Annotated in this window: 54 protein-coding genes and 2 pseudogenes (1 of these 56 cut by a window edge); 25 read left to right on the top strand and 31 right to left on the bottom strand. The window is 67.5% G+C overall.

Translation table 11 applies throughout. The annotated features are described in order from the left end of the window. The 8 genes from serC to AAEX57_RS06990 all read right to left on the bottom strand — a co-directional run. Window positions 1–261: the start of a phosphoserine transaminase gene (gene serC, locus AAEX57_RS07025; protein WP_342091629.1), read on the bottom strand. Its footprint begins 855 nt before the window's first position; only the first 261 of its 1116 coding nucleotides appear in the window; its start codon is at window positions 259–261; its stop codon lies off the left edge, out of view. Between the two features lie 233 nt (window positions 262–494). Then, on the bottom strand, window positions 495–1289 hold the full coding sequence (locus AAEX57_RS07020; RefSeq protein WP_446721109.1) for an adenosylcobinamide-GDP ribazoletransferase: 795 nt from the start codon (window positions 1287–1289) through the stop codon (window positions 495–497). Further along, entirely contained in the window at window positions 1286–1843 is a 558-nt protein-coding gene (gene cobU, locus AAEX57_RS07015) for a bifunctional adenosylcobinamide kinase/adenosylcobinamide-phosphate guanylyltransferase (protein ID WP_342091641.1), read from the bottom strand. Before cobU ends, AAEX57_RS07020 begins: the two co-directional genes overlap by 4 nt. After that, window positions 1843–2910 (bottom strand): nicotinate-nucleotide--dimethylbenzimidazole phosphoribosyltransferase, encoded by a 1068-nt coding sequence (cobT, locus tag AAEX57_RS07010; RefSeq protein ID WP_342091628.1) that lies wholly within the window; start codon window positions 2908–2910, stop codon window positions 1843–1845. Before cobT ends, cobU begins: the two co-directional genes overlap by 1 nt. 25 nt (window positions 2911–2935) lie before the next feature. Next, entirely contained in the window at window positions 2936–5452 is a 2517-nt protein-coding gene (locus AAEX57_RS07005; protein WP_342091627.1) for a cobyrinate a,c-diamide synthase, read from the bottom strand. Further along, window positions 5446–6051 (bottom strand): cob(I)yrinic acid a,c-diamide adenosyltransferase, encoded by a 606-nt coding sequence (gene cobO, locus AAEX57_RS07000; protein ID WP_342091626.1) that lies wholly within the window; start codon window positions 6049–6051, stop codon window positions 5446–5448. Before cobO ends, AAEX57_RS07005 begins: the two co-directional genes overlap by 7 nt. Window position 6052: 1 nt before the next feature. Next, window positions 6053–7537 (bottom strand): cobyric acid synthase, encoded by a 1485-nt coding sequence (locus tag AAEX57_RS06995; protein WP_342091625.1) that lies wholly within the window; start codon window positions 7535–7537, stop codon window positions 6053–6055. Beyond that, a complete protein-coding gene (locus AAEX57_RS06990; RefSeq protein WP_342091624.1) occupies window positions 7534–8481 on the bottom strand; it encodes a cobalamin biosynthesis protein in 948 nt (315 codons plus the stop codon). Before AAEX57_RS06990 ends, AAEX57_RS06995 begins: the two co-directional genes overlap by 4 nt. Before the next feature lie 23 nt (window positions 8482–8504). Here AAEX57_RS06990 and AAEX57_RS06985 point away from each other — a divergent pair, with 23 nt between their 5' ends. From AAEX57_RS06985 to AAEX57_RS06975, 3 genes are all read left to right on the top strand, one after another. After that, window positions 8505–9113, top strand: coding sequence for a histidine phosphatase family protein (locus AAEX57_RS06985; protein ID WP_342091623.1), 609 nt, complete (start codon window positions 8505–8507; stop codon window positions 9111–9113). A 523-nt stretch (window positions 9114–9636) separates the two neighbouring features. Beyond that, on the top strand, window positions 9637–10485 hold the full coding sequence (locus AAEX57_RS06980; RefSeq protein ID WP_342091622.1) for an undecaprenyl-diphosphate phosphatase: 849 nt from the start codon (window positions 9637–9639) through the stop codon (window positions 10483–10485). A gap of 169 nt (window positions 10486–10654) precedes the next feature. Continuing rightward, a complete protein-coding gene (locus AAEX57_RS06975) occupies window positions 10655–11533 on the top strand; it encodes a DMT family transporter (RefSeq protein ID WP_342091621.1) in 879 nt (292 codons plus the stop codon). 8 nt (window positions 11534–11541) lie between these two features. Here AAEX57_RS06975 and AAEX57_RS06970 read toward each other — a convergent pair whose 3' ends face one another. After that, window positions 11542–11958: a rhodanese-like domain-containing protein gene (locus tag AAEX57_RS06970; RefSeq protein ID WP_342091620.1), complete on the bottom strand. Its 417-nt coding sequence runs from the start codon at window positions 11956–11958 to the stop codon at window positions 11542–11544. 78 nt (window positions 11959–12036) lie between these two features. Here AAEX57_RS06970 and AAEX57_RS06965 point away from each other — a divergent pair, with 78 nt between their 5' ends. Beyond that, window positions 12037–13251: a glycosyltransferase gene (locus AAEX57_RS06965; protein ID WP_342097770.1), complete on the top strand. Its 1215-nt coding sequence runs from the start codon at window positions 12037–12039 to the stop codon at window positions 13249–13251. A gap of 15 nt (window positions 13252–13266) precedes the next feature. On the opposite strand, the gene AAEX57_RS06960 is transcribed toward AAEX57_RS06965, so the two are convergent. Further along, a complete protein-coding gene (locus AAEX57_RS06960; RefSeq protein ID WP_342091618.1) occupies window positions 13267–13674 on the bottom strand; it encodes a VOC family protein in 408 nt (135 codons plus the stop codon). Window positions 13675–13864: 190 nt separating this feature from the next. On the opposite strand from AAEX57_RS06960, the gene AAEX57_RS06955 reads away from it, so the two are divergent. From AAEX57_RS06955 to AAEX57_RS06945, 3 genes are all read left to right on the top strand, one after another. Next, window positions 13865–14773, top strand: coding sequence for a DMT family transporter (locus AAEX57_RS06955; RefSeq protein ID WP_342091617.1), 909 nt, complete (start codon window positions 13865–13867; stop codon window positions 14771–14773). Window positions 14774–15016: 243 nt separating this feature from the next. Then, window positions 15017–15895, top strand: coding sequence for a DUF559 domain-containing protein (locus AAEX57_RS06950; protein WP_342091616.1), 879 nt, complete (start codon window positions 15017–15019; stop codon window positions 15893–15895). A 156-nt stretch (window positions 15896–16051) separates the two neighbouring features. After that, entirely contained in the window at window positions 16052–16831 is a 780-nt protein-coding gene (locus AAEX57_RS06945; protein ID WP_446721110.1) for an HAD-IIB family hydrolase, read from the top strand. 347 nt (window positions 16832–17178) lie between these two features. Here AAEX57_RS06945 and AAEX57_RS06940 read toward each other — a convergent pair whose 3' ends face one another. Then, window positions 17179–17769, bottom strand: a complete 591-nt coding sequence (locus AAEX57_RS06940; protein ID WP_342091614.1) for a LysE/ArgO family amino acid transporter — start codon at window positions 17767–17769, stop codon at window positions 17179–17181. A 69-nt stretch (window positions 17770–17838) separates the two neighbouring features. On the opposite strand from AAEX57_RS06940, the gene AAEX57_RS06935 reads away from it, so the two are divergent. Continuing rightward, window positions 17839–18720, top strand: a complete 882-nt coding sequence (locus AAEX57_RS06935; RefSeq protein WP_342091613.1) for a LysR family transcriptional regulator ArgP — start codon at window positions 17839–17841, stop codon at window positions 18718–18720. Between the two features lie 134 nt (window positions 18721–18854). Here AAEX57_RS06935 and AAEX57_RS06930 read toward each other — a convergent pair whose 3' ends face one another. Continuing rightward, window positions 18855–20525 carry an FAD-dependent oxidoreductase gene (locus AAEX57_RS06930; protein ID WP_342091612.1) on the bottom strand — a complete coding sequence of 557 codons (1671 nt, stop codon included), beginning with the start codon at window positions 20523–20525 and terminating at the stop codon, window positions 18855–18857. Between the two features lie 247 nt (window positions 20526–20772). Here AAEX57_RS06930 and AAEX57_RS06925 point away from each other — a divergent pair, with 247 nt between their 5' ends. Further along, window positions 20773–21423: an SDR family oxidoreductase gene (locus tag AAEX57_RS06925; protein WP_342091611.1), complete on the top strand. Its 651-nt coding sequence runs from the start codon at window positions 20773–20775 to the stop codon at window positions 21421–21423. A gap of 9 nt (window positions 21424–21432) precedes the next feature. Here the strand turns inward: AAEX57_RS06925 and AAEX57_RS06920 are convergent, their stop codons facing one another. Further along, window positions 21433–21828: a VOC family protein gene (locus tag AAEX57_RS06920; protein WP_342091610.1), complete on the bottom strand. Its 396-nt coding sequence runs from the start codon at window positions 21826–21828 to the stop codon at window positions 21433–21435. Window positions 21829–21916: 88 nt separating this feature from the next. Between AAEX57_RS06920 and AAEX57_RS06915 the strand changes: the two genes are divergently transcribed. From AAEX57_RS06915 to AAEX57_RS06905, 3 genes are all read left to right on the top strand, one after another. Continuing rightward, window positions 21917–23272: an LssY C-terminal domain-containing protein gene (locus AAEX57_RS06915; protein ID WP_342091609.1), complete on the top strand. Its 1356-nt coding sequence runs from the start codon at window positions 21917–21919 to the stop codon at window positions 23270–23272. A gap of 75 nt (window positions 23273–23347) precedes the next feature. Beyond that, on the top strand, window positions 23348–23677 hold the full coding sequence (locus AAEX57_RS06910) for a DMT family transporter (RefSeq protein ID WP_342091608.1): 330 nt from the start codon (window positions 23348–23350) through the stop codon (window positions 23675–23677). A gap of 104 nt (window positions 23678–23781) precedes the next feature. Next, a complete protein-coding gene (locus AAEX57_RS06905) occupies window positions 23782–25002 on the top strand; it encodes an MFS transporter (protein ID WP_342091607.1) in 1221 nt (406 codons plus the stop codon). Between the two features lie 3 nt (window positions 25003–25005). Here the strand turns inward: AAEX57_RS06905 and AAEX57_RS06900 are convergent, their stop codons facing one another. After that, the gene (locus AAEX57_RS06900; protein ID WP_342091606.1) at window positions 25006–25659 is read right to left on the bottom strand and encodes a DUF2461 domain-containing protein; all 654 of its coding nucleotides are present in this window, start codon (window positions 25657–25659) and stop codon (window positions 25006–25008) included. A 38-nt stretch (window positions 25660–25697) separates the two neighbouring features. On the opposite strand from AAEX57_RS06900, the gene AAEX57_RS06895 reads away from it, so the two are divergent. After that, window positions 25698–26459, top strand: coding sequence for a sulfite exporter TauE/SafE family protein (locus AAEX57_RS06895; RefSeq protein WP_342091605.1), 762 nt, complete (start codon window positions 25698–25700; stop codon window positions 26457–26459). Between the two features lie 184 nt (window positions 26460–26643). Here the strand turns inward: AAEX57_RS06895 and AAEX57_RS06890 are convergent, their stop codons facing one another. Continuing rightward, complete coding sequence (locus AAEX57_RS06890; RefSeq protein WP_342091604.1) at window positions 26644–27444, bottom strand: protein phosphatase 2C domain-containing protein; 801 nt, start codon at window positions 27442–27444, stop codon at window positions 26644–26646. 174 nt (window positions 27445–27618) lie between these two features. On the opposite strand from AAEX57_RS06890, the gene AAEX57_RS06885 reads away from it, so the two are divergent. Together AAEX57_RS06885 and AAEX57_RS06880 are read left to right on the top strand one after the other, a co-directional pair. Further along, window positions 27619–28767 (top strand): MFS transporter, encoded by a 1149-nt coding sequence (locus tag AAEX57_RS06885; protein ID WP_342091603.1) that lies wholly within the window; start codon window positions 27619–27621, stop codon window positions 28765–28767. Window positions 28768–28784: 17 nt separating this feature from the next. Further along, window positions 28785–29549, top strand: coding sequence for an alpha/beta fold hydrolase (locus AAEX57_RS06880; protein ID WP_342091602.1), 765 nt, complete (start codon window positions 28785–28787; stop codon window positions 29547–29549). Here AAEX57_RS06880 and AAEX57_RS06875 read toward each other — a convergent pair. Continuing rightward, window positions 29535–30794 carry a L,D-transpeptidase gene (locus AAEX57_RS06875; protein ID WP_342091601.1) on the bottom strand — a complete coding sequence of 420 codons (1260 nt, stop codon included), beginning with the start codon at window positions 30792–30794 and terminating at the stop codon, window positions 29535–29537. The genes AAEX57_RS06880 and AAEX57_RS06875 overlap by 15 nt on opposite strands. A 160-nt stretch (window positions 30795–30954) precedes the next feature. Here AAEX57_RS06875 and AAEX57_RS06870 point away from each other — a divergent pair, with 160 nt between their 5' ends. The 3 genes from AAEX57_RS06870 to AAEX57_RS06860 all read left to right on the top strand — a co-directional run bounded on the left by AAEX57_RS06870 (window position 30955) and on the right by AAEX57_RS06860 (window position 35540). Then, window positions 30955–31740 carry an enoyl-CoA hydratase/isomerase family protein gene (locus tag AAEX57_RS06870; RefSeq protein ID WP_342091600.1) on the top strand — a complete coding sequence of 262 codons (786 nt, stop codon included), beginning with the start codon at window positions 30955–30957 and terminating at the stop codon, window positions 31738–31740. Window positions 31741–31901: 161 nt separating this feature from the next. After that, window positions 31902–32252 carry a nucleotide pyrophosphohydrolase gene (locus AAEX57_RS06865; RefSeq protein WP_342091599.1) on the top strand — a complete coding sequence of 117 codons (351 nt, stop codon included), beginning with the start codon at window positions 31902–31904 and terminating at the stop codon, window positions 32250–32252. A gap of 51 nt (window positions 32253–32303) precedes the next feature. Then, entirely contained in the window at window positions 32304–35540 is a 3237-nt protein-coding gene (locus AAEX57_RS06860; protein ID WP_342091598.1) for a DEAD/DEAH box helicase, read from the top strand. 158 nt (window positions 35541–35698) lie between these two features. On the opposite strand, the gene AAEX57_RS06855 is transcribed toward AAEX57_RS06860, so the two are convergent. After that, window positions 35699–35998 (bottom strand): hypothetical protein, encoded by a 300-nt coding sequence (locus AAEX57_RS06855; RefSeq protein ID WP_342091597.1) that lies wholly within the window; start codon window positions 35996–35998, stop codon window positions 35699–35701. Window position 35999: 1 nt separating this feature from the next. Between AAEX57_RS06855 and AAEX57_RS06850 the strand changes: the two genes are divergently transcribed. Then, window positions 36000–36350 (top strand): hypothetical protein, encoded by a 351-nt coding sequence (locus tag AAEX57_RS06850; protein ID WP_342091596.1) that lies wholly within the window; start codon window positions 36000–36002, stop codon window positions 36348–36350. Window positions 36351–36371: 21 nt separating this feature from the next. Here AAEX57_RS06850 and AAEX57_RS06845 read toward each other — a convergent pair whose 3' ends face one another. Both AAEX57_RS06845 and AAEX57_RS06840 read right to left on the bottom strand, forming a co-directional pair. Beyond that, window positions 36372–36737, bottom strand: a complete 366-nt coding sequence (locus AAEX57_RS06845) for a nuclear transport factor 2 family protein (RefSeq protein ID WP_342091595.1) — start codon at window positions 36735–36737, stop codon at window positions 36372–36374. Window positions 36738–36782: 45 nt separating this feature from the next. Continuing rightward, window positions 36783–37151, bottom strand: coding sequence for a PH domain-containing protein (locus AAEX57_RS06840; protein ID WP_342091594.1), 369 nt, complete (start codon window positions 37149–37151; stop codon window positions 36783–36785). A gap of 58 nt (window positions 37152–37209) precedes the next feature. Between AAEX57_RS06840 and AAEX57_RS16225 the strand changes: the two are divergent. The 5 genes and pseudogenes from AAEX57_RS16225 to pdxA all read left to right on the top strand — a co-directional run. After that, window positions 37210–37596 (top strand): annotated as a pseudogene (locus AAEX57_RS16225) (winged helix-turn-helix domain-containing protein); the annotation flags it as partial. 66 nt (window positions 37597–37662) lie between these two features. Beyond that, window positions 37663–38109 carry a GntR family transcriptional regulator gene (locus tag AAEX57_RS06835; protein ID WP_342091593.1) on the top strand — a complete coding sequence of 149 codons (447 nt, stop codon included), beginning with the start codon at window positions 37663–37665 and terminating at the stop codon, window positions 38107–38109. Window positions 38110–38197: 88 nt separating this feature from the next. Then, window positions 38198–39259, top strand: a complete 1062-nt coding sequence (locus tag AAEX57_RS06830; RefSeq protein WP_342091592.1) for a 2-keto-3-deoxygluconate permease — start codon at window positions 38198–38200, stop codon at window positions 39257–39259. Continuing rightward, on the top strand, window positions 39252–40535 hold the full coding sequence (locus AAEX57_RS06825; RefSeq protein ID WP_342091591.1) for a four-carbon acid sugar kinase family protein: 1284 nt from the start codon (window positions 39252–39254) through the stop codon (window positions 40533–40535). The genes AAEX57_RS06830 and AAEX57_RS06825 overlap by 8 nt, the downstream gene beginning before the upstream one ends. 2 nt (window positions 40536–40537) lie before the next feature. Further along, on the top strand, window positions 40538–41539 hold the full coding sequence (gene pdxA, locus AAEX57_RS06820) for a 4-hydroxythreonine-4-phosphate dehydrogenase PdxA (RefSeq protein WP_342091590.1): 1002 nt from the start codon (window positions 40538–40540) through the stop codon (window positions 41537–41539). 67 nt (window positions 41540–41606) lie between these two features. On the opposite strand, the gene AAEX57_RS06815 is transcribed toward pdxA, so the two are convergent. The 10 genes from AAEX57_RS06815 to AAEX57_RS06770 are packed head-to-tail and all read right to left on the bottom strand — an operon-like array spanning window position 41607 to window position 53440. Next, the gene (locus AAEX57_RS06815; RefSeq protein WP_342091589.1) at window positions 41607–42872 is read right to left on the bottom strand and encodes a Gfo/Idh/MocA family protein; all 1266 of its coding nucleotides are present in this window, start codon (window positions 42870–42872) and stop codon (window positions 41607–41609) included. Then, on the bottom strand, window positions 42869–44164 hold the full coding sequence (locus AAEX57_RS06810) for a glycoside hydrolase family 36 protein (RefSeq protein WP_342091588.1): 1296 nt from the start codon (window positions 44162–44164) through the stop codon (window positions 42869–42871). The genes AAEX57_RS06815 and AAEX57_RS06810 overlap by 4 nt, the downstream gene beginning before the upstream one ends. After that, the gene (locus AAEX57_RS06805; RefSeq protein ID WP_342091587.1) at window positions 44164–45213 is read right to left on the bottom strand and encodes a Gfo/Idh/MocA family protein; all 1050 of its coding nucleotides are present in this window, start codon (window positions 45211–45213) and stop codon (window positions 44164–44166) included. Before AAEX57_RS06805 ends, AAEX57_RS06810 begins: the two co-directional genes overlap by 1 nt. Window positions 45214–45216: 3 nt before the next feature. Next, window positions 45217–46260 (bottom strand): zinc-dependent alcohol dehydrogenase, encoded by a 1044-nt coding sequence (locus tag AAEX57_RS06800; RefSeq protein ID WP_342091586.1) that lies wholly within the window; start codon window positions 46258–46260, stop codon window positions 45217–45219. Between the two features lie 2 nt (window positions 46261–46262). Continuing rightward, window positions 46263–47936 (bottom strand): sugar phosphorylase, encoded by a 1674-nt coding sequence (locus AAEX57_RS06795; RefSeq protein ID WP_342091585.1) that lies wholly within the window; start codon window positions 47934–47936, stop codon window positions 46263–46265. Continuing rightward, window positions 47933–49261 (bottom strand): glucosylglycerate hydrolase, encoded by a 1329-nt coding sequence (ggh, locus tag AAEX57_RS06790; RefSeq protein ID WP_342091584.1) that lies wholly within the window; start codon window positions 49259–49261, stop codon window positions 47933–47935. Before ggh ends, AAEX57_RS06795 begins: the two co-directional genes overlap by 4 nt. Then, window positions 49258–50337 carry an ABC transporter ATP-binding protein gene (locus AAEX57_RS06785; protein ID WP_342091583.1) on the bottom strand — a complete coding sequence of 360 codons (1080 nt, stop codon included), beginning with the start codon at window positions 50335–50337 and terminating at the stop codon, window positions 49258–49260. Before AAEX57_RS06785 ends, ggh begins: the two co-directional genes overlap by 4 nt. A gap of 27 nt (window positions 50338–50364) precedes the next feature. Further along, window positions 50365–51228, bottom strand: coding sequence for a carbohydrate ABC transporter permease (locus AAEX57_RS06780; protein ID WP_342091582.1), 864 nt, complete (start codon window positions 51226–51228; stop codon window positions 50365–50367). After that, a complete protein-coding gene (locus tag AAEX57_RS06775; RefSeq protein ID WP_342091581.1) occupies window positions 51225–52112 on the bottom strand; it encodes a carbohydrate ABC transporter permease in 888 nt (295 codons plus the stop codon). Before AAEX57_RS06775 ends, AAEX57_RS06780 begins: the two co-directional genes overlap by 4 nt. A 5-nt stretch (window positions 52113–52117) precedes the next feature. Then, window positions 52118–53440 (bottom strand): ABC transporter substrate-binding protein, encoded by a 1323-nt coding sequence (locus AAEX57_RS06770; protein ID WP_342091580.1) that lies wholly within the window; start codon window positions 53438–53440, stop codon window positions 52118–52120. 128 nt (window positions 53441–53568) lie between these two features. Here AAEX57_RS06770 and AAEX57_RS06765 point away from each other — a divergent pair, with 128 nt between their 5' ends. Next, complete coding sequence (locus AAEX57_RS06765) at window positions 53569–54732, top strand: ROK family protein (protein WP_342091579.1); 1164 nt, start codon at window positions 53569–53571, stop codon at window positions 54730–54732. Between the two features lie 121 nt (window positions 54733–54853). On the opposite strand, the pseudogene AAEX57_RS06760 reads toward AAEX57_RS06765, so the two are convergent. Continuing rightward, window positions 54854–55042, bottom strand: a pseudogene (locus tag AAEX57_RS06760) (transposase); the annotation flags it as partial. Between the two features lie 16 nt (window positions 55043–55058). Then, on the bottom strand, window positions 55059–55543 hold a 485-nt coding region (locus AAEX57_RS06755; RefSeq protein ID WP_342097769.1), incomplete at its 5' end, for a transposase.

The following is a 55543-nucleotide window of genomic DNA, read 5'->3' as shown; positions in this document are numbered from 1 at the left end:
GAAGGTGGCGACATCCCAGAAGGCGGTGGCGCCGCCATTGCCCAGCACCACCTGGTAGCCGTCGGGCAGGACGAAGAGCTCGGCCAGGCCCTCCTGAACGCTCCTGACCAGGTCCTTCACCGGGGCCTGGCGGTGCGAGCCGCCGAAGAGCTCGCTGCGGCTGCCGAGTGCGGCCAGTTGTTCGGGGCGCACCTTGGACGGGCCGGATCCGAAGTGTCCGTCGCGGGGCAGCAGGTCAGCGGGGATGGTCAGGTCGGTCAACGGTCAGCCTCTCGTCCGGGTGCCCTCCATCCTTTCGCGTCCGGCCTCGATTGTCCGCCCCGGGCCGCCGGCTGGACTCCCGGAAAGACTGATCAACTGTCCGGTTCCGAAAATCGACCGCCAGATTCACCGCATTCCGCAGGGCTTGCGCTCAGCCCCCTCCCAAGGGCTGGATCTGGAGGTCAATTCTCGGAAACGGTCCCGGGCGCCGGCCGCTGGGTTGGCGGGAGAGTTCACAGCAGCCGGGTGATCAGCCCGCAGAGCAGGGCGAGCAGCACCACAAAGCTGGTCTGGCAGACCTCGATCAGGGAGCCGAAGGTGTCGCCGGTGAGGCCGCCCAGCCGGCGCAGCAGGTGCTTCTGCCACCGCGCGGCCACCAGCCAGGCGAGCCCCGCGGCCGCCACGAAGGCCAGCATGATGGGCAGCCGCCAGCTGGCGAGCAGTCCGGCGCTGGCGGTGACGGCGATCACGCCCATGGCGTCGGCCAGGGCCGCGGGCCCACGGGTGATTCCGGTGAACAGTGAGCCGAATCCACCCGGGCGGGCGCCGGGAATCCCTTGCACGGTGGCAAACAGGGCCGCCACCCGGCCCACCATCGGCAGGCAGGCCAGCGCCGCCACCAGCCGCCAACCGCCCAGCGCGGCCGAGGACAGGCCGGCCGCCTGCAGCAGCAGGACCAGTACGGCGGTGGCCACCCCCATTGGTCCGATGTCGGACTTCTTCATCAGCGCCAGGGCATCCTCGGGGCCCTTGCGGGAGGCCAGCCCGTCGGCGGTGTCGGCCACCCCGTCCAGGTGCATCGCTCCGGTCACCCCGGTCAGGGCGGCGAGCCCGGCCATCGCGGCCAGGCCGTCGCCGGCGCCGCAGAGCAGCACCAGGGCGGCGGTCGCGGCACTGATCAGGCCGCACACCAGACCGGACCAGGGCAGGGCCAGCATCACCCGTCGATTGACCTCGGGCGTGATGTCCATGGTGGGCGGCACCGGCAGGATGGTGAACATCCCCAGCGCCGTGACAAGGGACTTCACTGGGAATCCTTGACGGTCATCGGGATCCCGGCGACGCAGAAGACCACCCGGTCGCAGGCCGCGGCCACCCGGGAGTTGAGGATGCCCAGCTGGTCCCGGAAGAAGCGTCCGGACCAGTGGGCCGGCACGACCCCCTGCCCCACCTCATTGCTGACGAAGACCACGTCGCGGGAGGTCTGCTCGACGGCGCTGACCAGATCGTCGACGCACGATTGCAACCGATCCCGGGGAGCCTCGACCGGCTCGGTAGCCGGGGCGGGGTCGTTCCAGATGCCGCACTCGTCCATCATCCGAGTGATCCAGACGCCCAGGCAGTCAACCAGCACCACGGCCTCGCCGGGGGAGCCGAGCACGCCGGCGATGTCCGCGGTCTCCAGGGTGCGCCAGTGCTCCGGGCGTCGGGCCTGGTGCAGCGCGATCCGCTCCACCCATTCCGGATCCTCCGGGTCCACCGCGGAGGTGGCGACGTAGTCCACCGCCGCGGCCCCCATCACCAGCTGCTCCGCGTGGGTGGACTTGCCGGAACGGGCGCCGCCCAGCACCAGGGTGCGCATCACTCGTACTCCCCGGTCACGCCGGCGCTGTCAAAGGTGGCCATCTCGCGCAGCACCTTCGCGGCGGTCGTGACGACGGGCAGCGCCAGCGCGCCGCCGGAACCCTCACCCAGCCGCAGATCCAGCGCGATCACCGGCCGCAGACCCAGGCTGCCCAGCGCGGCCTGGATGCCGGGCTCCACCCCGGCATGGCCGGCGATCAGGTAGCCGCGCACCGCGGGGCACAGGGCGACGGCGACCAGGGCGGCGGAACAGGCGATCGCCCCGTCCAGCACCAGCGGCACCCGCTGTTCGGCGGCGCCCAGCATCAGGCCGACCATCGCGGCGTGCTCGAAACCGCCCACGCAGGTCAGGGCGCGCAGCGGATCCGCCGCGGCGGTTTCGGGGCTGAGGCCGTGCACCGCGTAGCCCTGTTCGACCACCTCGCACTTGCGGGCCAGCATCGCGTCGTCGGCGCCCGACCCGCGGCCGGTCACCTCCGCCACGCTCGCGCCGGTGAACAGGCTGGTCAGGGCCGACGAGGGGGTGGTGTTGCCGATCCCGACCTCGCCCGGGACCAGGGCGCGGAAGCCCTCGGCAACCGCCTGCCGGGCGGCCTCCAGGCCCACCCGGATCCCCTGCTCGCACTGTTCGGGTGTCATGGCCGGCGCCGCGGTGAAGTCGGCGGTGCCGCGGGCGATCAGCGCGTCGACGGTGCCCTCGGCGGGGGAGAGCATGCCAAGGTCGAAGACCTTCAGGCCGGCGCCGGCGGCCCGGGCGATCACACTCACCCCGGCGCCACCACGGGAGATGTTGGCCGCCATCTGCACCGTGACCTCCTGCGGCCACGGCGAGACCTTCTGCGCCTGCACGCCGTGGTCGGCGGCAAAGACGCAGACCAGCGCGGGTTCGGGCACCGGCGGCGGGCAGGTTCCCGCGATGGCGGCCAGTTGGTTGCCGAGGATCTCCAACTCACCCAGCGAGCCCGGCGGCTTGGTGAGGGTCAGCTGACGGGCCTCGGCGGCGGCGCGGGCGTCCTCGTCGACGGGGGTGATGCTGGCGACCAGGTCGCCGATGGTGCTGCTCATGCGAACTTCTTTCAGGGTGTGTTGGTTACTGCTGTCTGAGGGAGGCGAGTGCCTCGGCGATGCGGTGGCTGACCTCGGGCTCGCGGACGGCCAGCCGGATCCAGGCCGGGCCCAGACCGGGGAAGGTTTCACCGCGTCGCACCGCAAAGCCCTGCCGGGCAAGGGCTTCCCGGGCCCAGCCGGGGCGCTGGGCGTCGGGGCCGAGCGGGCTGGTGTCCACCAGCACGAAGGGCGCACGCGGATTGGCGACGGTGGGCAGCCCGGCCACTTCCAGCGCCCGCACCAGCAGCGCCCGGTCCTGTTCGATCCGCCGCGCGATCTGGTCGGCCTCCGCCAGGGCTGCGGGCGTGCTGCAGGCGAGCATGGCGTCCAGCGCCGGGGTGGACACCGACCAGGGGGTCTGCAGCCTGGCCAACCGCCTGACCAGCTGCGGGTCACCGACGACATAGCCGGCCCGGATCCCGGCCAGGCTCCAGGTCTTGGTCAGGGAGCGGGTCACCAGGATCCCGTCCATCGTGGCGCCGATCAGGCTGTCCGGCTCGCCCGGGATGGCATCCATGAAGGCCTCGTCCACCAGCAGGATCCGGCCGGGGCGGGCCAGCCGACGCAGGCCGTCGGCCGGGTGCAGCACCGACGTCGGATTGGTCGGGTTGCCGACGATCACCAGATCAGCGGCCTCATCGACTTCGTCGGGGTCAAGGATGAAGCCGTCCTCGGGGCGCAGCAACAGGCGGCGGGGCAGGTGCCCGGCCAGCCGCAGCGCCTGCTCCGGTTCGGTGAACTGCGGATGCACCACCAGGCTGCAGCGATGTGCAAAGGCCCGCGCGATCAGGGTGAAGGCCTCCGCGGCGCCCGAGGTGGGCAGCACCATGGACTCGTCGACGCCGTGCCGGGCGGCCAGCGCGGCCCGGGCCTGGCTGGCGTCGGGGTAGGGCGCCCAGGCCGTTCGACGCTGGGTCAGGCGCTCCGCGAGCCAGTCGGGCGGGGTGGCGGCGTGCACGTTGACGGCCAGATCGACCAGCCCGGCAGCCAGATCGCGATCACCATGGTGGGTCAGGTCCGGTGTCTGGGGCCCCTCGACGGGCTCGGGGATCGGGGTTGCGTTGGGCAGGGCCTCAGGGCACGTGGCGCCGGGCGCGGCCGCCCACGCCGCCGCGGCCTCGGCGAAACGCTGCGCGGCAAGGGGATGCCCCGCCCAGTGCAGGTGCTGGTAGCTGGCGTGCAGGGTCGGGCGGCCCAGCCCGGCCGGATCCCCGGAGACTCCCTCGGCGCGGCCGGCCACATCCCAGGCGACGACAAAGCGGTCGTCGCCCTCCAACGGCGCCAGGTCCACCGCGGTGCGATGGAATTCGTGGCTGGCGACGAGGTCGTCGCGCCTGGTCAGCAGGCTGTCGACAGCTGCCCGGCAGTGCTTGTAGCCCAGCGTGAGCCGAGGCGTCATGGCGGCCCGAAGCGGCAGCGCGCCGGCCATTGGACGGTCGTCCAGTGATTCGCACAGGTAGAGCAGCCCGGCGCATTCGGCGACGGTGGGCAGACCCGCGGCCATCTGGCGTCGGATCTCGGCCAGCAGGGCGGTGTTCCCGGCCAGTTCCTCCGCGTAGATCTCCGGGAAGCCACCGCCGAGGTAGAGCCCGGCGGTTCCGGCCGGCAGGGCGAGGTCGGTCAGCGGGTCGAATTCGGTGACCTCGCAGCCCGCGGCAGTCAGCAGCTCCGTGGTCTCGGGGTAGCGGAAGGTGAAGGCGCGCCCGGCCGCCAGCGCGATCCGCGGCCGCCCGGAAACCGGGGTGACCACGGTGGATGGCTCCCAGGCCGTCACCGCCAGGTCATCGGCGGAGCGGGCCAGCCGCAGCACCAGATCAAGATCAACATGCTGGGCCACCAGTTCGCCGGCGGTGGCCACCATCGCCCGGGCCTGGTCACGTTCGGCGGCCGGCACCAGCCCCAGGTGCCGCGACGGCGTCGCCAGTTCCGGATTGCGCGGTACCGCGCCCACCACCGGCAGCCCCAGCTCCTCGATCGCCCGGGTGCAGGCGTCGATATTGCGCTGACTGCCCATCTTGTTCAGCAGCACCCCGGCCACCCGCAGCTCGGGATCGAAAGTGGCCATGCCGTGCGCAACGGCGGCCACCGTCCGGGAACTCTTGGCGGCATCCACCACCAGCAGCACCGGGGAGCCGGTCAGCTTGGCGATGTGCGCCGCGGAACCGAAACCGGCCCGGCCGATCGTCGGGATGTCCAGTTTGCCGTCGAAGAGCCCCATCGCACCCTCGATCACCGCGATGTCGGCCGGCTCCGGGGCCCGGAATCCGTGTGCCAGCAGGGGAGCGACCAGTTCCGGCCCGCACAGGTGCGCGTCCAGATTGCGACCCGGCCGCCCGGCCGCGAGCGTGTGGTAGCCGGGGTCGATGTAGTCCGGCCCGGTCTTGAACGGCGCCACCCGCTGTCCGCGCGCGCTCAGCGCCGCCATCAGCCCGACGGCCATGGTGGTCTTGCCCGCGCTGGAGGAGGGTGCCGCGACGACGAGCCGGGGGATGGTCACCATTCGATGCCCGCCTGGCCCTTCGCGCCGACGTCGAAGGGGTGCTTGATCTTGGTCATCTCGGTCACCAGATCAGCGGCGTCGATCACCTGCTGCGGCATCCGCCGACCGGTCATCACCACATGCTGCTGCCCCGGCCGGTTCGCCAGGGTGTGGAGCACCTCGTCGACATCCAGCCAGCCATTGGCCAGCACATAGCTGAACTCGTCCAGCACGTAGAGCTTGTGGGTCTGGTTGGCCAGCTGCTCGCTGATCCGCGCCCAGCCTTCCTTGGCCATCGCGACGTGGTCCACCTCCTTGGTGGAGCGCAGCCACGTCCAGCCGGCGCCCATCGCATGCCATTCCACCGGCCCGCCATGCCCGGTCTGCTCGTGCACCTCGTTCAGCGCGGCGAAGGCCGCCTTCTCCCCGGTGCGCCAGTTGGGCGATTTCACGAACTGGTACACGCCGATGCTCCAGCCCTGGTTCCAGCCGCGCAGCGCCAGCCCGAAGGCGGCGGTGGACTTGCCCTTGCCGTCGCCGGTGTTGACGATCAGCCGCGGTTGGTGGCGCAGCTGCTTGGTGGTGAGCTGGGTGTCGGTGACCGGTGGGGTGCCCTGCATCTCAGTTCTCCTTGTCTGATGGGGATTGGGGAGTGGTGGCCAGCGCCAACAGCGCCTCGACGTCAACCTGCGCCTCCAGCGCATCGGCCAGGGTGGTGATCATCGCTTCGCGACGTTCGTCGTAGCCGGGGGCGCTTTCATCGGGCCGCCACGGGTGGCCTTGGCACTCCGCGACGCCGGCCAGCCAGGCCCGACGGAAGTCGTCGTGCTCGAAGGCGCCGTGCCAGTGGGTGCCCCAGGTCTCACCAACCCGCATCCCGTCCAGGAAGTCCTCGTCGGGAGTGCCGACGGGGGTGGGCCGGCCGTGGTGGATCTCGTAGCCGGTGGTCCGGTGCCCGTGCCAGCTGCCGGTGGGGCGCTCCAGCACCTTGTCGGGGTGGAAGTCGACGCGCAGCGGCAGCAGCCCCAGGCCGTCGACCGGGCCGCTCTGGTGGCCCTCCACCTCGTCGACGATTGTCCGCGCCAGCATCTGGTAGCCGCCGCAGATGCCCAGCGTCGCCCGCCCGGCGGCATGCCGGGCGCGGATGGCAGCATCAATGCCCTGCGCGCGCAGCCAGGCCAGGTCATCGGTGGTGGCCCGGCTGCCGGGCAGCACCAACAGGTCGGCCTGGGCGCACAGCTGCGGATCCGCGGTCACGCTGACCCGCACCCCCGGCTCGGCGGCCAGGGCGTCGACGTCGGTGGCATTGCTCACCCGCGGGAAGCGCACGACGGCCACCTCGAAGGGCCTCGATCCCTGTCCCGGTGAGGATCCGGCGCGCCGCCAGGCCCCGATCGCCAGCGCATCCTCGCCGTCCAGCCAGACCCCGTCCAGCCAGTTCAGCACGCCAAAGTTCCGCAAGCCGGTGCGCGCGCTGATCTCGGTCAGGCCAGGCGCCAGCACCTCCGGGTCGCCGCGGAACTTGTTGATCAGGTAGCCCTTCAGCAAGGCCCGGTCCGGCTCGTCCAGCAGGGCCCAGGTGCCGTAGATGCTGGCCAGCACCCCGCCCCGGTCGATGTCGCCGACCAGCACCACCGGCAGGTTGAACTGCCTTGCCAGGCCCATGTTGACGTAGTCACCGCCGCGCAGGTTGATCTCGGCGGGGGAGCCGGCGCCCTCGCAGACCACCAGCTCATGGGCGGCCTCCAGCTCGCGGTAGGCCTCGAAGGCGGCTGCGGCCAGGTGGGTGCGGCCGGTGGCGTACTGGCCGGCCTCCAGAATGCCGTTGGGCTGGCCGCGCAACACCACATGCGCCCGCCGATCCGTGCCCGGTTTGATCAGCACCGGATTCATCGCGGTGGTCGGCTCCACCCGGGCGGCCCGGGCCTGCAGGAATTGCGCGCGCCCGATCTCCCCGTCGCCCACCACCATGGAGTTGTTGCTCATGTTCTGCGCCTTGAACGGCGCGACGTCGATTCCCCGACGCTGGAAGACCCGACACAGCCCGGTCACCACCAGCGACTTGCCGGCATCCGACGAGGTGCCCGTCACCAGGATCCCGGTCATCCGATCCTTCCTCTCACCAGCGCGGCGATTCCCAATGCCCCGACGGCAACCCCCGTCGCGGCCCACTGCACCCGTCGGGCCAGGTCACAGGCGTGCTGCAGATCCTGCGCCAGCGGGCGCGGCCCGTCGCCCAGCAGCCCGCGATGCTCCACTCGCCCGCCGGGGTAGACATTGCGCCCGCCGAGCTGAACGCCCAACGCGCCGGCCCAGGCGGACTCACACCAGCCGCCATTGGGGCTCGGGTGGTCGTGGGCGTCACGCCGCATCACCCGCCAGGCCGGGCCGCGGCGGGGGCCGGCCAGAACACAGGCCAGGCCGCCGGTGATCCGGGCGGGCAGCCAACAGGCGGCGTCGTCCAGCCGCGCCGCCACCATCCCGAAGTTCTCGTAACGGGCATTGTGGTGCCCGATCATCGCATCCAGCGTGTTGATGCCGCGGTGCAGCAGCAGCCCCGGCACCCCGGCAAGCGCCCCCCAGAAGAGCGGCGCCACCACCGCATCGGCGGAATTCTCGGCGACCGATTCCAGCGTGGCCCGGGCCAGTTCCGGCTCGTCCAGCTCGTCGGGCAGCCGGCCACACAGATGCCCCAGTCGCCCCCGGGCCGCGGGGAGATCACCGTCGGCCAGGTGCGATGCCATGATCTCGCCCTCCCGCGCCAGGGAACTGCCGCCGGTGACGGCCCAGGTGGCAAGGGCGGTCAGCCCCAGCTGTGCCAGGGGGTGCCGCCGGCCGGCCGCCTCCACTGCGATCGCCAGCACCGCCAGCGGCGCCAGACAGACGGCCACCTGCCCTGCCCCGGCCAGCCGCTGGTCCGCATAGCAGCGGCGCTCGACGACCGTCGCCCAGCTGCCGAACCACGCCACCGGATGATGCCGCTGCGGGTCGGGCACCAGCCGGTCAGCCAGGGTGCCCACGGCCAGCCCGGCCGCCCTCGCCCCGATCATGCGGCGCCCACTAGGTTGGGCGCATGCAGCCCGTCGCCACTCGCCTGATCCTGGTCCGTCACGGCCAGAGCACCTGGAATCTGGAGGGCCGGCTGCAGGGCCAGCGGCTCGACGTGCCGCTCACCGATCAGGGGCTGGCCGAGGCCCGGGCGGCGGCCACGCGGGTATCCACGCTGGTCACGTCGGCAACGCCGGTGATCAGCAGCGACCAGCTGCGCGCCCAGCAGACCGCGGAGGCGATCTCCCGAGCCCTGTGCGTCACCCCGCGCAACACCGAGCTGCTGCGAGAACAGGGCCTGGGCAGCTTGGAAGGCCGGCTCACCGCCGAGCTCAGCCCGGAGCCCGTTCCGCCCGGCCTCGACATCAGCGAGGTGGCCTGGGGCGGCGGTGAATCGATCCAACAGGTGCACGCCCGCTGCCGCCGCCTGCTCGGCTGGCTGGCCGAGGAATACCCGGCCGCCCCAGCGCTGGTGCTGGTCAGCCACGGCGACACGCTGCGGGTGCTGCTGAGTGTGCTGGAGGGTCGCGGCCACCGCGAGGTGGACTGGTGCGCCATCGGGAATGGCGAGGTGATCCTGCGGGAATGGTCCCCGGGATCCGTGCCGGCACACGCCCGGGGCGGGGCGCGCTGAGACCATTGGCCTCGGCCAGCTGCGCAGGGGCATCCCGGAGTCCTTCACGATCGGGGCGAAGGACTGACCGTCCGCCCTTCGCCGAGGGCAGTTGAGGCGCACCATTGCCAGGCGACCGGGCTCATCCCCGCCGACCAGGGGCCGATGGCGGGGCATCACCGTTGCGGGACAGCGCCGGGTTCACACCGGCTTCGCTGGCAGCGACGCACTGGTGACCGCCACCCGCCACCTTCGCGGGTGTGGACAACCAGCGACAACACCCTAGCCCGCGGCGTCTGGTTCGTGATTCTGGCCTCGAGAAATGGCGGGTCGATCGTCCACTTCCGAGAAAGAACCACCAGACTTTGGCCTGACCATGGGGGTCACGCTGGGGCCATCGAGCCCGGTCGATTCTGGAGGTCGGTTCTCGGAAAGGGCGCTGAGTGCTCACTGAGAGTGGTTCGGTTCGCCTCACAGCCCGCCCATAGCCTGAGTCCAGCCGTGAGACGTTCCCAGCCGGGGGCCGGAAGCAAGAGGAGCAGACATGACGTGGTGGGAATCGATCATCCTGGGAGTTGTCGAGGGTGTGACCGAGTTCCTGCCCGTGTCCAGCACCGGACACCTCACGATCACCGAGAAGCTGATGGGGATGCCGATCGATGACCCCGGCATCACCGCCTACACCGCGATCATCCAGATCGGCGCCATCCTGGCCGCCGTCTGGTACTTCCGCGAGGACATCGTCCGGATCGGCGTCGCCTTCGTGAAGGGCCTGACCAACAAGGGCGCCCGCGATGCCGACTACAACATGGGCTGGGCCGTGGTGGTCGGCACCGTGATCACCTCCGTCGTGGCGCTGCTGGGCAAGGACCTGATCACCGGCGCCCTGCGCAGCATGTGGGTGGTGGCCGCCGGCCTGATCATCTGGTCGGTGGCGATGTACCTCGGCGACCGGCACTCCGCCAAGCTGTCGGCCAGCGAGAAGCGCGGTCTGGAGACCATCACCTGGAAGGACGGCGCCATCCTGGGCACCGTGCAGTGCCTGTCGCTGGTGCCCGGGGTCTCCCGCTCCGGCGCGACCATCACCGGTGGCCTGTTCAGCGGTCTGGATCGCGTCGCCGCCACCAAGCTGAGCTTCTTCCTTGGGATTCCGGCACTGGTCGCGGCCGGTGTCTACGAGGCGGCCAGCGAGGCCTCCCACATCGACGCCACCATCGGTTGGGGCGTCACGGGGATCGGCACCGTCGTCAGCTTCATCGTGGCCTACGCCTCCATCGCCTGGCTGCTGAAGTTCGTCGCCAGCAACACCTTCACCTCCTTCGTGATCTACCGGGTGCTGGTGGGCCTGGCCATCATCGGTCTGCTGCTCGCCAATGTGATCACCGCCGTCTGAACCGATCAGCCTGCGCACGCGGGGCCGCGACCTTCGGGTTGCGGCCCCGGTTCGTTGGACGGCTGGCCGCCCGTGCCCAGCCGATTCTGGCGGTCACTTTTCGGCATCGGATTCCCCACCCGCGCATCGAGCCCACGATTGGGGCTCAGCTCCTCCCTAGGATTGGTCCGTGACTTCCCGCCTCAGCGCCAGCCTCGCGCTGGTCGGTTCCATGGTGTTGTTCGCCGCCAGCTACACCATCACCAAGGTGGCGCTGGTGGACATCGGCCCGATGACCCTGGGGGCCGTCCGGTTCCTGCTGGCCACCGCGCTGATCGCCGTGATCGTGGCGGCGACCCGCGGTTGGCAACGACCAACACCCCGCGATGCGCGCACCCTCGCCATCGGCGGCCTGCTGGGGATCACCGCCTACTTCGCCCTGGAGAACCTGGGCGTGCAATGGTCCACCGCCACCGACGCCACCCTGCTGTCGGCCGCCTTCCCCGCCGTCATCGCGGTCACCGACGTGTTGTTGAACAAGGCCATCATCGGGCGCCGCGGCTGGTGGGGGATCGGTCTGGCCATGCTGGGCTCCATCGCGATCGTCTTCGGTGGCCCGATCGCCAGCACCGATGCCCCCAAACGTCTGTGGGGCGACCTGCTGATCCTGCTGGCCGCCGTCGTCTGGGCGCTCTACACCTTCGCCACCCGGGACGTCGTGACCCGCTATTCATCGTGGACCACCGTGCTCTGGCAGGACGGGGTGGGGGCGCTGGCCTTCATCCCCCTGGCCCTGACGGAGGCGCACACCTGGCGTCGCCCGGCGCACCCGGGGCCCACGATCAGCGCGGTGCTGACCCTCACCGTGCTGTGTTCCGTGCTGGCGATGGTGCTGTACGCCATGGCGGTGCGGCACCTGTCGACGGCGGTGGTTGCCGCCTCGATCAACCTGGTGCCGATGTTCGGCCTGGTGATCGCCCTGCTCGTGCTGAATGAGGGCGTCGGCTGGCTGCAGGTGCTGGGCTGCGCAGTGGTGATCGGCGGCGTCTGGCTCACCCACCGCCAGTAGCGGCCAGTTCAGCGCGCCTCGCGAGTCTCCACCGGCAGGCCAGCCTTCTTCCAGCCGCTGAAGCCACCGTCCAGATGGGCGACATCCTCGCGCCCCATCCGGGTCAGGACCTCCGCCGACAAGGCCGAACGCCAGCCAGACCCGCAGTAGAGCACCAGCCGGCGGCCGTCATCCAGCTCCGGCTTGTAGTAGGGGCTTTCAGGGTCGATCCAGAACTCCAGCATCCCCCGCGGCGCGTGTTTGGCCCCGGGGATCAGGCCGTCGCGCTCCAGCTCGCGGACGTCGCGGATGTCCACCAGCAGCACGCCCGGGTCGTCCAGCAGGGGCAGCACCTCATCGCGGCTCAGGGTGGTGATCTTCTCGTTCGCCTGCGCTACCAGACTGGCGGCATTCAGTGGGAGTGGGCTTCCGGGTTCGCGGGTCATCTCGGCACCATTCGTCGTTGAATCCTGCGGCGATTTCCAGCCTAGACGGCCGGGGGCTGCGACGATGGACCCATGCGGGTGGCTGCGATCAGTTACGGCACGGAGGGCGACGTTCGTCCCCTGGTTGCGCTCGGTGAGGCGCTGCGGGCTGCCGGCCACGATTTCCTGCTGGCGGGTGATGCTGGCTCCCAGCCGCTGGCCCGCGCCCATGATGTCCGTTATGTTCCGCTGGCCGGTGGTCTGCGGCAGCGGCTCGGCGGGCGGGACGAGATGGCCGACTTCATTCGCAGCGGCGACTCCACCCTGTCCGGGCTGGGGGTTCTGCGACGCCTGTTGGCCCAGCACCTGCACGGCTGGACGACCGATCTGCTGGCCGCCGCGGGGGAAGCGGACGTGGTGCTCTCCAGCGGTCTGTCGCTGCCTGCCGGCTTCAACGCCGCCGAGGCGCTGGGCGTGCCTGCCGTCGCCGTCTTCTTCCAACCCTTCGAGCCCGGCGACGGTCGCCGCTCCGCGATGCTGCCGCACGGCATCCCCGACGTTCTGCAGCGGCCGCTCTTCCGTGCCGGGAACTTGGCGGGCTGGTATGCCGTGCGGGACCTGCTCAATGGCTCCCGACGCCAGCTGGGTCTGCCCGTCAGGGTCCTTCCCTGGCAGGATTATCAACAGCTCGGGGCATGGTCGCCGAGTCTGCTGCCGGGCCCGGTCGAGACATGTGACGGGCCGGGGCTGTGTGTCACCGGGGACTGGCCGCTGGCGCCACCCGTCGGCTTCCGCCCGGATCCGGCCCTGGCCGACTTCCTGGCTGCCGGTGAGCCGCCGATCTATGTCGGCTTCGGCAGCATGAGCCTGCCGCCGGGGCTCCTGCCCACCCTGCTGACCGGCCTGGCCGGCCGTCGGGTGCTGCTGGCCTCCGGCTGGGCGGGGGAGGTGCCGGAGCGGCTTTCGGCCGATCTGCACGTGGTGGAGCATGTGCCGCATGCGTGGCTGTTGCCGCGGGTGGCAGCGGCCGTGCACCACTGCGGCGCGGGCACCACGCATGCCATGGTCCGCGCGGGTGTGCCGAGCATCCCCGTGCCGATCACCGTTGACCAGCCCTACTGGGCACGGCAGCTCTTCCGGCTGGGGCTGGGCACGCGCCCGCTGGATCCGCGACGGCTGAGACCCGAGGACGTTGCGGTCGCCGTGGGCCAGGTGGATTCCCTGCTTCCCCGGGTCCGACAGGTGAGCATTCGGCTTGGGACGGAGGACGGGCCGGCCACCGCGATCACCCGGCTGCGCCAGATCGCGGGATGAGGTGGGATGTTCGGGCTAGTCGCCCAGGTCTTGGGCGATCTCCCAGCTGTGGCCGTCGGGATCTCGGAAGGTGGCGGTGCGCATCCCCCAGGTCTGGTCGGTGGGGTCGGTGTCAAAGTCGACGCCGCGGCCCTTGAGGGTCTCGACGACGGTGTCGATGTCGTCCACCCAGATGCTGAGCTGGGAGCGCAGCCCCGAATCCTTGCTGCCCACCGCGGCCGGTGTCACCAGACGGTCGCCCTCGGAATCCAGCAAAAGGTTCAGCACGACGCTGCCCAACCCGAAACCGATCGACTTCCCATCGCGCCACAGTGGCTCCTCGGCGAAGGCTCGCGAGTAGAACTCCTCCGCCGCATCCTGGTCTGCCACCAACAGGGTGATGGCCGACAGGGCAGGTGTGAACGTGGGCTCGTGGGGATCCATGCCGCCCACCGTAGCCGGAGCGGGGCTCGGTTTGGCGGGAGTCCCCCGGTTGGGACGCCTTCCGAAAAGGGGCCGCCAGATTCCGCCTGAGGCGGCTGATCCAGGCCCTCCCGCGTGCACCAGGCCTGCCGGTGTCTCGCCAGCGTGGCGCAGAGACTCTCGGTTGGGCCCGGGTGGCTAGGGTTCGCAGGTGAGCAGCTCCGTGAACCCTGTGCCCGGCCGCGGCACCCGTTACCTGGCGCTGGGAAGTCTGGTGTTGATGGGGGTGTTGTGGGGCAGCACCTTCTTCTCCATGAAGGACCTCACGGGCCGCCTTCCGGTACCCGACCTGCTGGCCGTGCGCTTCCTGATCGCCGCGGTGACGCTGGGGCTGGTCTTCTGGCGGCACTGGCGGATGAGTCGTCGCACCCTGCTGCACGGCACCATCCTTGGGTTGATCTACGGCACGGCCCAGCTGGTGCAGACCGTCGGTCTGGCGCACACCGCCGCTTCGGTCTCCGGCTTCGTGACCGGGCTGTACGTGGTGATCACCCCCTTCCTGGCGGCCTGGCTGCTGCGAGAGCGGATTGCGCTGCTGACCTGGTTGGCGGTGATGCTGGCCGCGCTCGGGCTCGGGGTGCTGACTCTGGACCTCTCCTCCGGCGTCGCCATTGGTTTCGGGGAATCGCTGACCCTGGCCAGCGCGGTGATCTACGCCTGCCACATCGTGGCTGTGGACCGGTGGTCCGAGGGAGATGACGCCATTGCGTTGACCATGGTCACGCTGGCGGTCGTGGCTCTGGAGTGCGGTCTTGCCGCGCTGCCGGGTGGGATCCAGCTGCCCTCGGGGCGCACGGATTGGCTGTGGATGCTCTACATCGCCGTGATTGCCGGGGCCATCCCGATCTTCCTGCAGGTGTGGGCACAGGCGGTGGTGGAGTCCACCACCGCGGCGGTGTTGATGGCCGGCGAACCGGTCTGGGCGGCGGTCTTCGCGGTGCTGCTCGGTGGCGAGCGGCTCACCTGGCAGATGCTGGCCGGCGGCGGATCGATGTTCGCGGCGATGATCCTGGTCACCATCCTGCCCAAACTGCGCAGTCGCCAGCGGGCGAGGGGCTGACCCGGGCCAGATTCCTCACCGGGCGCGCGTCCGGCGAGTCCTCCCGTGAAGTTGGTCGCGTGGCCATTTCCGAAAATTGACCTCCAGATTCCGCCTGTCGCCGGGATTCACGCTCAGACCCCTGTGGAGTGACCAAATCTGGAGGTCAATTCTCGGAAGCGAACGAACCTGAGAACTTGTCCACACCCCTTCCGGGCTCACATTTTCTGTGGATGGGTGACACCGCTTGCACATCCTGTGGACATGACATCCATCACCGCAGAGGCACAGGGGCTCCTCGAGAGCGTCGGCGTGCTGCGCCGGCGGGAGGAACCCGCACTCGCCCACGGCCTGGACCATCTGGTCAAGACCGGCCGGGCGGTTGCCGTCCTGCCGGGAATCGTGGTTCCGTCGGCCAAGAAGGATGACCCCGCCACCCTGGCGGCCGCCGTCGCGTTGTGGGACCCGGACGCAGTGGTCACCGGGCTGGCCGCTGCCCACCTCTCCTTCTGGGAGAACGCCAAGGTCGAGACCATCACCGTGATCACCCGGCGTCGTCTGCCCAACCGCGGCAAGTACCGCTTCATCCGCGCCAAGATCGACCCCGATGACGTGGTCGAGGTGAACGGCATCCGCCTCAGCAGCGCCACCTGGACGGCCGTGTGGCTGGCCAAGGCGGATCATGGCGAGGCCACCGATGAAGCCCTGCGCGCCCTGCAGACCACACCGGAGGATCTGCGCGAGATGATGGCGGGCTTCAAGTGGCGCCGGGGCAATCGGGAGCGGCGCTTCATCGTCCGCAACAGCAGGGAGAAGCCCTGGTCACAGATGGAGCGGATGGCCCACGAGGCGCTCCGCGAGGCCGGCATCACCGACTGGCGCGGCAATTTCGTCTTCCATCTGGGTGGGAAGCAGTGGCCAGCCGACATCGTCTTCGAGAAACTGCGGCTGGTGATCGAGTTGGACGGCTTTGAATTCCACTCCAGTCAGCAGACCTTCCACGACGACCACGAGAAGGCCGCTCTGCTGCTGGCGGAGGGGTGGATCACGGTGCGCTTCAGTTGGGTGCAGATCCAGGATCGGGAGGCCTTCATCGCCCTGGTGCGCAGCGCGATGGCGCTGGCCGCCCGCGCCGCAGCCTGATCCGCTGGGGGCCAGCTGAAGAAGGCCGGCCCGGCGTGCTTGTGCTGAGGGCAAGCTGAGGTGGTCGTACGCCGTGGTACCGCCTGGTCGATACCCTTGGGAGACGGCGCACGTTCGCGCCGTCCCATTTTCTTCGGGGGGAGAACCTTGACCGACCTGACCATCCCAGTGCCGGACGACATCCAGATCGTCGCCTTTGACCTGGACGACACCTTGGCGGCATCCAAGTCGCCGGTGCAGCCCGCCATGGCCCAGACGCTGGCCGATCTGCTGGCCGAGCGCCCGGTCTGCATCATCTCGGGCGGTCGCTATGAGCAGTTCCAGAGGCAGGTTCTGGAGAATCTGCCCGAGGGCACCGACCTGACCAATCTGCACCTGATGCCCACCTGTGGCACCCGTTACCTGCGCAATGTCGACGGTCGGTGGACCGAGATCTACGCCCACAACCTGCCCGAAGCGGACAAGCAGGCCGCCATCGAGTCCTTGGAGAAGCGCGCCAAGGAGCTCGGCCTCTGGGAGAGCGACGAGATCTGCAAGGGCGACCGGATCGAGGATCGCGGTTCCCAGATCACCTTCTCCGCCCTGGGGCAGCAGGCGTCGGTGGCCGACAAGCACGCCTGGGATCCGGACATGACCAAGCGCGCCGCCCTGCGGGATGCCGTCGCCGCGGACCTGCCGAACCTGGAGGTGCGCTCCGGCGGTTCCACGTCGATCGACATCACCATGAAGGGGATCGACAAGGCCCACGGGATGCGCGCCCTGGAGGAACAGACCGGCATCAAGCAGGCCAACATGCTGTTCATCGGTGACCGGCTGCAGCCCGGCGGCAATGACTACCCGGTCTACGAGATGGGGATCGCCTGCCATGCGGTGGAGGGCCCCGAGGAGACCAACAGTTACGTGCAGGAACTGGTTGCGGGGTTCAAGCAGGGCTGACCAGCCCCACACGGTCTCGCGACGGCCGTCCGCCTGGTGCGGGCGGCCGTCGTGTCATGTCGGCGTCATTGCTGCGGCGGACAGGGCGCACCTTCGCAGCAGGGACGGATCCAACCGCATCCGTCGCAGCGCTCGTGGGATGTCTCCCAGCGCATCAGCGTGCCGCAGTTGGGGCAGGGCTCGGTCAGTTCGGCCATGCCCCGAAGATAGCTCCTGCGGGCCCCGCACCGCCGTCTGCCGAAGCCGTTTCCGAAAAGTGACCCCGGGATTCGCGGCTTCGGCTGGGTCGGAGCGTCGAACGACGTGGTCTGACCGAATCTGGTGGTCGATTCTCGGAATCGGGCGGGTCAGAGCACCAGTCCCGCCGCCACCGCGAGCATCACCAGCCCGATCAACACGTCGACCACCCGCCACACCGCGGGGCGCCCCAGCGGCCCGGAGAGCGCGTGGGCACCGAAGCCCAGGGCGCCGAACCAGATCAGGGAGGCGCACATGGCACCGGCCGCGAAGGCCCACTTGAGCGAGCCGTGGCTGGCTGCGATGGAGCCGAGCATCACCACCGTGTCCAGGTAGACGTGCGGGTTCAGCCAGGTGACCGCCAGCACCGTGCCCAGCACGGATGCCCGCGACTGGCTGCCCGAATCCGCCAGGACCCCGGGATTCATCGCCGACCGGAAGGAGCCGATGGCGCACCACACCAGGTAGCCGGCGCCGACCCAGCTCAGCACGCACAGGGCATCCGGGTGCGCCAGCGCGATGGCGCCCATCCCGGCCGTTCCCGCGGCAATCAGCAGCAGGTCGCCGAGCGCACAGACCGTCACCACCAGGCCCACGTGTTCCCGGCGGAGCCCCTGGCGCAGTACCAGTGCATTCTGCACGCCGATGACGATGATCAGTGAGAGGCCGGTGAGCAGGCCGGTGAGCCAGGTGGAGAACATGGCCGAAACGCTAGACAGACCGAAGGATGAAGACAAACGATGATTTCTCGCCTTTCCTAAGATGTCCTCATGAATGGGGATTGGCTACGGACAATGATCGCGGTTGTGGATGAAGGCAGTTTCGAGGCCGCGGCGGATGAGCTGCGGATCTCCGCATCCGCGGTGAGCCAACGGATCAAGGCGCTGGAGGGGTATCTGGGGCAGGTGATGGTGCGTCGCACCCTGCCCTGCGCCCCGACCCCGGCCGGTGAGGCGCTGCTGCGGATGGCCCGTCAGGTGGTCTTTCTGGAGGACGAGACCTTGGCGGAGTTGGGCCGCGGGCACGCGGGGGCACTGCTCAGGGTGGCGGTCAATGCGGATTCGCTGGCCACCTGGTTCCGGCCGGTACTGCGCGAGGCCGCCGCGTGGGAAGGCCTCACACTGCGGCTGCAGGTGGAGGACCAGGGGCATTCCTCGGAGCTGCTGCGCCGCGGAGACGTGATCGCCGCGGTCACCTCCGATCCGGTGCCGGTGGCCGGCTGCCGTACCGAGCTGCTGGGTGCCATGCGCTATGTGCCGGTTGCGGCCCCGGAGTTGCTGGCACGGCACGGTGGTCTGGCCGCCCTCGACTGGGCGAGGCTGCCGGCCCTGCGCTACAACGCCAAGGACGACCTCCAGCTGGACTTCCTGCGTCACAAGGGAATCACCTCGATCCCACCCCAACCACAGGTGCCCGGCTCGGAGGCCTTCCTGGCGGGCGTCCTGGCTGGGCTGGCCTGGGGGATGATTCCCGAGGCCCAGCTCGGCGACCAAGTGCGCGAGGGCAGCCTGGTCCGGTTGCCCGGGGAACCGGTGGACGTGCCGTTGCACTGGCAGGTCTGGCGGGTGGATTCCCCGAGGATTGAGCGGGCCACCCTGGCCGTTCGCCGGGCGGCTCGCGGTCTGGCGCCGGTGGGCGGTTCCGAGAAGTGACCTCCAGAAATCCGCGGGGCGTGCCGATCGCCGGGGGGTTACGCTCATCACCTCCCGGCCAGCCCAATTCTGGAGGGCACTTCTCGGAATCGCCGTTCGCCGGGCGACCGCCCTGGCCGTGCAGTGGGCCGGATTCAATGGGCCGGATGATGCTCCAGATGATCGTGGACCAGCGGCACGACCGCGGCTCCCTCACCCGCGGCCGAGGCGACGCGCTTCATCGAGCCGGAGCGAGTGTCACCGACGGCGTAGATCCCGGGGGACGTGGTCTCCATCGCGGCCGGCGGTAGGTCGTCGCGCCAACTGCTGCGGGGCGTGTCCGCGCCGGTGAGGATGAAGCCGTGGTCATCCAGCGCGATCTCGGGTGGCAGCCATCCACTGTGGGTCTGGGCGCCGATCAACAGGAAGAGCCCGTCAGCGGGGATTCGTTCGCGGATGTCGCTGCTGATGGAGGCGATCGTGACCCACTCCAGCCGTCCATCCCCACCGGCCTCCATCACGGCTGACGTGCCGCGCACCAGGATCCTTGGGTTGGCCTCGATCTCGTCGATCAAGTAGGCGCTCATGGTCTCGGACAGGCCGGGCCGGCGCACCACCAGCGTCACGGTTTCGGCGAAGCGGGCCAGGTGCATCGCCGCCTGGCCAGCGGAATTGCCGCCACCCACCACGACGACATGGCGTTCCGCCAGCTCCCGTGCGGCGGTGGTGACGGCGCCATAGTGCACCCCTTGGCCCACCAATTCCTCGACTGATTCGACGCCAAGCCGCCGGTAGCTGACCCCGGTGGCGATCACCACGGTGCGGGCCGTCAAGTCTCCGCCGTCGGTCTGCACGACGAAACGGTCGCCCTCGCGCCGGATGCCGGTGGCCGGCCAACCCGTCCAGAAACGGGTGCCGAAGCGGAGCGCCTGGGCACGGGCGCGCTGGGCCAGCCGCATCCCCGAAATGCCGCGGGGAAAGCCCAGATAGTTCCGGATCATCGACGACGTGCCGGCCTGCCCGCCGATCGCCTCGGCCTCCAGGACGTGCGTGGTCAGCCCCTCCGACGACGCGTACACGGCGGCGGCCAGCCCGGCTGGGCCGGCGCCGATGATCACCACGTCGGCGCATTCGTCCGTGTCGATCTGGTCGGGCCGCCCGTAGAATCGCCCCGCCACTTCCCGCACGCTGGCCGGGGTGAACGGCTCGCCGAACTGCGGAGCCACCAGCAGCGGCAGCCGCCGTTCCTCGGGCGGAACCTGCTCCAGCAGTTGTCGCCCCTTGTCGGAGGTGGGTCGGACGGTCTCGCAGGGCATCCCGGTGCGGTGGAAGTAGTCGTCCAGAGCCAGCCCCAGCGGATCTCGCGCCTCGGCGACGATCACCACATTGGTCACCACCGGACCACCGACCATGTTGCCCCAGTCGGACAGCAGCTCGGTGACGGCGGTGTGGAACTCCTCGTCGCGAACCCCGCGGGGCATCAGCAGCGAGGCATCGAAGACGCTGCGGGCCAGGTGTCCGCGCAGCCGAGCGCTGTCCTCGGCGAAGCGCTCCCAGGGCGTGACCACCAGGCGACGGGTATTGGGCAGCAGTGCTCGCCATTGTTCGAAGGCGTCCCAGACCTCGGCGTCGGGCAGCCGGGAATCGGAGACCAGCAGCGCCACCCTGCCCTCCAGCTGGTTGATGCCGTCGATCACGCGGCAGGCATCCTCGCAGTCCGCAGCGGTGCGCAAGGCGTAGTCGCGGGCGTACCTGCCGAACTCGTCCAGCAGGAAGTCGGCATGATCGGGGCTGACCAGCAGGATGTACGGCTTGGCGGGTATCACGGGTGCTCCTGGGCTCTGTCTGGGGTCAGCGTAGCCCCGGCCGAGGCGGACGATTCCGAGAAGCGACCTCCAGATTCGGCCCGCCTGGCGTGCCTGCGCGTACCCTCACCGCGCGGCGTCATTCTGGAGGTGGATTCTCGGAACTGGTCAGGTGGCCCAGTGGTGGGAAGGGGAATACCGCCCGCTCTGCGGCTTGTTCTCCCATGAGGCCCGGAACGGCTGGGCTACGGACCACGCAGGAGGAAATATGCCCAAGGTCACGATGATCGGCGCTCATGGCAAGGTGGCGCTGCTGGCATTGCCCCTAGTCAGCGCCGCTGGAGATCAGGTGGATGGGGTGATCCGCAATCCGGAGCACGCCGACGACGTCGCGGCTGCCGGGGCAACCCCGGTGGTGGCCGATGTGCAGGATCTGGGCACTGAGGAATTGACCGACCTGCTGCGGGGCAGCGACGCGGTGGTCTGGTCGGCCGGAGCGGGTGGCGGAAATCCGGAACGCACCTACGCGGTGGATCGGGATGCCGCGATCCGCACCATGGATGCGGCCGTGGCCGCCGGGGTGCCGCGGTTCGTGATGGTCTCCTACTTCGGCGCGGGGCCGGATCACGGTGTGAGCCCGGACAACTCCTTCTACGCCTATGCCGAGGCGAAGGCGGCCGCCGACGAGCACCTCATGCAGACCTCCCTGGACTGGACGGTGCTGCGGCCCAGCGCCCTCACCTTGGCGGAGCCCACCGGTCGGGTGGATGCCACCGCTGACGAGGCCGGTCAGGTTTCCCGCGGCAATGTCGCCCAGATGATCGCCGCGGTGCTGGCGGAACCCGAGCGGGCCCGCCACCAGGTGATCAGCTTCAACGACGGCCAGACACCGGTGGGTCAGGCGCTCCCCAAGCCCTGACCGGGGTACTCACGCCGCCACCAGCTCCACCTCGAAGCCCTGACCGTTCTCCAGGAAGAGGGCTCGGGACTCGTTGCCGTTGGCCCACGGGTAGCGCTCCGCGAACAACTCCCGCCAGCCGTGGTGCGGGGCTTCCCGACGTACCTCGGTCAGGAGACCAGGGGGAACTCGGAAGGCGAGGTGGTTGAGCCCGGGGCGCATCCGGTCATGACCACCGGGTGTGACGGCGGGCGACTGCTCCAGCACCAGATAGGCGCCGCTGGCATGCCGCCAGACCCGTCCGGCGGGCCAGGCGGGGTCGTGCTCGGCGAGCCAGCCGATCCGGGGCAGCAGCCAGTCCAGGCTTGGTGCGCAACCAGCCAGATCGTCGGTCCACAGCTCAATGTGGTGCACGGGATTGCTCACGTCAACGATGGTAGGCAGTGCCTCCGACAGTTCTCGGCCGGTCTGACGGGTGTCGAGACCTGTCGGAGGGCTGCGCGATGATGGAGCCATGTCAGACCCGCGCTACCCGGTGCCGCCGCGCCCCCCGGTCTACCGGCGGGCGCCCGGCAAGGTGTCGGCACGGCGTACCTTCGCGGTCTTCGAACTGCTCTCCGCGGGCTTCGTCGTGGTGGCGCTGGGGCTGGCCTTCTGGCTGGCCGCCCTGCTGCTGAGCAGCGGTTTCAGCGGCCACACGGTGCGTTTCCTCCACCTGCTGCTGTTCTGGGGGCTGACCGCCTACCTGGCGCTGCCGCGAGTGCACCAGCTGTTCACGCTGCTCTACCTGCCCGACTATTTCACCGGGCGCACCCGCACCTCCGACGGTGTCCTGGGTGATCCGATCAACCTAGCCCTCGATGGCAACGAGCACGACGTCCACGCCGCCCTGCGCGCGGCCGGCTGGGCCAAGGCCGATGACCTCTCGGTGCGCTCGGCCTGGGGGATGATCCACTCCTGGGCGCTGCGCCGCTCCTACCCGGCGGCGCCGGTCTCCGGGCTCTTCCTGTTCGGCCGTCGGCAGGATTTCGCCTACCAGCAGGAGGTGGACGGCAATCCCACCCGGCGGCACCACGTCCGGTTCTGGCGCACCCCGCAGGGCTGGTTGCTGCCCGGCGGTCATGCGGTGCAGTGGGTGGCCGCCGCCACCTACGACCGAGCGGTGGGCTTCTCGATGTTCACCTGGCAGATCACGCACAAGATCGACGAGAACATCGACATTGAGCGGGACTACCTGATCGACACGATCCGCTATGCGGATCCGGATAGCCAGGTGCACGTGATCCACGGTTTCTCGACGGCCTATCACCACCGCAACGGTGGCGGTGACCGGGTCCGTACCGACGGTCACCTGCCCGTGGTCAATGTCTCGGGGGCGCTGATGCGGGTGGCGCCGGAAAAGGTCTCGGCGCGGGTCTACCCCTACCCCGGTTTCGCTCGGCACGGGGTTCCGCCGGCGGCATTGTGGATCACCGGGATCCTGGTGGCCGGACGGGCCCTGGTGGTGGGCGGAGCCTGGCTCTTCGCCTGGTGGCGGGGCACCGCAGGCCCGCTGCTGGGGGATTCCTGGGGGAATCTGCGCTTCTCGGCGGTCTGGGCCCTGGCCGCGGTGGTGCTCTGGTGGCTGATCATCGCCCGCAAGCGGATCGCCTGGGTGCTGCTGATGCTGGTTGCGGTGATCGACGCCGTCGGCCTGCTCGCCGGGGTGACGACGCAGGATGCCACCTCCCTGGGAAACCTGCTGGCCGCCGGGCTGGCGGTGCTCACGGTGCTGGCGGTCAGCGCCTCGCCGGTGCGGGACTGGGTCTCCCGCGGGCGTCGCGAACCCAAGGTCACCATCCCCGAGGCGCACTGGCGGCACAACGACTGACCAGTGCCCACCACTTGCGCGGGGAGCGGCCACCGGAATTGCCGCCCCGGGAAGCCCGGGTGCGACGATGGCCCCATGTCTTGGATCGTCCTGGTGCTCTCCGGCCTGATGGAAGCGGTCTGGGCCACCGCCCTCGATCGAATCAGCGGCCTCAGCCGACCGATGCCGATCGTGGTCTTCGTCGTGGCGATGTGCCTGTCGATGGCTGGGCTGGCCTACGGCATGCGGGAGATCCCGGTGGGCACCGCCTATGCCGTCTGGGTGGGGATCGGGGCGTCGGCGACGGTGGCCTGGGCGATGCTCAGCGGCACCGAGAGCGCCAGCCTGACGAAGATCCTGCTGGTGGCCGGGATCATCGTGTGCGTGATCGGGCTCAAGCTGGTCAGCGGGGGCGAGGGCCACTGACGATTGTGGCTTCCAGCCCCGCGCGTCGTATCGTGGACCCACAGGGGATTCCAGACGCGTGTGAGGCCGGGGACGCGTCCAGTCGACGCAACCCTGGAGACTTCATGGCCCACACCACACCGCCGCGCGAGGCATCGTCCTCAGCAACCCTGGTCAGCGCCGGTGGCTGGGCCTTCCTGGTCACCGCCTTCGCCGCGCGACTGCCCTCGTCGATGATCCAGTTGGGCTACCTGATGGTGCTCAACCAGGACGGTCGTGGGATGGGTGTCGGCGGCCTGGCGGTGGGGGCGGTCGGGTTGGGCAGCGCCGTCGGAGCCCCCGTCGTCGGACGGTTGGTGGACAGCCTCGGCCCGCTGCGGGTGGTGACCGGTGCCACGCTGGTTTCCCTGCTGGGGCAGGCAGTCTTCCTGATCGGACTGACCCACCAGGCGCCGTCCTGGCAGTTGCTCGTGGCCGCGGCCGTGGTCGGCGCCGCCAATCCACAGATCGGGCCGGTGGCGCGCAGTCACTGGTCGCACCTCGCGGCCCGGTTGCGTGCGCCCCAGCTGGTCTCCAGGGCGCTGGGTTATGAGGGTGCGGTGGATGAGATCGGCTTTGTGATCGGCCCGGTGCTGGCCAGTGTGCTGGTCAGCTGGCTCGGCGCCTCCTCCGCGGCGCTCGCGATGATGGCGCTGACGCTGGTGCTGCAGGGCATCTTCGTCGCTCACCTGCTCACCACCCGGGCGCACTGGACGGTCTCCACCGCCGCGCAACGCGCCGCCGCCAGCCACACTCGCACCGGGCTGGCCGTGCTCTGGCCGATGCTCGCCTGCCTCGGCGTCGGTGTGCTCTTCGGCGCCACCCAGACCGCCCTGACCGCCCTGTTCGCGCAGCGTGGCACGCCCGGCATCACCGGCCTGGTCTATGGCTGCGTCGGGATCGGCAGCGGGGTGGCGAGCCTGCTGGTGGGCCGACTCTCGCCGCGGATCGCGGTCTGGCTACGGGTTCTTTTCGGCGCCGTGGCGATGGCCTCCGGTGCCGCACTGATGATGTTGCTGCCCGGCGCCGGGCTGGCCGCCGTCGTCGCGGTGCTGTTGGGCGTGGGCGCCGGCGTGACCCTGGTCAGCTCCTTCGGCTGGATGGAGCGGATCGCCCCGCGCGATCGGGTGGCCACCATGATGACCGTGCTGGCCACCTGCCTGACCCTGGGGGTCAGCGCCGGAGCGGCCGTCGCCGGGCAGCTGGTCAGCAATCCGGCCGACGGCCTGTGGCCGGTCCTGGGATCCGGCGTGCTGGCCGCGCTGGCCGCGACGGGGATGTGGGCTGGCCTGCGCCGAGCTGCCTGAACCTCACCCTCGGGAAGCCTCGGAGTCCCCGACGAACTCCGCCAGCCAACCCACCAGTGGCCGCAGCTCATCCCAGCCGTCGTTCACGTACTCCGCGGCCTCCGGCGTTTCCATCCAGTCCGGCTCGCCCAGGTTCAGCTGCGCCGCGATCGTCTTGTGGCGCAACAATTCCAGCCGGGGTGCATCCGCGGTCACCCCGCGCGGCCGGGTGGCGAGCTTCTCCCCGGTGACCACATAACCGGCCTCGGTCAGCTCCCGCAGGATCTCCTCCAGCTGCACCCCGGTGGCGTCATTGGCGACGGCGGCCCGGTAGCGCGCCAGCTGGTCGCCGGCCATGAAGTAGCTGCCGCCGGCGATGAAGTATCCCGTTGCATCGCACTGCAGGTACCAGCCGGCGTGCGTCATGCTGCGCACGTAGAGCCCCTGGTGGCGCTTGTACGGTGACTTGTCGTGGCTGAAACGCACATCCCGATTGGGGCGGTAGACCTTGGGCTCCCCGAAGGTCGGCGCCACCGCCTCGCCGAGCGCGACCATGGGGCCCTTGACCAGCTCGTCGTAGCGAGCCTTGTTGGCCAGCCACCACTCCCGGGTGTTGTGCACCTCGAGCTCGCGGTAGAAGTCGACGGCGCCGTGCGGGATTCCCTGGAAGCTGGCCATGACGCCAGCCTAGGCATGCGGGATGCGAGGATCGACGCATGGTCTTCTCCACCCCGATCCTGCTGATGGTGCTGGTGGCGGTCTTCGTCGGCGCCGTCCTGCAACGCCTCTCCGGCACGGGGATGGGCCTGGTGCTCGCCCCGATCCTCACCTTGGTGCTGGGCGCGGCCACCGGCGTCCTGGTGGCCAATGCCACCACCACCGTCTCCGCCCTGATGATGCTGTTGGCGTTGCGCCGCGACGTGGAATGGCCCCGCGCCCTGCTGATCTGCGCCTTTGCCATCCCCGGCGCGGTGGTGGGCGGCTTCGTGGTGCGAGCCACCCCGGCGGCCTGGCTGCAGGTGATCGTCGGCGGGGTGGTGATGCTGGCCATCCTGGTGACCGTGCTGGCCAGCGCCCTTGGCCGAATGCCGCGGGTGCACGCCCCGTGGATCACCCCGCTGGCGGGCTTCCTGGGCGGCATCTTCAACACCACTGCCGGGGTCTCGGCGCCGGTGATGGTGGTGCACTCCCGGCTGGTGGCTTGGGAGCAGAAGGCCTTTGCCGCCTCGATGCAGCCGGTCTTCGCCACCATGGGCTTCTTCTCGGTGCTCGTGAAGCCCCTTCTGGCGGCCGCCGACACCGCACTGCCTCCGTGGTGGCTGATGCCGCTGGTGGTGGTCACCGTGGTGGTTGGGATCCTGGCCGGCACCTGGGCGGCCAGACGGGTCAGCTCAGCGCAGGCCAGGACGATTGCGATCACGCTGGCCGGCCTCGGCGGTTTCAGCGCCCTGGTGCGCGGGGTGATGGGGCTGGTCTGAGCGCGCTGCGGGGTGCCCACCCGCCAGCTAGGGAAGGCCTTTCCGAGAATCGACCTCCAGATTCCACCGGAACGGCCCGGCTACGGCTCCGCGCGCTTCAGCGGTGTGATTCTGGAGGTCGGTTCTCGGAAGTGGACAAATGAGCCAGTTATTTGGGGCTTCCTGCCCTGGTTGGCTGCTCGGGTCAGGCTCGGTTAGCCAGCCAGACCGCGGTCAGGTCGTCATGCACCTTGGTGGCCCTGCTGCGCAGCTGCTCGGCTCGATCCCGCTCGGTGGCCCGGATTCGATCGGCCACCGGGGCCGCCCGGCCGGCAAACACTTCGTCGGCAAATTCCTCCAGGGGGAGGACTCCCAGCGACTGGTGGCCACGGGTGGCACCATCGCTCGCGGCGATCACCCCGTCCAGCTCGGCCATCGGGTAGGAGCCGACCAGGGCGTGAGCGGCAGCACCCGGATCGTGGTGACAGCACCAGAAACCACCCGGCCGGTTGCGGGTGCGGGCCATCACTGCCGTCCGGGCCGCCCAGATCTCATCGGGGCTGGTGAGCGGGGCTTCCACCGGTCCCACCAGATCGCCGAGCCGGTCATCGGTGATCTCGGTGACGGCGCCTTCTCGGGTGCGCAGGATGATCGAGGCATCACACAGCACCAGGTACTCCAGCTGGTCGCCGTTGACTCGGAAGGCGGCCGCGGTGGCGCTGGGGGAGCCGGCGGCCAGGTCGCATTCCGGATGCCGGGCCGCCACCCGGCCGATCGCCGAGGCGAGGGCGCTGGCCATCTGCACCTGACGGTCCACCAACAGGCGACCGTACTCCGCGGCCAGGGCCTGGGCGTACCACCGCACGCTGTGCCGACAGCCGCCGCGCAACTGTTTGGGCAGTCCGGCGCCGTCCACCACCACGCCGATGCCGGATTCCACGGCAAGGGCGTCCTCGTTGTCGCGATCGGCCCCAGCGGGCCGACTGAAGGTGTGGATCTCGGACACGGTGCCAGTCTTGCACTCCACTGGTTTTCCGAGAATCGACCGCCAGATTCGTCCCTGCTCGAGCTCGGTACGCTCAGGCCGCCGCAAGGGGCGAAATTTGGAGGTCACTTCTCGGAACTGACCATATGGCAAGCTGGATTACATGCTCGCTCACCACCTCCCCGGGCGCTCCCGATGAGGCGCTATCCCGCGCTGGCCGGCTCGGCGATGCTCTGGGGGCTGCAGTTCGCCTTCCTGGCTCCCGCCCTGGCGCTGTTGCTGGTGAACCTGTACGGCGCCTCGATGCGTGACGTCGGCTGGGTGATCTCCGCCTACCAGGGCGCCGCCTTCATCGCCCAGCTGGTGGTGCCCGGCTGGGCAGACCGGCGTCGGGACTATCTGTTGCCCATGGTGGGCGCCGGCGTCAGCACCATTGCCCTGACCATCGCGCTGTGGTTCGCCACCTCACTGCCGCTGGCGCTGGTGGCGCTGTTGATCCTGGGTGCCCCGGCCGGCGTCGGCGGCGCGATGCTCTTTGCCGAGTTGAAGCACTGCGGTGCCCAGGTGCATGAGGTCACCAGCATCCGCGCCGTCTTCTCCTTCGCCTGGATGATCGGCCCTCCGGTCGCCACCCTGGTGATCGGGACCTTCGGCAGCCGAGCCCTGCTGGTGGCGATTGCCCTGGTGGCGCTGGTCAATCTGGGGATGACCGGCTTCTTGATCCGAGCCCGCAAGCACCGTGATCCGGCGCGGGAGGGGGTGCTGCAGCCCGACGCCGTCACACCGGCGAAGCTGCCGGTGGGGCTAGCCCTGGGGGCCTTCGTGCTGACTGGCGCCACCAATGCGGTCGCGGTCTCGGTGTTGACGCTGTATGTCACCCAGGATCTGGCGGCCGCCCCGATCTGGGCCGGGATCAGTCTGGGCCTGTGCGCCACGCTGGAGATCCCCGCGATGATCTACTCCGGGCGGCTGGCGCTGCGGCACTCCAAGTTCTCGATGGTGGTGCTGGGCGGCGCGTTGGCACTGGTCTACTACGTGGGCCTGATCCTGACCGGCTCGCCCATGGTGCTGCTGCTCCTGCAGATCCCCAATGCGGTCTTCATCGCCCTGACCGAGGGGATCGGTCTGGCCTGGGTGCAGGAGATCATCGCGGCGCCCGGGATGGCGTCGGGCATGTTCATGAACACCCGACGGATCGGTTCCGTGCTCAGCGGGGTCGTGATCTCACTGGGTGCCACGGGGACGGCGGGAGTGGCGGGCGTCTTCACGATTTGTGCGGTGCTGGCCGCCTTCGCCCTGGCCCTGCTGCTGGCTGCCGGGCGCCTGCTCCCGGCTGCGCGATGAGTGGTTAGGGTCGAGACATGAGTGATTCGATCCGCGTGCACGAGTACGGCGACCCTGCACAACCCACCCTGGTGCTGGTCCATGGGGTCACCGACGCCGGAAGCACCTGGCCCGATGCCGTCGCGCACTGGCAGCCCGAGTGGCACCTGCGCTCGGTGAGCCTGCGCGGGCACGGGGAGTCGCCCCGCTTCGAGCCAGCGCAGTACGGCCGGATGATGCAGACTCTGGTGGATGACCTGGTGGCCGTGCTGGAAGACCAGCCGAACCCGCCCATCGTGGTCGGGCATTCGCTGGGTGGCCGGACTGCGGTGCTGGCCGCGCTGCACCGCCCCGAGCTGGTGCGCGCCCTGGTGCTGGAGGATCCGGCGCTGATGCACACCACCGACGAGCGACGCCGGGAGACCAGGCTGTGGGCCGACGGGGTGCGGGGCTTCCCGGATCGACGCGAGCAGGAGATCGCCCGACAACTGGGCGATGGCTGGTCGGCCGCGGAGACCCAGGCCTGGGCGGATTCAAAGGAGCAGGTGGACCTGGCGATGATGGAGCACCTGGATTTCGGCCCGATGGACCAGGACGGCGTGCTCAACCAGCTCAGTGTGCCAGCCCTGGTGGTCTCGCCGCCCGACAGCCAGCTCATCCCCTCGCCCGAGCGGGTCACCAATCCGCTGGTGCGGATCGAACTGCTCGACGGGGTGGGCCACTGCGTCCGGCGCGACAACCCCGAGGCCTACCACCGGCTGGTGGATGCCTTCCTTGCCGAGCATCGCTCAGCTGAGGGCTGACCTGGCCTTCCACTGCTCCCAGGTCATGTTCCACTCGGTCCAGCCGTTGCCGACCTCCAGCTTGCGATCCGATCCGGTGAAGGTCACCGGATCCCCGACCTGGGCCTCGGAGTAGAGCGAGTACATCTGCCCCTCATCCATCCCGACACACCCGTGGGAGGCATTGCGCACGCCGAAATTGCCCGCATTCCACGGCGCGGAGTGGATGAACTCGCCCGAGGTGGTCACCCGTAGCGCAAAGGCCACCTTCAGGTCGTAGCCCTCGGCGGAATCCCGGGCGATGCCGGTGGTTTCCGAGTTCATCTTGATGTTCTCGGCCTTCTCCATCACCACCTTGGTGCCCGAGCGGGTGACGAAGCCGGGCTTGCCGGCGGTCATCGGCCACGTGCCGATCTTCTTGCCGTCGCGCATCCAGGTGATGGTGTGCTTGGCGACGTCCACCGCCCCGGACTGGTTCTTGCCGATCTGCAGATCCAGCGTTCGGTTCAGCTGGCCGTAGCGCCCGTCGCCGGCATTCACGCCGTTCAGGTTGGCGTCGAGCTTCACCTTGGTACCCGGATTCCAGAAGTTCTTGGGCCGCCAGTGCACGGTCTTGTCGTCGTACCAACCCCAGGAACCCTCCTGCGCCGGGGTTGAGGTGACGTGCATGTTGCGCTCGAACTCGGCCTTGTTCTTCACCGGCTGGTCAAAGTGCACCACCACCGGTTGCGCGACCCCGTAGGGGCCATTGACCACGGGCGTCAGGGTGGGGAAGACCTCCTGCGAGCGGCTGAGTGAGACGGTGCGGAAGCTCAGTGTCTTGGTGGCGGTCTTTCCCTGGTCGCTGGTGCCGGTGGCGGTCACGGTGTAGCGGGCATCGGGGTCCAGCCGGGTGCTGGCCACCCAGGCCCCCTTGTCATTGATCTTTCCGGTGATCTGGTCGACGGCATTGCGGCCGGATGCGGTGGATTCGACGGTCACCGAGTCCACCCGCCCGGAGGTGGGCGTGATGGTGATCTGGGTGTCGACCGGGACCAGGCTCGCGCCATCCTTCACATTGGCGGTCAGGGCGAAGGGACCCTTCTTCGTCGGGGTGCTCGACGGGCTCACCACGGTGCTGGGCGTTGCCGATGCGGCCCCGGCCGGGGTCGACACCGCGGCGGAGGGAGCGGCCGGGCTGTCCACCGTCACCGGCTCGGTCTTGCCACCACAACCGGCCAGCAGCAGCGCAGCGGTCACCGCGAACACACTCGCGAACTTGCCCATGTCTTCCTCCTCAAGGCCTGCCATGAGGGTGCCACAGCCCTCCGACATTTTTCGCCGCGACGGGTTCTTCGCCTTGTCCGATAGGGAAAGCGCGTGCCGGTCGCCAGTCAATCTTCAGTGATGCTGCGGCCGGTGAGCCGCTCGTCGGCAGGATGGGGCCATGACGGAACAGGTGAGGGCAGAGATTGCCGACGGCATCGCGCAGATCGTGCTGTGCGCGCCGCAGACCGGAAACCAGATCGACGTCGACTTCGTGGATTCCCTGCACCGGGCGCTGGACGTGATCGAACCCGATGGTTCGGTGCGCGCGGTGCTGCTGCGCGCCGAGGGTGAGCACTTCTCCTATGGCGGCAACATGCGCGCCTTCCACGCCCGGCTGGATGACCTGCCCGCCGCGATCATGGCGCTCTTCGAGGGCTTCAACCCGATGCTGGAGCGGGTGGCCGCGCTCCCGGTGCCCGTGGTGGCGCAGGTGCAGGGCTGGTGTGTGGGCGGTGCGCTGGGCATGGTGGCGCTGGCGGATGCCGTGGTGGCCGGTGAGAGCACCCGGCTGCGCGCCTCCTTCCCCGGGCTGGGAATCTCCAATGCCGCTGGATCGACGGTGGCCTTCTCTGCGCGGATGGGGGTGGCCGCGGCCAAGCGCTTCTGCATGCTGAACGAGCCGATGGACGCGCAACAGGCATTGGCCGCCGGGCTGGTGGACTACGTCCTGCCCGAAGGGCAACTGGCCGACGAGGCGCTCGCCCTGACCGCTCGGCTGGCCAACGGCCCCACCCTGGCCTACCGCGGGATGCGGCAGAACTTCTCCCACTACGCCGGTATGGCCTATGCCGAGGCCCTGGCCATGGAGGCCGAGACCCTTCGAGTCTGCGCCGAATCCGCCGACGTCAAGGAAGCGGTGACGGCCTTCATCGAGAAGCGCCGCCCCACCATGACGGGCCAGTAGACCCAGGAGCATGACCGCGGAGCCACTGGCACGCCCACATTTCCGAGAATCGACCTCCAGACTTTGGCCTGTCCACGAGACCTGAGCGGGCGGCTCACCCCCGGGCGCGAATCTGGAGGTCGCTTTTCGGAAGTCGGGCCAGCCAATGGCAGGCTGACCACATGGCTGATGACTTCACCGCCCTGCAGGAGCGGTACCGCAACTTCGTCGACGAGCGTGACTGGCGGCAGTTCCACGACCCGAGGTCGCTTGTGCTGGCGCTGGTGGGCGAGGTGGGGGAGCTCGCAGAACTCTTCCAGTGGGTGCCGGACGAGCAGGCCGCCGACATGTTCCGGCAGGGCGACCGGCAACAGCGCGCCGGCGAAGAGATGTCCGACGTCCTGATCTACCTGCTCGGCCTGGCCGACTCGCTGCAGGTTGACCTGCTGGCGGCGGCGCACGCCAAGCTGACCGCCGCCGAGGGACGCTTCCCCGCCGACGAGGTGAAGGGTCAGGCCCTGCTCAAGCCCTAGTCACGGTGGGCTAGGGGATTCCTGCCTCCCGAGGCGGGTAACGTCGGCCGGGTGCCGCCCGCCCCACCGCCCTCCTGGCTCAGCCTGGTCACCGACGACATTCTGCGCCGCGCCTTTGACCCCAACAGCTTTGCGCGGGGGCAGGACTATGCCCGTCGCGGCAAGGTGCTGCGGTACGAGGTGGTCGGCACCACCGCCATCGTCGGCAAGGTCAGCGGCAGTGGCCACCAGTCGTACACCTGCCGCGTCCACCTGAACGGGATCCCCAAGGCCCAGGTGGCGGACCTGCAGAGCGTGACCGCCGGCCATCTGGAGACCAGTTGTTCCTGCCCCGTCGGGTGGGAGTGCAAGCACGCCGTGGCCCTGCTGATCTACCTGCGCGATCGGGTGGCCCGCGAGCCCAGGCAGTCCTCCTGGCGGCAGGATCTCGGCCGGCTGGTCGGCGTCGACGACGGCCCCGCGGAGGGCTCCCCGTTGGCGCTGGAATACACCGTGACCAAGGACGACATCGAATTTCGACCCCTCAAGCAGGGCGCCCGCGGGCAGTGGGTGAAGAGCGACCTGCGCTGGGACCGGCTGCCCTATCTGCGCGGATTCCACCCGACTCACGCCCGGGTGCTGCGCGCGATCAGCGCCAACGCAGACCTGGTTTCTCGCACCCGGCAGCTGGGCTACTACTACGGTTCCTCTCGCAATGCGATCGGGCTGCGTGACGTGGATCACGGCATCTGGGCGCTGCTGGCCGAAGCGGCTGAGGTTGGCGTGGAACTGGTGCCGGCCAAGCAGTCCGGGAAGGCGGAGTTCGTTGGCGCCAGCCTGGATCTGGAGGCCCGGGTCACTGCGCGCCCCGACGGCCTGCGGCTGGCCTTCACGGTGCAGCGCGACGAAGATGAGGCCACCCCACAGTTCTTCGTCGGGGACCCCGCCCACGGGGCGCTCTTTCGCCGTCGCGACGGCGTGATGGAGGCCTGCGGTTTCCGTACCCCGCTGACCGCGCAGCAGGCTGCGCTGATCGGGATGCGACCCATGCACATTCCGCAGGCCGAGGTGCCGGATCTGGCCTTCACCTTCCTGCCCCGACTGCGAGAGATGGTCGCGGTGCGGGTGGCCGACGACGTCGAGCTGCCCACCGTCGGCAAGCCCCGGGTGCTGGTGGAGGTCACCGCCAGCCGCCCCGGCCCCCGGCAACCGGCTGCCGCCCGGCTGGAGGTCGGCTACCGTTACGGCGTCGCCCCTGGTCAGGTGGATGTGCTGCCCGCCAAGGGGCGGGATCTGGCCATTCGGGATCGCGCCGCGGAGGCGGCCCTGCGGCCCGTCGTCGACGAGCTGCTTCCCGGCGGCGACGTCGATGCCCCCGGCGCCCCGCCCACCCGACTCACCCTGACCGGGTCATCGGCGCTGCGCGCTCTCGCGCACCTGGCCACCCTGACCGGGCGGGATGACGTCGAGATCATCCACCACGGGGACATGCACGCGCTGCCCGAACTGACCGACCCGGACATCAGCGTCGAGGTGGACGACGCGGCCGGCCGGGACTGGTTTGACCTGTCGATCAGCATGAGCGTCGGCGACGATCAGGTGCCGCTGCCCGAACTGTTGCGGGCGCTGACCGCCGGGCAGGACCATCTGGTGCTGGAGAGCGGCTGGGTCAGCCTGGACCATCCGGAAATCCTGCGCCTGAAGGAATTGCTGGACGAGGCCAAGCTGATCACCGACCCCATTCGTGGCGAGGTGAAGGTGCGGCTGCGGCCCGAGCACGCCGGCTGGTTCGAGGAACTGAAGGCCCTCGGTGTCACCTCGCGGGAGTCGGAGGCGTGGACCCGTGCCTCCACGCGACTGCTGCAGGCGCACGGCCCGCAGGACGTCGCGCCACCGGCGACCCTGGCCGCGGAGCTGCGGCCCTACCAGCTGAGCGGCCTGGCCTGGCTGGACTTCCTGCAGGACGTCGGGCTGGGTGGGATCCTGGCCGACGACATGGGTCTGGGCAAGACGGTTCAGACCTTGGCGCTGCTGGCCCTGCTGCGGGAACGCGACGAGCTGACCGGCCCGGCGCTGGTGGTGGCCCCGTCCAGCGTGGTCGGTGGATGGGTGGAGCAGGCGGAGCGGTTCGTGCCCGGGCTGCGTACCGTCGCGTTGACCAGCACCGGACGCAAGCGCGCCGATTCCCTGGCGCAGACCATTGACGGCGCGGACCTGGTGGTCACCAGCTATGCCGTGGCCCGGCTGGACGTGGAGGAGTTCGAGCGGGTCGGCTGGCAGGTGGTCTTCCTGGACGAGGCGCAGTTCGTCAAGAATCCGACGGCCAGCACCTATCAGGCGATGCGGCGGATCCCTTGCAAGGCACGTTTTGCGCTGAGCGGGACGCCGCTGGAGAACAACCTGATGGACCTGTGGGCGCTGCTCAGCCTGACCGTTCCGGGGCTCTTCCCGGAGCCCAAGGAGTTCAAGGATGGCTACGCCAAGCCGATCGAGCAGCGCGCCGATGATGCCGACGTCGTGCTCGCCCGGCTGCTGCGCCGGATCAAGCCGGTGATGCTGCGCCGCACCAAGGAATCCGTCGCGCCCGAGCTGCCGCCGCGGCAGGAGCAGATGGTGGAGGTACCACTCTCCCCGCAGCATCAGCGGGTCTACCAGCGGCACCTCAACCATGAGCGACGCAAGGTGCTGGGGCTGGTGGGCGACCTGCAGCGCAACCGGGTGGCGATCCTGGCGTCGCTGACCCGGCTGCGGCAGCTGAGCCTGGCGGCAGGGCTGGTGGACGAGGCCTCGCGGGATGTGACGTCGGCCAAGATCGACGCGCTGGTGGAGATGCTCGACGACGTGGTGGCCGGTGGGCACCGGGCGTTGGTGTTCAGCTCCTTCACCGGTTTTCTGGGGATGGTGCGCGACCGGCTCAAGCGCGAGGGGATCCGCACCGTCTACCTGGACGGTCGCACTCGCAAACGCCAGGAACGGGTCGACGAGTTCCGCTCGGGCACCGCCCCGGTCTTCCTGATCAGCCTCAAGGCCGGTGGTTTCGGACTCAACCTGACCGAGGCCGACTACGTCTTCGTCCTGGACCCGTGGTGGAATCCCGCCGCCGAGGCGCAGGCCGTGGACCGCGCACACCGGATTGGCCAGACCAAGACGGTGATGGTCTACCGGCTGGTCAGCCAGGACACGATCGAGGCCAAGGTGGTGGAGCTGCAGCAGCGCAAGCGTGAACTGTTCAGCCAGGTGGTCGACGGCGGTGACGCGGCGGTGGCCGGGGCGTTGAGCGCCGACGACATCCGCGGGCTGTTCGACTGATCAACGGGGGTCGTCGCCCGTGCCCAGGAGTTCGCGGCCAGCCGAACCGGGGTCTGACCCGTTCTCTTGGTCCCGGGGGGATGCCAAGCTGGGCACATGACTCACTACGCGCGGTACGTGATTCTCGTGATGGCCGTGGTGGCATTCTCGGCGGGGTGTCAGTCCTCCAGCGGTGACACCCCGGCAGCCCCGCCGAGTGAAACGCCTGGCCAGGCGGATCCGTCGACGTCGTCGTTGCCCGTCACGACGCCGAAGGAAAGCACCGGCTCCTCGCCCGCGAGTTCCGCGCCACCCAGCCCCACGCCCACCGCCGCGACATCGGCGGCCCCTACTCCCGCGACCTCCCGCAGTCCCGAGGGGGAGTCCGGCTCGCCGTCGGCTGGGCCGTCGCAGAAGCCTGCCCAGAACTTGTCGCTGGCTGCCGGGAAGACCGCACACCTGACCAACTTCGACGTCACGATGCTGCGCTCGGAGCATGGCAAGGACGGCATCAGCGTCGGGTGGAAGGTGCGGGTCTGCTACACCACGGCACATGCCGGGCAGAATGCCGACGGCACGACGAGGGTGAGCACGGACCCGTGGTCGGTGCAGGTGATCGACGGCGAGGGTGGCACCAAGCCGGTGTGGACCAAGATCAGCGAATTCCCGGCCGACAAGGGCTGGCAGCCGCCCTACCCGGAGCGTCGGGTGAAGCTGGGCGAGTGCGCCGAGGGCTGGATTGCCGTCCGGCATGACAACCCGGACCTGCAATTCCAGGCGGTGCGCTACCAGCCGTCGGACACCGGCGACGTGGTCACCTGGTCGACGTAGCGATGAGGCGTGATGGCTCCATCAGCCCAGCCGAACGACCGATTCGGTGCACAGCCACTCGTCGCCGTTCTTGACGAAGGTCTGGCGCACATCCAGTGGCCAGGCCTGGCCCGAGCCGTCGGGGCGGTAACCGGTGGTGATGTGCCCGTGCAGCGACGCGCTGTCGTCGCCGACGGTCACGTGGACGTCGTGCTCCAGTACCTGGTGGTAGACGAACTCGCCGGCGCGCATGCCGGCCAGCCACTCGTCGAGGGGTTGGCGGTAGCCGGTCATGTGCACCAGGACGGCGTCGGCGGTGAAGCACTGGGCCAGGGTCTGGGTGTCTGCTTCGTCCATCGCGCGCAGCTGCGTCTTCCAGTTGGCCAGGATCTCGATTTCGTCGCTCATGTCTCCATGGTGCCGTGCGGGGGATTGTTGCCGCAGCACCCAGTCTCAACCGTTCAGGACGGCCCAACCAATCAGGCTGTCGATCTTCCGCACGTCGACGCCCTTGCCCAACTTGATCTTGATGTGGCCAGCGCGGGTCCACAGCTCAACTTCGGCGTTGAGATCCAGAGTTCCGGCGTTCTCCGTCGACCACATGTTGATCGAGCTGTAGGGCAAGGAGTACATCTCGACCTTCTTGCCAGTCAGGCCTTGTGAGTCCCGCACGATGAGCCGCTTGGTCGTGAAGACGGCCGCGTCGCGGAAGGTCTTGTAGGCGGCGACGGGTCGTTCGTCCCCGACCAGGATGGGCTGCAGATCTGCCGGGATCGGGCATTCGCCAACGAAGGTCCAAGTGGCGATGGCGGTCATTTCCATGGTGCATCTCCTGATTCCGCGATGAGGGGGTCCGCCGAAGGCCCCGGTGGGCAAGGGAATGCGCAACGTCACCGCCTCCCGTGCCGAGGGCGGCAGAGGAGTTCGCCGAGCGGACAGCGATGGAGGGCGAAGGATCCGAAAGGGGGGTGGTTGGCGCTCTGGGGGGGAAGCAGGGCACTCTCTATGTAGTCGATGTTGCTCAGGGCTGAGGGCTGGGGGTGTGATGAAGTTCGAGGATGAGGGTGCTCCTAACGGAGTCATGGACGAAGGCCCGCTGTACCTCCGAGTGGCTGCGGTTCTGCGCCGGGACATCGTTGATGAGCGCATCCAGGGGCCCCTATCGTCCGAATCGCAGCTTCAAGCCCAATTTGGAGTTTCACGCTCCGTTGTCCGTCAGGCTCTGCGTGCTCTCAGTAGCGAGGGGCTGGTCACAACGGTTCGTGGCAAGGGGAGTTTCGCGGTGCCCCCGTCCCGTGTTCGGCGGGTAGTCCAGTCCTTGAATGGCTTGGGCATGCAGATGGAGCAACTCGGAACGAGCACTCGGACCGAAGTGCTCAGTTTTGGGTTGGTCGATTTCGAGGATGCGCCAAGGGAATGGGCTACGAAAGATGCCTTGCGTGTCCAGCGATTGCGATACGGCTTTGGCTATCCGCTGGCGCTGATCGAGACCTACTTGCCTGCCCGCCTGATAGGCGTACTTGACGAAGATGCCTTGGTGGATGCCTCTCTCCACTCGCTGCTTCGGAGCCAAGCTGGCATTGAGCTCGAGAAGTCGCGACGCACGATCGCAGCGGTGCCAGCGTCACTCGAGGTTGGTGCCGCACTGCGTGCGGAGGTTGGTACTCCGGTGTTGCTGCTGAAGGGGATCACCACATCGAAGGAGGGGGAGCTGGTGGAAGTCTTCTCCACATTCCACCGGGGGGACAGGGTGGAGTTCGACGTGGAGACCACCATCTGAGGATGCTGCAGAAGGTCTTGACTTTGTCGAGGGGAGCATTGACACTACATGTACGTACAAGTGGTACGCATGACTTGGAGGGACAAGGATGTCTTCGCAAAGTGCAGCACCGGCCGGACCACACAACGTGCTCCCGCTGTATGAGTGGATGGGTCGCATTCCAGGTGGCGCGATGGTGATTCCGCTCATCCTGGGCTCCGTGGTGGGGACATTCTTCCCCGGATTCCTCGAACTGGGCAGCTTCACCACCGGGTTGTTCAAGAGTTCGGCGACGCCTCTGATTGCGCTGTTGATTCTGTCCACGGGCATGCAGATCACTGTGCGGAGTTCCGGTCCTGTTCTGGCACACACCGGAGTGATCCTCTTGATGAAGACGATCATTCCAGGGTTGGCGATCGTGGCGCTGGGACTCGTCACCGGACCGAATGGCCTTCTAGGGGTCTCACTCTTAGCCTTGCTGACCGTGGTCTCAAACTCGAATGGAGGCATCTGGCTCGCCTTCACGGGGAAGTATGGTGACTACCGGGACCGTGGCGCCTACATCGCGTCAGCTGTGAACGATGGTCCGTTCTTCACACTTCTCTTCCTTGGGGTCTCCGGTCTGGCCTCGATCCCCTGGACCCTCATGCTCGCGGCGGTGCTTCCGCTCCTCATTGGCATGCTGATTGGCAACCTGAATCCCACCTGGACCAATGTGATGCGTCCGACGGGTGCCATCGTGATCCCGTTCTTCTCGTTTGCGCTCGGGACAGGAATCAACTTGCGCGCAATCGCCACCGGGGGAGCCGTCGGCATCTTCCTCGGTATGGCATCCTGTCTGATCACTGGGCTTTCCACCTACCTCGGTTACCGGTTCCTCCTCCGGAGGCGTGACGAATCGGGTATGGGTTTTGCCGCCGCTACAACAGCTGGCAACGCCATCGCTACACCTCTCATCGTTGCGCAGGCCGACCCGACATATCAGCCGTTTGTCGAGGCAGCGACAGCACAGGTGGCGGCGGCTGTCCTCGTCTCTGCGATTCTGGCACCGCTCTTTGCGGCGTGGGTGCTGCGTAGGGAAGGCGGCTTGCATGATCAGTTGACGAGCGACAGTGGTACCGGAAAGCATGAGGACGTTGCTGCAGCGCTGAGGAGCGCGTCCAATGAGTGATCTTGGGCTGGTGGTGATCGCTGATGATCTCACAGGTGCCAACGACTGCGCCGTCTCCTATGCCTTGGCAGGCTGCTCCACGGAGTTGTTGATGGATGCCTCCGACGCTTCTCAGTGGGATCCAGGATCTGTCGATGTGACCTCCGTGTCCAGTGACAGTCGATCCCTCGGGGGATTGGCGCGAGCAAGGACGCGGCAACTTCTGGATCATGCCATGGAACGCGGAGCGAATTCCATCTTCCTCAAGATCGATTCGACGATGCGAGGCTCGGTATCGCATCAAGTGACCGGAGCCCTGGACGCTTGGAGTCGACGGCATCCAGATTCTGTCGCAGTGATCTGTCCGGCCTACCCGGCGCTCGCCAGGACTATTGAGGACGGAATCCTGAAGGTCAATGGCATCGAGGTCACGGAGACTCCTTCCGGGCGTGACCCCGTCTGTCCGGTCCCCTCGGCGCTGATGGCCGATCTCGTGCCCGATGCTGTTGGATTGGAGAACCCTGGAGAGGCAACGGAGCTGGCTCGCCACATCAGGGAGGCAAGCGCACGGCAAGTCATCATTGATGCCATGTCTCCACATGACGTTGAGGTCATTGCGAAGGCCATCATGATGCTGGGCGATCGAGCGATCCCCGTGGGATCCGCTGGGCTTGCCAAGGCAATGGCCCGCTCGCTGCCAGCAGCGAACGTTCAGCCGGACCAAGATCCACTGCCGATCAGTGGTCGTGTCCTCGTGGTCGTCTCATCTGTACACGACGTGAGTCAGGACCAGGTGGATGCCTACATTGGAGGCGCGCAGGGCGGCGACGCTATCGTGTTCAGCCCGCATCCCGCGCAGCTCACGTCAGCTGACGCGCTTCCGACCCTTCGGGGTCAGCTTCGGGCGCTTGTGGACTCTGGACCAGGGAATGTCATTGTTCGCGCCAACCCGTCCAAGCTCCGCGATGTGCATGATCGTGAGGAGCTTGCCCAGAGGGTGGCAGGACAGCTGGCTGGCTTGGCGGCAGATGCTCTGGACCATGTGCCGTTTGGCGCGCTTGTCCTTGTCGGTGGCGATGGCGCGGCTGCCACTTTGGCGCAGATGGGAGTCCGCAAGCTGCGCGTTCTGCGTGCGGTGGCCGAAGGAACGCCTCTTGGGATAGTTCAGGAGACAAGGTTCTCTGGGCTTCCCGTCGTCACCAAGTCGGGAGGCTTTGGAGGGCCCGGTCTGTTGGGCGAAATCATATCGTTGATCCAGTCTGGGGTACCTGCTCAGACGGAAGATAGTAAGGAGTAGTCATGTCCCAGTCCACGAAGCCGGTTGTTGCGGTCACGATGGGTGACGGTGCCGGGGTTGGCCCCGAGGTGACCGTCGCCGCCTTGGTTGACGAGTCGGTCCGGGCCGAGAGCCTGCCCGTTGTGCTGGGCGACAGGAAGCGGCTGGAGCAGGCTGCGAAGATCATGGGGATCGACGCCCAGATCGTCGCCATCCAGGAGGTTTCCGAGGCGGTGGACGAGGCGGGCCGGATCAACGTGATCGACCTGGACCTGCTGCCCGAGGACCTCGCGTGGGGCCAGCTCAGCAAGGAGGCCGGGCACGCCGCGTATGAGTACATCGCGAAGGCCGCCGAGCTGGCGATGGCCGGCGACGTGCAGGCCATCTGCACCGCGCCGTTGAACAAGGAGGCGCTGCACATGGCTGGGCACAACTACCCCGGCCACACCGAGATGCTGGCGGCGCTGACCAATACGCCCGAGGTCTCGATGATGCTCTCCAGCCCCCAACTGCGGGTGATCCACGTCACCACGCACATCGGCCTGATCGATGCGGTGCGCAAGATCGAGCCCGGGCTGGTGGAGCGGACCACCCGTCGCGGCTGGGATGCGCTTCGGCGCGCGGGGATCGAGAACCCGCACATCGGGGTGTGCGCCATCAACCCGCACGCCGGTGAGGGCGGCCTGTTTGGCCAAGGTGAGGAAGAGGAGAAGATCATTCCCGCCGTCGAGAAGATGAAGGCCGACGGAATGTGGGTGGACGGCCCGCTGCCCGCCGACACCGCCTTCTACCTGGCCGGCCGCGGCGACTACGACCTGATCGTCGCGATGTACCACGACCAGGGCCACGGCCCGGTCAAGGTGCTGGGTATCGAGGCCGGTGTGAACATCACGGTGGGACTGCCGGTGATCCGAACCTCGGTGGACCACGGCACGGCCTTTGACATTGCGGGCAAGGGGATCGTCAAGACCGAGAGCATGGTCGAGGCGATGCACCAGGCGGTGGCGCTGGCCGCGGTGAAGTGAGACGCTGAGCGATGGCCCGTCCCGGGGCGAACCCGGGCGGGCTTCGGACAGGACGGGCTCGTCTTGGCTATTGGCTCTGGCCGTCAACAAGGTCAATGACGGTCCCCGTTAGTCGTGAACGTTCAGCGGCAAAGACGGCCAGATGGCTCGCGAGGGCCGAGGACGCGTCGCTGACCAGGCTTTGGTCACGCTCAGCGACGGCTGTGGTGAAGGAGTCCATCAATCCGTCGTCGCCACCAGCGTGCCCCTGCGAGGCTCCTATCTGCTCCCCGAATCCGACCGGTGTGACAGTCTCACGGCCGGTGCGAAAGTCCAGAATTTTGATCTCTTCCCCGTCAGTCTCGAGACGCCCAAGCGTTCCGAAAATGCGAGTCTTGCGAAGGGCCTTTTCGGTGAATGCGGTCATGGTGAACACGGCGGTTGCACCGCCCATGAATTCCATGGCGACGACTTGATGATCGACGACATCGTTGTCGCATGAATACACACATCGACCGTATGGTCCCTCTCGCAGGGCCTGGTGCACACCGGCCAAGGTCAGGTCGTGGGTGATGACGTCCAGTGGCCAGTCGAAAGCTCCCAGCCTGGCCTTGGTCAAGTAGATCCTGGTCGCCGAATAAGCGCATGAATCCTGCAACGGACAGTCAAGGCAGCGGTCGGCGGCCTCTGCGGGCTGGTTTTGCTTTGTGAAGTGGCTGAGTGTCCCAAAGCTGGATACCTTTGCCAACGGCTGGCCCACGATGTAGAGCAGCCAGTCCAGGTCATGGCAACTCTTGGCCAGAAGCATGGAGGACGAACTCTCCTGCTGGCACCAGTTGCCGCGCACATAGGAGTGCGCGTGGTGCCACCAACCCACCGGCTCCAGATGTTCAACGCTCATGATCTGTCCGACGCGTCCCTCGATGAGCATGCGCTTGATGGCTGCCGTCAGGGGAGTGTGCCGCATGACGTGGCAGACGGAGAAGATCGTCCCCGAAGCCTCCGCTGCCTGAGTGATCTTGTGGCACTCGGGCTCCGTTGGCGCCATCGGCTTTTCGAGCAGGACGTCGTATCCGGCTCGCAGGAAGGCTATGGCGGGTGCGACGTGATCATTGTCCTGAGTGCAGACGATCACGGCATTCACGTCCGGCTGGCTCTGGACCATTTCTTGCCAGCTCCCGAAAATGCTGTCATCGCGGAGTCGATGGTCGAGGGCGATGCTCTGGGCGGCTGAGGTGGTGGGATCCGCAATCGCGAGAAGCAGTGCTCGGTCCGGGTGCTGCCGGATCCAGTTGGCATAGCTGCGTCCTCGGGAACCTGCCCCGGCGATGGCATAGCGGACGGGAGTGGTCATGGCAACGTTCCTTCGGGGCCGGTGAAGGGCATCGTGGTGGGGCGGTGGGCGAGGTATGCCCGCACCCGGTCCAGTCCAATCTGGTCCAACTCTCCGATCCGGTCGGAGAAGGAGCGCATGCCGCCATGGCGGGTGGCGATGTCTGCCCATTCATGGCGCAAGGGATAGCCGGGGCGCATCACGATGCAGTCAGGGTCGTTGATCCACAAGCGGCCGTGCTGCCAGCTGCGAGACCGCACCGCTGGCCCGCCACGGAGCCCAGTCTCGCCGGACCTCGCATCCTCGTGGAAGGTGTCCCGGGAGACGCGCATGGCATCGACCAGTCCAACCGACGGCAACAATGGTGCCCCGCAGCCCACCAGGAAGGTCTCATCCCCGGCCGTCTCTCGAATCAGCTCCAGGCCCCTGCGATAAGCGGCGACAGGCTGGCTGCCGTCGTATCGCTGACCGGGGACAGCGCCGCCATAGAGAAAATCCAGCTTTAGGTAGCTGACACCGTGCGCGACGAGACGGTTGATCAGTCCAGCCAAGAATTCCTGCACTCCTGGGTGAGTAAGGTCCAGACCAACCAGATCCGTGCCCCAGTTCCGCCCAGCTGCGGAGGTCAGCCAGTCAGGATGATCGTGCGCGACGGGAGTGTCCCGCCCCACCAAGAAGGGAGCCAGCCAGATTCCGGCCCGCCTGCCAGCGGCGCGGATGCGGTCGATCGTCGCGTCTAGCGGGCCGAATTCGGGGGAGACGACGGCATAGTGTCCCAGTCCCAAAGTCCAACCGTCATCGATCTGGACCACGTCGACGTTCAAGTCTTCCCGTGCGATGGAATCTAGGTTCTCCAGGACGTCCTTGGCCGTGAGATCCTCAAAATAGCGGTACCAGGAGCACCACACGTTGAGCGGCTCCGGAATGTGGATTGGACCAAGCAGGTCCGGGTAACTTTCCAGCGCCTCTTGGGCAGTCGCGGCGGACGTGCGGACAACCGGGCCGTCGGCACTGACCACGACGTGGTCACCATGACGCACCGCACGGATGCTTGCCACTTCCTGGCAGGGATCCGGGACGGTGTAACGAATGACCGGATCGCCATTTCCCGGATCCACCACCAGAAGGCCTTCGGCCTGGATACCACTGTCAGGAAGGGGCTTGTCTGGGCGGAAACGCATCTTGTATTCCGCGTCGTCCAGCGGCTGGACGCTCGCCTCGCGCATCCATCCGGTCTCGCTCCAGCTCTGCCACCCCTCGGCGTACATCCGCAAATCGTCGCCGCACCGGAGTTCGTCGATCGCCGTGAACATCACGACACCTGCTCAGGGCGCCCGTCGGCTCGAGCAGAGTCGACAGCGGCGAGCATGGCCTGGACTGAGGGGGCCACCAGACGTGCGCTGTTCTCGGGTTCCCGCGATTCGGCAATGGCGGACATCAGCTCGCCCATCGTCCCGGCGAATCCGTCCACGAACCACTGTCCTTGGAGGTCATACGAGATGTGCTGGCCATCACGCTCCAAGGTCAGCCGATCCGAGCCCAGCAGGATGCTGCCACGCAACGTCCCTTCGGTTCCGTGAATCCAGAAGGGGCATCCGCCTCGGCTGGCAACCGCATTCCCACTGACCCGCAGCGTGGCGGTCGCACCGTTCTCGGCGCAGAGGTTCACCACCGCGGCCCACGGGTTACGGGACTCGGATGGCTGGCCGGGGAGTCGGGAGTCGAGCGCTGCGACTCGGGTGACCGGTGAGCCCAACCACAGGCAGGTGATGTCGATCCAGTGCATCAGGTAGTCGGAGATCAGCATGTGCTGAACGTCGTCGAAGGGGGTGCCGACGATCGGCGGCAGCGACTTGTCATGGAGGTGGGTGACCCCCACCACTTTGCCGATTGCTCCATGTTCCACGAGTCGGGTGGCCAAGCGCCAGGTCGGTGCCCAGCGGGCGTTCTGGTTGACCGCCACCACGACGCCAGCAGCATCGGCCCGGTCCAGGACCGGCATCAGACGATCAAGCTCTGACCAGTCGTCCACCAATGGCTTCTGCACCAGGACGTGTTTGCCGGCTTCTACGCACCGCGCGATCCAGTCGACTCGCCCGGTGGGGCCGGTGGCGAGGTCCACCACCGTGACGGCGGGGTCACGGAGCAACTCTTCTGCCGACTGGTAGCTGCGCATCACCTCCGGGAAATCTGCCAGTACCCCCCTGGTTCCGGAGCGGCTCCAGACCCCGACGACAGGCAGTCCGTACTGCCGGTAGGCAGGGAGGTGAGCGCTGCGGGCGATCCTCCCACAGCCAAGGATGCCGATGCCGGGCGGTGACGCGGGGATGCGGGGCCGGTGATCGGGAGTGCCGGGCAGCATGTCTCAGTCCTCACCCATGGTGAACAAGACCTGCAGTGTCTGGTTCCCATGCTGGTCGAGCAGTTGGTAGGCGCGACTTGCCTCATCGAGCGGGTAGCGGTGGCTGATCAAGCTGCCGACGTCGGGGTCACCCTGTAGAACTCGGCTGGTGGCCGCTTGGACGAGCCGTTCTCGACTCCAGCGGGACGCCAGCTGCGGCGGTACCGAACCGATCTGGGAACACTGCAGCCGTACCCGGTTGTGGTGGAATTCCTCGCCGAGCCACAGGTTTGTGGCAGCTCCCTGATAGAAGCCGGAAGCGACGACGATCCCGTCACGCCCCACCAAGCGGGTTGACTCGTGCAATGCCTGGTCATTCCCGGACAGCTCCAGCACGACGTCGGCACCCAGCCCGTCGGTGAGCCCGCGTACTTGAAGGGCGAGATCAGCGCTCGGCGGCATCACGTGGTGCGCACCCCATGCCGCGGCGAGTTCCCGTCGGGAGGCGATGGGGTCGATTCCGATCACGGTCGCACCAGAAAGGACTGCGAACCGGGCGGAGAGTAGTCCGATCACCCCGAGCCCCATGACACCGACCACGGAGCCGATTCCGAGCTGGGCATTGAGCACTGCGTTGAGAGCAACGGATGCGACCCGGGAAAAGGTGCCCGCTTCGGGTTGCGCGCCCAAGGGCATGACATGGCCCCGCAGGCTCTCCTGGTTCAACAGAGCCTCGGTGCGATGGCCCCAGATGCCCCAGACGACGTCCCCGACCTGTACGGCGTCAACATCGGAGCCGATCTCGGTCACTCGGCCGACCTCACTGTAGCCCCAACCGGTGAGGGGATAGGCCACACCGGCACCGGCCTCGGGCAGGAAGAGTGACAGATCGGGATCCCACGTACGAGTCAGGTAGGGATTGGTTCCGCGGTAAGCAGAGAGCTCCGTTCCGGCTGAGATGCCGGAGAAGAGGGTCTGCACATGCACCTGCGCACCGGACATCCGGGGCAGTGACTCCTCGACGATGTCCACCTGCCCGGGTGCGGTGAAGCGCAGTACCTGTCCCATGGTTACTCCTCGATGATCCAGCAGTGTCCCCAAGCCGGCACCGATTCCAGCCGCTGTCCGCTGATGATGTCCGTCCCAGGGCACGGAACTGTGATGGCTTGGGGGGTGAGGTTGTGAATGCACACCACCGGGGGCTCTGTGCCTCGGCGAATGGCGAACAGACCGGGGTGCACGTCCAGCACCTCGGATGGAGCGTCGGGCGAGAAGGCGGTCAAGGAAGCACGCACTCGCAACAGCCGGCGGTACTCACCGATCACCATGCCCCGACGATGGGTTGGATCCGCCAGCTCTGGCAAGAGCACTTCGGCGTCGAGCTTCTCCCGGTTGATGGTGCGGTTCATCCCGGTCTGGGCAACGCCCTCAGGCCATCCCCGCGATCCGACGAGCGAATGCAGATAGATGCCAGGCACGCCCGGAAGGCTGAGCATGATGCTCTGGGCGGTCATGAAGCGTCGCACCTGCACATCAAGCGGTTCGTCGGCATCCGGACGATTGATCGCATCGAACAGGTTGCTGTTGAGTTCATAGGGGAGGGCCGTGCCGTCGGGTGCTGTGCGGTAGCCGACCAGGCCGCCATGCTCCTCCACCCGCCGGGCCAGTTGGGTCAGTTCCTCGGGGGTGAGGATCCCTTCGGCGCCACGCACCCCAATGCCGTCGTGGCTGGCCAGGAAGTTGAAGAAGCAGGTGTCGGCCGAGGGGGCGGCAAGCGACGATGCCCAGCGAGACAGGGCGGTGCCATCCGCCGTCTGCAAGCTGTGTAGTACCAGCGGGGGTAGTGCGAAGTTGTAGACAAGTTGGGCCTCGTCGTGCCCGTCGCCGAAGTAGGAAACATTCTCTGCATGGGGCACATTGGTTTCGGTGATGATGCTGACCCATGGTGCCAGTTCGTCGAAGACGGAGCGGATCAGTTGCACCGCAGCATGAGTCTCGGGTAGGTGAACACAGGTGGTACCGAGCTTCTTCCACAGATAGGTGACGGCATCCAGCCGGATCACGCTGGCCCCACGGGCGACATACTCCAGCAGGACCTGGATGATGGCCAGCAGTACTTCGGGCGTCCCGTAGTCGAGGTCGACCTGGTCGGCGCTGAAGGTGGTCCAGACGAGCTGTGGGCCCCGCGCTGTGGGGAACTCGGTGAGCAGAGGCAAAGTGCGAGGACGCACCACGGCACTGATGTCGGTCCCCTTGTCGACCGTGATGAACCAACTCCTGAACTCGGGGTCCCCCGCAAGAAAGCTCTGGAACCACCGGGATTCTGCAGAGACGTGGTTGATGACGGCATCAAACATTAGGTCTGCCTGCTGGGCCAAGTCTGCGACATCCTGCCAGGAGCCGACGGCAGGATCGACACTGAGGTAGTCGACCACGCTGAATCCGTCATCGGATGACCAGGGGAAGAAGGGCAGCAGGTGCACCGTGGGAATCGTTCCCTGGGTCACCTCGGGAAGGACACGGGTGAGAGTAGCCAATGGTGAACCATCCTGCCGGCTGCGAATCATGTCGGCGTAGGTGATCAGGATGGCGTCCTTCTGACTCCATCGCCGTCGGGTGACATGCTGACCGGCTCTGGCCTGGTGGAGTTTCGGAACGTAACTGCTCATGAGGGAGTACAGCGATCCTGACACCTCAGCTGAACGCTGCGGGTACAGCCGCGCGACGAGCACATCCAAGGTCATGGCCAGCGCTCTTCGTCCAACCAGTCAATGGCAGCCATGGCGGTCCACGACTGCTGGTGACTGCCGAGGGGCTCGCCGGTGCATGGCTCGTAATACTCCCCGAATTGTAGGTCGCCAAGTTGGGCCAAGCCCGCCGTGCGCAGTTCTCCGGCCAGCTCGACGTCGTCGTTCTGGGTGGCGCAGTAGGACAACAGCCAGTTCATGATGGGCCACACTGGCCCCCGCCAGTACTCCCGGGGGCGGCAGGCTGGGTCATCAAGGCTGATGCTCCCGGGCAACGGATGGAGATTCCGAGGGTGGCCCATCCAGCGGAGGCCACGGATAATCTCTCGTTGCCGGGTCACCAGGGCCTCGTCGCCGCCGCATACCAGCATGGAGAAGCCGGCGATGGACTCGATGTCCAGCCAGTGCCCTTCGGTGTAGTCGTAGTCGCGACACAGCCCCGTTTCCGGGGCGATCGAGGAGGCCACCGCTGAGCGGTAATTCCCTGCACGGGTGCGCTCCCGGGCGGCGAGTTCCCCGTCACCGAGCGAGCTGGCCATCCGGGCCAGCGCATCGGCGGATGCGGCTAGACAGGCCGTCATGAAGATGTCGCCGCATCGGAAGTCGATCACGTCGGGGATTCGATCGTCGTCGAACTCCACTGAGATCATTTGGTCGATCAGCCAGATGTAGCGCTGGTACTCGCGGTCGGACGGCCGTTCGGCGGGGTCCGCGTGCTTGAGGTCTGTCCGGGGCAGCATTTTGGGTTCGGCGACTTGGACCCGGTCATAGATGGGATCGAACCGGGGGGAGTTGTCCATCCCGGATTCCCAACCGTGGTGGATCTCGATCACGCCCAGGCCCTCGCGGTCCCGGGCCGAGGATAGCCAGTCGTGCCAGCGGGCCAACCGCGGCAGCGCATCCGCCATGAAGGCACGCGCCAGCTCCGCCTGCTCGCCGCCCTTCTTCAAACCGATCTGGCACACGAGCTCCACACACAAGGCGTGCACCGGCGGCTGACATATCCCCGAAGTCTCGATGCCATCGGGGCGGGCCTTCGCCACGTCTGTGCCCCAGGCCGCGAAGCCGGGAAAGTAATCAGGTGCAAAGCCGAAGACGATGTGGGGGAGCATGCCGGTGCTCCATTGCGCGTCGAAGATTGTCTTCCACTCCGTGATGGCGCGTTCCACCGACACGTGGGCCAGACCGATCGACACGAAAGCAGCATCCCAGGACCACTGGTGGGGATACAGCTTGGGCGCGGCGGTCACCATGGTTCCCGTGTCATTGGCGCGAAGAACCTCAAGCGCGGCAGCCTGCAGCATTTCGGTGTCGGGCTTCATCGGGCATCACCGGTAAGCCAAGCCATTCCCGTCTCGGGGTCGAACAGTCGGATCGCACTCGGAGCAATGTGAAGCGTGATCTTGTCGCCGGAGCGCACCGAGACGGTGGCCTCGGTCTGCACCTTTAGCTGGCTGCCGCCGGCGTCGACGGTGAGCAGGGTCGAGGAACCGAGCGGTTCCACCACGAGCACCTCGGCAGGCACGGTGTTCTCGGCTGCGGCGGTTGCCACGTGGATGGCTTCTGCTCGAACGCCGACCCGGACGGCACCACTTACGGGTGCCCCCGCGGGGGCGTCCAGCACATGCCCGCCGAGGTCGATCTTGCCGTCGTGCAGCTGACCGTCGAAGAAGTTCATTGGTGGGGAACCGATGAAGCCTCCGACGAAGGTGTCGGCGGGCCATTCGTAGACTTCCAAGGGCTTGGCCAGCTGGCTGACCTGACCCTTGCGCATCACGGCGACCTGGTCGCCGAGGGAGAGCGCCTCGGATTGATCGTGGGTCACATAGACGGTGGTGGTGCCCAGCTGCTCGACGATGCGCTTCAGCTCGGAACGGAAGCTGAGGCGCAGCAGGGCATCGAGGTTGGACAGCGGTTCGTCCATCAAGAGCACGTCGGCATCACTGACGATGGCACGTGCGACCGCGACACGCTGCCGCTGACCGCCGGAGAGCTGGGCGGGGAAACGGTCCAGGTAGTCGCCGAGCTGCAACAAGTCCGCGGCCCAGGCCACCTTCTTCTCGATCTCGGCTTTGGACATCTTCTTCATCGCCAGCGGGAAGGCGATGTTGTGTCGCACCCGACGGTGCGGGAAGACCGCATAACTCTGGAAGACCATGGACAAGTTGCGCTTGTGCACGGGCATGTAGGTGACATCGCGGCCGCCGATGGTGATCGAGCCGCTGGTGGGCAGTTCCAATCCTGCAATCTGGCGGAGCAGCGTGGTCTTCCCGCAGCCCGAGGGGCCGAGCAGAACCATGAACTGGCCGTCCTCGATGTACATCGAGACGTCGTCATTGGCCTTCTCGGTGCTGCCCGGGTAGACCTTCACGAGGTTGTTGATCTGGATGTCAGCCATGGTGGGCCCCTTGATTCGTGGCGGTGTTCATCGGATCGTCGTTCCCCACATGTTGAGCAGGTACTTGCGCATGATCGCGATGAAGATGAGTGCGGGAATGACGAGCACCAGGCCGCCGGCGAAGCGGTAGGCCAAGGGGCTGTCGGTGAGTGAGCTGAGCACCTGGGCGGGCAGGGTGCGCTGGGTGAAGGTGAGGATGGTGGCACCCAGAACCTCGTTCCAGCTCATCACGAAGGTGAAGATCGAGGCAGCGGCCATGCCGGGCAAGGCCAGCGGCAGGACCACCCGGAGGAAAGCTCCGGCTGGGGTGCAGCCGAAGATCCGGGCAGCCTCTTCCGCATCGACCGGAACCGAAAGAAAGACGCTGGACGTGATCAGAATCGTGGTCGGCAGGGCCAGCGCGGTGTGCAGCAGGACGACCGCAAACGGGGTGTCGAACAGGTTGCTGCTCAGGAAGAGCCGCGCCAGGGGGACGGAGAGCACGACGATCGGCAGTGCACGGGTGAAGAGCAGGAAGAGCTGGTAGGGGTCCTTGCCGCGGAAGGCGAAGCGGGCGATGGCGTACCCCGCTGGTGCGCCGATCAGGGAACTCACGATGAGCGTGCCGAGGCCTACGATCAGCGAGTTGATCAGGCCGGCAGTGATACCCGTCGAACCCAGGAAGACGGACATCGTGTCGGTGCCGAAGTTCTTGGGCCAGAAGGGCTGAGGGAACTGGTTGAGCCCTTGTCTGGTGCTGAACGCGGACAGCGCGATCAAATAGATCGGTACGGCCATGAACAAGGAAACCAGGATGCAGCAGAGCTGGATCAGGGCGCGGTTTCGCTTGTGACGTCGCAAGGGTGCGTAGTCGACAGGAACCTGCGCGGGTGGGGTCTGTGGGGTGCTCATGCGTCAACCTGCTTCGTCTGGTCGCGCAGGACGCGCATGTAGATCACAGCGGTCAGCATTGAGACCAGCATGATCACCATGGCGTAGGAGGAGGCGACGTTAGGATTGTTCAGGGATGAGTACCAGCGGTAGGTTTCGCCGACAAGCAGAGGGAAGCCCTCGCCTGTCAGTGCCTGGGCCACCGCGAAGGTCTGGAAGGCCAGGATGGTTCGCAGGATCAGGGCCACCTGGAGGCTCGGGCGAAGCAGGGGGAGGGTGACTTCCTTGAACCGACGCCAGTAGGAGGCGCCGAAGACCGCCGCGGCCTCGTCGTAGTCCTTCGGGATTCCCTGCATGCCGGAGACGATGATCACCAGGACCAGCGAAGTCGCTCGCCAGACTTCAGCGAAGGCTACCGCCATGAATTGAGTGCTCGGGGACTCATAGGAGAGCCAGGAGAAGGGCTGCAGCCCGATGTTGACCAGCAACGAGTTCAGGAAGCCGCGGTCGGAGAAGATCGACAGCCACACCAGACCAGCTGCCAAGTCGGAGACCGCCAGGGGGATCGCCCAGAGGTAGAAGTAGAGGGCGCTGCCGCGGGGTTTGGCCTGCAACAACAGCGCCATGGCCAGGGCGAAGACGAACTGGAGCGGGATGATCACCACGATCAGCCCGATGGTATTGCGTACCGCCGTCCAGAACTGGGGGTCGTACACCATTGTGGTGAAGTTCGCCAACCCAAAGGAGCCCGAGCGGCGATCAACCAGCGCCATCCGCAGGCCGTCCACCATCGGATAGGCGAACAGGAAGAGCATGAAGATCACCGACGGAAGGATCAGCCAGAAGGCCGGCGACAGGCGTGACCGCCCCTTGATGGGGGCGGTCATGTCTGTAGAAGTGCTCATCGCGCTCAACCGATCTGACAGGGGTTCTGATCCGGGTCCGGCGCCCAGCAGGGAACCTTGACGGCATCCAGGATTCCTTGGGCCTTTGCGGCGTACTTCTTCACCGCGGTGGCCGGGGCGACGTTCTGGAGGCAGATCTCCCGGAAGAGATCCTTGAAGACCTGGGACATCTCGCCGTCCTTGTCACCCAGACCCAGCGGCGGTAGCGCCAGCACAGCCTTGGGGGATGCAGCCTGCTTGGCGATGGCATCGGCCGCCATCTTTGCCGGCGCGGCTAGATCGCTGGGCAGCGTTGCCTTGACCACGGGGAAGAAGGAGTTCTGCTTGAGCAGCTCGATCTGCGCCTCAGGGGTGGACAGCCCCTGGATGATCTTTCCGGCGATGCCCTTGTCGCCGCCCTTGGGGACGCCCATGCCGGCGACGATCAGGAGATATCCCAGACCCTTGGGGCCGATTGGGCTGGGCACCATGACCCAGTCCTCGGGCTTCTCCTTGGGGGCATCGGCCAAGCGGGCGACGTGATCCCACGAGACCAACACCTCCCCGCGGCTGAGAGGCTCCTGCATGTAGTCGTAGTTTGTGGAAGCCGGGTTGCAGTTCTTCCAGAACTCGGCCATCCACTCCCATGCCTTGAGGGCCTCTGGAGAGGTGAACTTGCTCATGGTGCCGCCGGTGAACGAGGGCAGCAGGTAACCCTGCAGGAAACGGTGGTAGAGCCCCTTCGGGCCAGCGGGGAAGCCGAATACAGCCTTGCCGTTGGCCTTCTTCGCATTGACGGCCCACTGCAGGTACTGGTCATAGGTGATTGCGTTGACATCCGCGCCGGCAGGCAGCCATTGCAGCGCCTTCTTGTTGGCGCAGATCACATAGGACGCCTGCATCCACGGGATGTATTTCTGGGTGGATCCACCCAGCTTCCCGAGCTCCAGCAGCTCGTCGCTGATCCCGGCGGACTTGGCGTCGGAGACAAGTTCATCGACATCCTCCAGGTAGTCACCCAAGGGAGTGAGATCACCGTGCAAGGCGCCGACGGCGCTGATCGACAGCTTCTTGGCATCCACCTGGGACTTGAGCTGGGTGGTGAAGTCCGCCGTCGGCATCGAGGTGAAGGACGTTTTCGGATCGGTGACGTGGGTGGCGAGAATCTTCTCGAAGCGCTGCTTCTCCTCGACCGGTGCGAATTGCGTGGAGAAGAAGACAGCATCGCCGGCTCCTGCCCCCGTCGTGCTGGCGCCGCTGCACGCGCTCATGGTGGCGGTGGCCGCGATTCCGGCACCCAGACCAAACAAGGTGCGGCGGCTCATGTTGATCTTGCTCACGTTTGACATCGTTGTCTCCTTCGCCCGGGCTTATGTTCGACAATGAATCATTAGGCCTTTAGTGCTAGCGTAGGACATAGGTTGTGGGTTGCCAACCCCTAGGCTCAAGAGACTTTCATACATGTCAGGAGCGACAGTTGCCGTCGCAGATCTCCGCCGCCAGTCCTGGCGAGCTCTTCAATGTGATCCGCCTTTCCGGGGGTATGACGCGCCAGCAACTCCTTACTCACACCGGGATGGCGCGCTCGACCCTCTACGGCCGGTTGGACCAGCTCACCAATGCCGGCCTGATCTGTGAGGCTGGCGTGACGGACTCCACGGGAGGACGTCCCGCGAGCCTGCTGGCCTTCGACGATTCGGAGCGCGCCGTCTTGACCATTGATGTAGGCCACCATCGGGCGGCCGTCGCCCTCTATACAGCCAGCGGTGAGGTACTGGGGGAGCTGACCTGCCTGCGCACAGCGGCAGAACCATTGGAGGATCTGGCCGATCGAGTCGAGGGGTTGGTGGATCAATTGCTTGCCGAGCGCCCCGGCAAGAGGTTGATCGGACTCGGATTGGCGATCCCGACTCCCGTTAATGTGCACACCGGGCGGCGGCTCCCGTCGGTGGCCATGCCCGAGGCTTCTTATCCACTAAGCGAGCGTCTTGCACAGCGATATGGCGTGCCGGTGGCAGTGGAGAATGACGCGCGAGCATTCGCCATTGGCGCCGCGGCTGAGGTGCCACCGATGGATCCGGATGGTGTGCTGCTCGGGGTGAAGTACTCCACCGGCATCGGCATTGGCCTTTTGACGGGCGGGCACATCATGCGGGGCACGTCAGGAGCGGCCGGGGATCTTGGTCACTTGCAGATCACCCCGGGCGAAGGCCCAACCTGTACCTGCGGTCGCCGAGGATGCCTGGCCGCCTATGCCTCGGGGCGTGCTCTCGTCAAGGAGTTTGCGCGTGATGACATCTCCGATGTTGGTGACCTCGTCTGCAGCTATGACCAAGGCGATGTGCAGGTAATGGAGGCCGTGCATCACGCAGCCACCATTCTGGGCACGCAGGTGGGTGGGCTTGTGCAGGTCTCGAATCCGCAGTACGTGGTCTTCGGCGGCTTCTTGGGGGGGCGTCCCACGATTGCCGACCGGGTGATCGAGTCCATCAAGCTTCAGGTCTCCGACCGGATCAGCACCGCGGCGGACTATCGGGTGGTTGGCGGTGACGACACCACGGCAGCTGGACTGCTGGCGTTGGTGATGGAACTCGCGCTCTCGCCGGAGGCGATCAACACCTTGGTGGGGGCAAATGCATGAAGACCCACTGTCACACCAATGTGACAGTGGGGTGTTACAGCTAAGGTCCGAGGCGAGGTGCCCCGGGCTGGCCCCAGCGCCTCGCCCACCTGCCATGGGCCTACTGCAACATTGGGCAGGTTCAACCGGTCGTTGCAACACCGGCTTGTTGAAGCGATCGTAGTTGTTCTTCGAAGACCTCGGCCGGGGTCTTCCATTGGAGACTCTTGCGGGGCCGGTTGTTGAGGGTGTGGGCGACGGCTTCCAGGTCCTCTGCTGTCCAGCGGGACAGGTCGGTTCCCTTCGGGAAGTACTGGCGCAGCAACCCGTTGAATCTCCTATGTCTGTCAAGCAGGGCTCGGGGTGCAGTTGGCTGCGGCTGCGTTGAGTTTTCGGTAGATGTTTCGGGCGAGGTAGCGCTTGAGGCAGCGGCGGATCTCTCGGGGTGTTCGTCCTTCGGCGCTGCGGCGTTCGACGTAGGCGCGGGTGCGGGGGTCCATGCGCATGCGTGTGACTGTTGCCATGTGGAGTGCTTGGTTGAGACGGCGATCTCCGCCGGGGTTGATGCGGTGGCGTTGTGTGTTGCCGGAGGATGCTGGGATGGGGCTTGTCCCGGCCAGGCTGGCGAAGGCGGCTTCGGAGCGGATGCGTCCGGGGTGTGACCATGCTGTGAATGCGACGGCCGCGGTGATGGGTCCGATCCCGGGTTCCTCGAGCAGCACGGAGGCAGGGCTCATGCGCAGGAGTTCGAGGATGCGTCTGGTCGCGGTGGCAAGGTCGTGGTCGAGGTCTATGATCCGTCTCGCCAGGCGTGTGGCTTCACCGCGGGCGG

It is taken from the genome of Luteococcus sp. H91 (assembly GCF_038433135.1).
In the GTDB taxonomy this organism is placed as follows: Bacteria; Actinomycetota; Actinomycetes; order Propionibacteriales; family Propionibacteriaceae; genus Luteococcus.
The sequence above is the reverse complement of the archived record's forward strand: the minus strand, read 5'-3'. Positions and strand labels throughout refer to the sequence as shown.

Coding starts and splice junctions, on each gene's coding strand:
- cobU (WP_342091641.1), bottom strand. CDS start 1,843: ATGCGCACCCTGGTGCTGGGCGGCGCCCGTTCCGGCAAGTCCACCCAC.
- cobT (WP_342091628.1), bottom strand. CDS start 2,910: ATGAGCAGCACCATCGGCGACCTGGTCGCCAGCATCACCCCCGTCGAC.
- AAEX57_RS07005 (WP_342091627.1), bottom strand. CDS start 5,452: ATGGTGACCATCCCCCGGCTCGTCGTCGCGGCACCCTCCTCCAGCGCG.
- cobO (WP_342091626.1), bottom strand. CDS start 6,051: ATGCAGGGCACCCCACCGGTCACCGACACCCAGCTCACCACCAAGCAG.
- AAEX57_RS06995 (WP_342091625.1), bottom strand. CDS start 7,537: ATGACCGGGATCCTGGTGACGGGCACCTCGTCGGATGCCGGCAAGTCG.
- AAEX57_RS06990 (WP_342091624.1), bottom strand. CDS start 8,481: ATGATCGGGGCGAGGGCGGCCGGGCTGGCCGTGGGCACCCTGGCTGAC.
- AAEX57_RS06985 (WP_342091623.1), top strand. CDS start 8,505: ATGCAGCCCGTCGCCACTCGCCTGATCCTGGTCCGTCACGGCCAGAGC.
- AAEX57_RS06980 (WP_342091622.1), top strand. CDS start 9,637: ATGACGTGGTGGGAATCGATCATCCTGGGAGTTGTCGAGGGTGTGACC.
- AAEX57_RS06970 (WP_342091620.1), bottom strand. CDS start 11,958: ATGACCCGCGAACCCGGAAGCCCACTCCCACTGAATGCCGCCAGTCTG.
- AAEX57_RS06960 (WP_342091618.1), bottom strand. CDS start 13,674: ATGGATCCCCACGAGCCCACGTTCACACCTGCCCTGTCGGCCATCACC.
- AAEX57_RS06950 (WP_342091616.1), top strand. CDS start 15,017: ATGACATCCATCACCGCAGAGGCACAGGGGCTCCTCGAGAGCGTCGGC.
- AAEX57_RS06940 (WP_342091614.1), bottom strand. CDS start 17,769: ATGTTCTCCACCTGGCTCACCGGCCTGCTCACCGGCCTCTCACTGATC.
- AAEX57_RS06935 (WP_342091613.1), top strand. CDS start 17,839: ATGAATGGGGATTGGCTACGGACAATGATCGCGGTTGTGGATGAAGGC.
- AAEX57_RS06925 (WP_342091611.1), top strand. CDS start 20,773: ATGCCCAAGGTCACGATGATCGGCGCTCATGGCAAGGTGGCGCTGCTG.
- AAEX57_RS06915 (WP_342091609.1), top strand. CDS start 21,917: ATGTCAGACCCGCGCTACCCGGTGCCGCCGCGCCCCCCGGTCTACCGG.
- AAEX57_RS06910 (WP_342091608.1), top strand. CDS start 23,348: ATGTCTTGGATCGTCCTGGTGCTCTCCGGCCTGATGGAAGCGGTCTGG.
- AAEX57_RS06905 (WP_342091607.1), top strand. CDS start 23,782: ATGGCCCACACCACACCGCCGCGCGAGGCATCGTCCTCAGCAACCCTG.
- AAEX57_RS06900 (WP_342091606.1), bottom strand. CDS start 25,659: ATGGCCAGCTTCCAGGGAATCCCGCACGGCGCCGTCGACTTCTACCGC.
- AAEX57_RS06895 (WP_342091605.1), top strand. CDS start 25,698: ATGGTCTTCTCCACCCCGATCCTGCTGATGGTGCTGGTGGCGGTCTTC.
- AAEX57_RS06885 (WP_342091603.1), top strand. CDS start 27,619: ATGAGGCGCTATCCCGCGCTGGCCGGCTCGGCGATGCTCTGGGGGCTG.
- AAEX57_RS06880 (WP_342091602.1), top strand. CDS start 28,785: ATGAGTGATTCGATCCGCGTGCACGAGTACGGCGACCCTGCACAACCC.
- AAEX57_RS06875 (WP_342091601.1), bottom strand. CDS start 30,794: ATGGGCAAGTTCGCGAGTGTGTTCGCGGTGACCGCTGCGCTGCTGCTG.
- AAEX57_RS06870 (WP_342091600.1), top strand. CDS start 30,955: ATGACGGAACAGGTGAGGGCAGAGATTGCCGACGGCATCGCGCAGATC.
- AAEX57_RS06865 (WP_342091599.1), top strand. CDS start 31,902: ATGGCTGATGACTTCACCGCCCTGCAGGAGCGGTACCGCAACTTCGTC.
- AAEX57_RS06850 (WP_342091596.1), top strand. CDS start 36,000: ATGCTGCGCTCGGAGCATGGCAAGGACGGCATCAGCGTCGGGTGGAAG.
- AAEX57_RS06845 (WP_342091595.1), bottom strand. CDS start 36,737: ATGAGCGACGAAATCGAGATCCTGGCCAACTGGAAGACGCAGCTGCGC.
- AAEX57_RS06840 (WP_342091594.1), bottom strand. CDS start 37,151: ATGGAAATGACCGCCATCGCCACTTGGACCTTCGTTGGCGAATGCCCG.
- AAEX57_RS06835 (WP_342091593.1), top strand. CDS start 37,663: ATGCAGATGGAGCAACTCGGAACGAGCACTCGGACCGAAGTGCTCAGT.
- AAEX57_RS06830 (WP_342091592.1), top strand. CDS start 38,198: ATGTCTTCGCAAAGTGCAGCACCGGCCGGACCACACAACGTGCTCCCG.
- AAEX57_RS06825 (WP_342091591.1), top strand. CDS start 39,252: ATGAGTGATCTTGGGCTGGTGGTGATCGCTGATGATCTCACAGGTGCC.
- pdxA (WP_342091590.1), top strand. CDS start 40,538: ATGTCCCAGTCCACGAAGCCGGTTGTTGCGGTCACGATGGGTGACGGT.
- AAEX57_RS06815 (WP_342091589.1), bottom strand. CDS start 42,872: ATGACCACTCCCGTCCGCTATGCCATCGCCGGGGCAGGTTCCCGAGGA.
- AAEX57_RS06810 (WP_342091588.1), bottom strand. CDS start 44,164: ATGTTCACGGCGATCGACGAACTCCGGTGCGGCGACGATTTGCGGATG.
- AAEX57_RS06805 (WP_342091587.1), bottom strand. CDS start 45,213: ATGCTGCCCGGCACTCCCGATCACCGGCCCCGCATCCCCGCGTCACCG.
- AAEX57_RS06800 (WP_342091586.1), bottom strand. CDS start 46,260: ATGGGACAGGTACTGCGCTTCACCGCACCCGGGCAGGTGGACATCGTC.
- AAEX57_RS06795 (WP_342091585.1), bottom strand. CDS start 47,936: ATGACCTTGGATGTGCTCGTCGCGCGGCTGTACCCGCAGCGTTCAGCT.
- ggh (WP_342091584.1), bottom strand. CDS start 49,261: ATGAAGCCCGACACCGAAATGCTGCAGGCTGCCGCGCTTGAGGTTCTT.
- AAEX57_RS06785 (WP_342091583.1), bottom strand. CDS start 50,337: ATGGCTGACATCCAGATCAACAACCTCGTGAAGGTCTACCCGGGCAGC.
- AAEX57_RS06780 (WP_342091582.1), bottom strand. CDS start 51,228: ATGAGCACCCCACAGACCCCACCCGCGCAGGTTCCTGTCGACTACGCA.
- AAEX57_RS06775 (WP_342091581.1), bottom strand. CDS start 52,112: ATGAGCACTTCTACAGACATGACCGCCCCCATCAAGGGGCGGTCACGC.
- AAEX57_RS06770 (WP_342091580.1), bottom strand. CDS start 53,440: ATGTCAAACGTGAGCAAGATCAACATGAGCCGCCGCACCTTGTTTGGT.